The organism is Desulfovibrio sp. 7SRBS1 (genome assembly GCF_049723905.1).
GTDB lineage: Bacteria > Desulfobacterota > Desulfovibrionia > Desulfovibrionales > Desulfovibrionaceae.
Map to the genome: position 1 here is coordinate 795,421 of NZ_JBJKFD010000001.1, position 57,671 is coordinate 853,091.

At 50.0% G+C, this 57,671-nt stretch carries 55 protein-coding genes and 1 pseudogene (2 of these 56 only partly in view); 26 read left to right on the forward strand and 30 right to left on the reverse strand.

Features of this window, described 5'->3' with window-relative positions; translation table 11 throughout:
* From trxA to ACI0FJ_RS03985, 11 genes are all read right to left on the reverse strand, one after another.
* Positions 1-116, reverse strand: partial view of a thioredoxin gene (gene trxA / locus ACI0FJ_RS03935; RefSeq protein WP_424299269.1) — the 5' end (the start) only. It extends 205 nt beyond the left edge of the window; 116 of the gene's 321 nt are visible here — the first part of the coding sequence; its start codon is at positions 114-116; its stop codon lies beyond the left edge, outside the window.
* A gap of 212 nt (positions 117-328) precedes the next feature.
* On the reverse strand, positions 329-1,417 hold the full coding sequence (gene tsaD / locus ACI0FJ_RS03940; protein ID WP_424299272.1) for a tRNA (adenosine(37)-N6)-threonylcarbamoyltransferase complex transferase subunit TsaD: 1,089 nt from the start codon (positions 1,415-1,417) through the stop codon (positions 329-331).
* Positions 1,414-2,430 (reverse strand): class 1 fructose-bisphosphatase, encoded by a 1,017-nt coding sequence (gene fbp, locus ACI0FJ_RS03945; protein WP_424299275.1) that lies wholly within the window; start codon positions 2,428-2,430, stop codon positions 1,414-1,416. Before fbp ends, tsaD begins: the two co-directional genes overlap by 4 nt.
* 307 nt (positions 2,431-2,737) lie before the next feature.
* Complete coding sequence (locus tag ACI0FJ_RS03950) at positions 2,738-3,520, reverse strand: hypothetical protein (protein ID WP_424299278.1); 783 nt, start codon at positions 3,518-3,520, stop codon at positions 2,738-2,740.
* Between the two features lie 197 nt (positions 3,521-3,717).
* A complete protein-coding gene (locus tag ACI0FJ_RS03955) occupies positions 3,718-4,539 on the reverse strand; it encodes a tetratricopeptide repeat protein (RefSeq protein ID WP_424299281.1) in 822 nt (273 codons plus the stop codon).
* Positions 4,536-4,850 (reverse strand): FtsB family cell division protein, encoded by a 315-nt coding sequence (locus ACI0FJ_RS03960; RefSeq protein ID WP_424299284.1) that lies wholly within the window; start codon positions 4,848-4,850, stop codon positions 4,536-4,538. Before ACI0FJ_RS03960 ends, ACI0FJ_RS03955 begins: the two co-directional genes overlap by 4 nt.
* Before the next feature lie 13 nt (positions 4,851-4,863).
* Positions 4,864-5,139 (reverse strand): hypothetical protein, encoded by a 276-nt coding sequence (locus ACI0FJ_RS03965; RefSeq protein ID WP_424299287.1) that lies wholly within the window; start codon positions 5,137-5,139, stop codon positions 4,864-4,866.
* Between the two features lie 109 nt (positions 5,140-5,248).
* Positions 5,249-5,797, reverse strand: a complete 549-nt coding sequence (gene pgsA / locus ACI0FJ_RS03970; protein ID WP_424299290.1) for a CDP-diacylglycerol--glycerol-3-phosphate 3-phosphatidyltransferase — start codon at positions 5,795-5,797, stop codon at positions 5,249-5,251.
* A 24-nt stretch (positions 5,798-5,821) separates the two neighbouring features.
* A complete protein-coding gene (locus tag ACI0FJ_RS03975; RefSeq protein WP_424299293.1) occupies positions 5,822-6,709 on the reverse strand; it encodes an Mrp/NBP35 family ATP-binding protein in 888 nt (295 codons plus the stop codon).
* A gap of 94 nt (positions 6,710-6,803) precedes the next feature.
* Positions 6,804-7,739 carry a DUF368 domain-containing protein gene (locus ACI0FJ_RS03980; RefSeq protein WP_424299296.1) on the reverse strand — a complete coding sequence of 312 codons (936 nt, stop codon included), beginning with the start codon at positions 7,737-7,739 and terminating at the stop codon, positions 6,804-6,806.
* 24 nt (positions 7,740-7,763) lie between these two features.
* Positions 7,764-8,375: a protein-L-isoaspartate(D-aspartate) O-methyltransferase gene (locus tag ACI0FJ_RS03985; protein WP_424299298.1), complete on the reverse strand. Its 612-nt coding sequence runs from the start codon at positions 8,373-8,375 to the stop codon at positions 7,764-7,766.
* Positions 8,376-8,688: 313 nt separating this feature from the next.
* On the opposite strand from ACI0FJ_RS03985, the gene ACI0FJ_RS03990 reads away from it, so the two are divergent.
* Positions 8,689-9,126 carry a CBS domain-containing protein gene (locus ACI0FJ_RS03990; protein ID WP_424299301.1) on the forward strand — a complete coding sequence of 146 codons (438 nt, stop codon included), beginning with the start codon at positions 8,689-8,691 and terminating at the stop codon, positions 9,124-9,126.
* A gap of 187 nt (positions 9,127-9,313) precedes the next feature.
* Here the strand turns inward: ACI0FJ_RS03990 and ACI0FJ_RS03995 are convergent, their stop codons facing one another.
* The 5 genes from ACI0FJ_RS03995 to ACI0FJ_RS04015 form a co-directional block, all read right to left on the reverse strand.
* A complete protein-coding gene (locus tag ACI0FJ_RS03995; RefSeq protein ID WP_424299304.1) occupies positions 9,314-10,690 on the reverse strand; it encodes an SLC13 family permease in 1,377 nt (458 codons plus the stop codon).
* A gap of 540 nt (positions 10,691-11,230) precedes the next feature.
* Positions 11,231-11,488 carry a HypC/HybG/HupF family hydrogenase formation chaperone gene (locus ACI0FJ_RS04000; protein ID WP_424299307.1) on the reverse strand — a complete coding sequence of 86 codons (258 nt, stop codon included), beginning with the start codon at positions 11,486-11,488 and terminating at the stop codon, positions 11,231-11,233.
* Positions 11,489-11,509: 21 nt separating this feature from the next.
* Complete coding sequence (locus ACI0FJ_RS04005; RefSeq protein ID WP_424299310.1) at positions 11,510-12,004, reverse strand: HyaD/HybD family hydrogenase maturation endopeptidase; 495 nt, start codon at positions 12,002-12,004, stop codon at positions 11,510-11,512.
* Between the two features lie 150 nt (positions 12,005-12,154).
* A complete protein-coding gene (locus ACI0FJ_RS04010) occupies positions 12,155-13,861 on the reverse strand; it encodes a nickel-dependent hydrogenase large subunit (RefSeq protein WP_424299313.1) in 1,707 nt (568 codons plus the stop codon).
* An 80-nt stretch (positions 13,862-13,941) separates the two neighbouring features.
* A complete protein-coding gene (locus tag ACI0FJ_RS04015; RefSeq protein WP_424299316.1) occupies positions 13,942-14,886 on the reverse strand; it encodes a hydrogenase small subunit in 945 nt (314 codons plus the stop codon).
* A 668-nt stretch (positions 14,887-15,554) separates the two neighbouring features.
* Here ACI0FJ_RS04015 and ACI0FJ_RS04020 point away from each other — a divergent pair.
* The gene (locus ACI0FJ_RS04020) at positions 15,555-16,883 is read left to right on the forward strand and encodes a M23 family metallopeptidase (protein WP_424299319.1); all 1,329 of its coding nucleotides are present in this window, start codon (positions 15,555-15,557) and stop codon (positions 16,881-16,883) included.
* A gap of 50 nt (positions 16,884-16,933) precedes the next feature.
* Here the strand turns inward: ACI0FJ_RS04020 and ACI0FJ_RS04025 are convergent, their stop codons facing one another.
* On the reverse strand, positions 16,934-17,743 hold the full coding sequence (locus tag ACI0FJ_RS04025; RefSeq protein WP_424299322.1) for a rhodanese-like domain-containing protein: 810 nt from the start codon (positions 17,741-17,743) through the stop codon (positions 16,934-16,936).
* 101 nt (positions 17,744-17,844) lie between these two features.
* Here ACI0FJ_RS04025 and ACI0FJ_RS04030 point away from each other — a divergent pair, with 101 nt between their 5' ends.
* The 3 genes from ACI0FJ_RS04030 to ACI0FJ_RS04040 all read left to right on the forward strand — a co-directional run bounded on the left by ACI0FJ_RS04030 (position 17,845) and on the right by ACI0FJ_RS04040 (position 20,409).
* Positions 17,845-18,321 (forward strand): rhodanese-like domain-containing protein, encoded by a 477-nt coding sequence (locus ACI0FJ_RS04030; protein ID WP_424299325.1) that lies wholly within the window; start codon positions 17,845-17,847, stop codon positions 18,319-18,321.
* Complete coding sequence (locus tag ACI0FJ_RS04035) at positions 18,318-18,755, forward strand: MauE/DoxX family redox-associated membrane protein (RefSeq protein WP_424299328.1); 438 nt, start codon at positions 18,318-18,320, stop codon at positions 18,753-18,755. The genes ACI0FJ_RS04030 and ACI0FJ_RS04035 overlap by 4 nt, the downstream gene beginning before the upstream one ends.
* Positions 18,756-18,867: 112 nt before the next feature.
* Positions 18,868-20,409, forward strand: coding sequence for a DUF4139 domain-containing protein (locus tag ACI0FJ_RS04040; RefSeq protein ID WP_424299331.1), 1,542 nt, complete (start codon positions 18,868-18,870; stop codon positions 20,407-20,409).
* A gap of 115 nt (positions 20,410-20,524) precedes the next feature.
* Here the strand turns inward: ACI0FJ_RS04040 and ACI0FJ_RS04045 are convergent.
* From ACI0FJ_RS04045 to ACI0FJ_RS04075, 7 genes and pseudogenes are all read right to left on the reverse strand, one after another.
* Positions 20,525-21,983, reverse strand: a pseudogene (locus ACI0FJ_RS04045) (IS1182 family transposase).
* 84 nt (positions 21,984-22,067) lie between these two features.
* Positions 22,068-23,048 (reverse strand): 2-hydroxyacid dehydrogenase, encoded by a 981-nt coding sequence (locus tag ACI0FJ_RS04050; protein ID WP_424299334.1) that lies wholly within the window; start codon positions 23,046-23,048, stop codon positions 22,068-22,070.
* A gap of 42 nt (positions 23,049-23,090) precedes the next feature.
* Positions 23,091-23,888, reverse strand: coding sequence for a sulfite exporter TauE/SafE family protein (locus ACI0FJ_RS04055; RefSeq protein WP_424299337.1), 798 nt, complete (start codon positions 23,886-23,888; stop codon positions 23,091-23,093).
* Positions 23,889-24,099: 211 nt separating this feature from the next.
* Complete coding sequence (locus ACI0FJ_RS04060) at positions 24,100-24,783, reverse strand: FadR/GntR family transcriptional regulator (protein ID WP_424299340.1); 684 nt, start codon at positions 24,781-24,783, stop codon at positions 24,100-24,102.
* Between the two features lie 136 nt (positions 24,784-24,919).
* Complete coding sequence (locus ACI0FJ_RS04065) at positions 24,920-26,305, reverse strand: NAD-dependent succinate-semialdehyde dehydrogenase (protein ID WP_424299343.1); 1,386 nt, start codon at positions 26,303-26,305, stop codon at positions 24,920-24,922.
* Positions 26,306-26,516: 211 nt separating this feature from the next.
* A complete protein-coding gene (gene metG, locus ACI0FJ_RS04070; RefSeq protein WP_424299346.1) occupies positions 26,517-28,442 on the reverse strand; it encodes a methionine--tRNA ligase in 1,926 nt (641 codons plus the stop codon).
* Between the two features lie 43 nt (positions 28,443-28,485).
* Positions 28,486-29,793 carry a PSP1 domain-containing protein gene (locus ACI0FJ_RS04075; protein ID WP_424299349.1) on the reverse strand — a complete coding sequence of 436 codons (1,308 nt, stop codon included), beginning with the start codon at positions 29,791-29,793 and terminating at the stop codon, positions 28,486-28,488.
* A 290-nt stretch (positions 29,794-30,083) separates the two neighbouring features.
* On the opposite strand from ACI0FJ_RS04075, the gene ACI0FJ_RS04080 reads away from it, so the two are divergent.
* The 3 genes from ACI0FJ_RS04080 to ACI0FJ_RS04090 all read left to right on the forward strand — a co-directional run bounded on the left by ACI0FJ_RS04080 (position 30,084) and on the right by ACI0FJ_RS04090 (position 33,123).
* Entirely contained in the window at positions 30,084-30,467 is a 384-nt protein-coding gene (locus tag ACI0FJ_RS04080; RefSeq protein ID WP_424299352.1) for a response regulator transcription factor, read from the forward strand.
* 400 nt (positions 30,468-30,867) lie between these two features.
* Positions 30,868-32,265 (forward strand): HD-GYP domain-containing protein, encoded by a 1,398-nt coding sequence (locus ACI0FJ_RS04085; RefSeq protein WP_424306480.1) that lies wholly within the window; start codon positions 30,868-30,870, stop codon positions 32,263-32,265.
* A gap of 51 nt (positions 32,266-32,316) precedes the next feature.
* Positions 32,317-33,123: an MBL fold metallo-hydrolase gene (locus ACI0FJ_RS04090; RefSeq protein WP_424299355.1), complete on the forward strand. Its 807-nt coding sequence runs from the start codon at positions 32,317-32,319 to the stop codon at positions 33,121-33,123.
* Positions 33,124-33,167: 44 nt separating this feature from the next.
* Here the strand turns inward: ACI0FJ_RS04090 and ACI0FJ_RS04095 are convergent, their stop codons facing one another.
* From ACI0FJ_RS04095 to ACI0FJ_RS04105, 3 genes are read right to left on the reverse strand one after another with little or no spacing between them, the layout of a single operon-like run.
* Positions 33,168-33,827: a potassium channel family protein gene (locus ACI0FJ_RS04095; protein WP_424299358.1), complete on the reverse strand. Its 660-nt coding sequence runs from the start codon at positions 33,825-33,827 to the stop codon at positions 33,168-33,170.
* 38 nt (positions 33,828-33,865) lie between these two features.
* Positions 33,866-35,257 (reverse strand): TrkH family potassium uptake protein, encoded by a 1,392-nt coding sequence (locus ACI0FJ_RS04100; protein ID WP_424299361.1) that lies wholly within the window; start codon positions 35,255-35,257, stop codon positions 33,866-33,868.
* Positions 35,244-36,029, reverse strand: a complete 786-nt coding sequence (locus ACI0FJ_RS04105; RefSeq protein ID WP_424299364.1) for an alpha/beta hydrolase — start codon at positions 36,027-36,029, stop codon at positions 35,244-35,246. The genes ACI0FJ_RS04100 and ACI0FJ_RS04105 overlap by 14 nt, the downstream gene beginning before the upstream one ends.
* A gap of 140 nt (positions 36,030-36,169) precedes the next feature.
* On the opposite strand from ACI0FJ_RS04105, the gene ACI0FJ_RS04110 reads away from it, so the two are divergent.
* From ACI0FJ_RS04110 to dapA, 17 genes are all read left to right on the forward strand, one after another.
* Entirely contained in the window at positions 36,170-37,501 is a 1,332-nt protein-coding gene (locus ACI0FJ_RS04110; protein WP_424299367.1) for an amidohydrolase family protein, read from the forward strand.
* Positions 37,502-37,649: 148 nt separating this feature from the next.
* Entirely contained in the window at positions 37,650-37,934 is a 285-nt protein-coding gene (locus ACI0FJ_RS04115; RefSeq protein ID WP_424299370.1) for a PxxKW family cysteine-rich protein, read from the forward strand.
* A gap of 171 nt (positions 37,935-38,105) precedes the next feature.
* On the forward strand, positions 38,106-39,329 hold the full coding sequence (locus tag ACI0FJ_RS04120) for a M20 family metallo-hydrolase (protein WP_424299373.1): 1,224 nt from the start codon (positions 38,106-38,108) through the stop codon (positions 39,327-39,329).
* 22 nt (positions 39,330-39,351) lie between these two features.
* A complete protein-coding gene (gene mnmG, locus ACI0FJ_RS04125) occupies positions 39,352-41,232 on the forward strand; it encodes a tRNA uridine-5-carboxymethylaminomethyl(34) synthesis enzyme MnmG (protein ID WP_424299376.1) in 1,881 nt (626 codons plus the stop codon).
* 112 nt (positions 41,233-41,344) lie between these two features.
* The gene (locus ACI0FJ_RS04130; protein WP_424299379.1) at positions 41,345-42,157 is read left to right on the forward strand and encodes an ABC transporter permease; all 813 of its coding nucleotides are present in this window, start codon (positions 41,345-41,347) and stop codon (positions 42,155-42,157) included.
* A complete protein-coding gene (locus ACI0FJ_RS04135; protein WP_424299382.1) occupies positions 42,154-42,690 on the forward strand; it encodes a hypothetical protein in 537 nt (178 codons plus the stop codon). The genes ACI0FJ_RS04130 and ACI0FJ_RS04135 overlap by 4 nt, the downstream gene beginning before the upstream one ends.
* Positions 42,665-43,645, forward strand: a complete 981-nt coding sequence (locus ACI0FJ_RS04140) for an MlaD family protein (protein ID WP_424299385.1) — start codon at positions 42,665-42,667, stop codon at positions 43,643-43,645. Before ACI0FJ_RS04135 ends, ACI0FJ_RS04140 begins: the two co-directional genes overlap by 26 nt.
* 12 nt (positions 43,646-43,657) lie before the next feature.
* Positions 43,658-44,368, forward strand: a complete 711-nt coding sequence (locus ACI0FJ_RS04145) for a hypothetical protein (protein ID WP_424299388.1) — start codon at positions 43,658-43,660, stop codon at positions 44,366-44,368.
* A gap of 49 nt (positions 44,369-44,417) precedes the next feature.
* A complete protein-coding gene (locus ACI0FJ_RS04150; RefSeq protein ID WP_424299390.1) occupies positions 44,418-45,473 on the forward strand; it encodes a hypothetical protein in 1,056 nt (351 codons plus the stop codon).
* A 194-nt stretch (positions 45,474-45,667) separates the two neighbouring features.
* Positions 45,668-46,519 carry a hemolysin family protein gene (locus ACI0FJ_RS04155; RefSeq protein ID WP_424299393.1) on the forward strand — a complete coding sequence of 284 codons (852 nt, stop codon included), beginning with the start codon at positions 45,668-45,670 and terminating at the stop codon, positions 46,517-46,519.
* Positions 46,520-46,531: 12 nt separating this feature from the next.
* Positions 46,532-48,037 carry an apolipoprotein N-acyltransferase gene (gene lnt, locus ACI0FJ_RS04160; protein WP_424299396.1) on the forward strand — a complete coding sequence of 502 codons (1,506 nt, stop codon included), beginning with the start codon at positions 46,532-46,534 and terminating at the stop codon, positions 48,035-48,037.
* 13 nt (positions 48,038-48,050) lie between these two features.
* A protein-coding gene (gene prfB / locus ACI0FJ_RS04165) for a peptide chain release factor 2 (RefSeq protein WP_424299399.1) occupies positions 48,051-49,161 on the forward strand; the annotation gives its coding sequence in 2 pieces (ribosomal slippage) (positions 48,051-48,125 and positions 48,127-49,161; 1,110 coding nt in all).
* Positions 49,162-49,165: 4 nt separating this feature from the next.
* The gene (locus ACI0FJ_RS04170) at positions 49,166-49,996 is read left to right on the forward strand and encodes a GGDEF domain-containing protein (RefSeq protein ID WP_424299402.1); all 831 of its coding nucleotides are present in this window, start codon (positions 49,166-49,168) and stop codon (positions 49,994-49,996) included.
* Between the two features lie 8 nt (positions 49,997-50,004).
* Positions 50,005-50,829, forward strand: coding sequence for a MinD/ParA family protein (locus ACI0FJ_RS04175; RefSeq protein WP_424299405.1), 825 nt, complete (start codon positions 50,005-50,007; stop codon positions 50,827-50,829).
* 94 nt (positions 50,830-50,923) lie between these two features.
* Positions 50,924-51,199, forward strand: coding sequence for an HU family DNA-binding protein (locus ACI0FJ_RS04180; RefSeq protein WP_424299408.1), 276 nt, complete (start codon positions 50,924-50,926; stop codon positions 51,197-51,199).
* A gap of 4 nt (positions 51,200-51,203) precedes the next feature.
* Positions 51,204-52,073, forward strand: a complete 870-nt coding sequence (locus tag ACI0FJ_RS04185; protein ID WP_420705120.1) for a UshA-like (seleno)protein family 2 — start codon at positions 51,204-51,206, stop codon at positions 52,071-52,073.
* Positions 52,074-52,257: 184 nt separating this feature from the next.
* Complete coding sequence (dapA, locus tag ACI0FJ_RS04190) at positions 52,258-53,136, forward strand: 4-hydroxy-tetrahydrodipicolinate synthase (protein ID WP_424299411.1); 879 nt, start codon at positions 52,258-52,260, stop codon at positions 53,134-53,136.
* A 199-nt stretch (positions 53,137-53,335) separates the two neighbouring features.
* Here the strand turns inward: dapA and ACI0FJ_RS04195 are convergent, their stop codons facing one another.
* From ACI0FJ_RS04195 to ACI0FJ_RS04205, 3 genes are all read right to left on the reverse strand, one after another.
* Entirely contained in the window at positions 53,336-54,256 is a 921-nt protein-coding gene (locus tag ACI0FJ_RS04195; protein ID WP_424299414.1) for a manganese-dependent inorganic pyrophosphatase, read from the reverse strand.
* 100 nt (positions 54,257-54,356) lie between these two features.
* Positions 54,357-55,580 (reverse strand): aminopeptidase, encoded by a 1,224-nt coding sequence (locus ACI0FJ_RS04200; RefSeq protein ID WP_424299417.1) that lies wholly within the window; start codon positions 55,578-55,580, stop codon positions 54,357-54,359.
* 20 nt (positions 55,581-55,600) lie between these two features.
* The gene (locus ACI0FJ_RS04205; protein WP_424299420.1) at positions 55,601-56,845 is read right to left on the reverse strand and encodes a DNA polymerase IV; all 1,245 of its coding nucleotides are present in this window, start codon (positions 56,843-56,845) and stop codon (positions 55,601-55,603) included.
* Between ACI0FJ_RS04205 and ACI0FJ_RS04210 the strand changes: the two genes are divergently transcribed.
* Positions 56,792-57,671, forward strand: partial view of an ABC transporter substrate-binding protein gene (locus ACI0FJ_RS04210; protein ID WP_424299423.1) — the 5' portion only. 557 nt of this gene lie beyond the right edge of the window; only the first 880 of its 1,437 coding nucleotides appear in the window; it begins with the start codon at positions 56,792-56,794; its stop codon lies off the right edge, out of view. The genes ACI0FJ_RS04205 and ACI0FJ_RS04210 overlap by 54 nt on opposite strands.

The following is a 57,671-nucleotide window of genomic DNA, read 5'->3' on the forward strand; positions in this document are numbered from 1 at the left end:
ACAGGACCAAGAGCGCGGCAGGGACCGCACCAGGGAGCCCAGAAATCAACCAGAACAGGGAGATCGCACTGAAGGGCTTCCGCTTCGAAGGTGCTGTCGGTTACTTGATTAGCCATAATTTGCTCCTTTTTTTTCGGTCAAACTACCTGAGTTTGCTCTGACTTTCCCGGCGTGCCAACAGGCCCACAGGGTAGTCTGAAATACACGTTCGGCATGATTAGTCAATTTAAGAAGGTATTAACACGGTCAAACTCTGTCAATAAGGAAATAAAGCCGTCCCCCTCTCTTCCATGCACTGACTGAGCCCAATGAGGCATTATGCCATGCTTTACAGGCCGCTGCAAAGCAAGAAGTCTTCTGGGACTTTCCGGCCTCTTGGAATCGCCTCCAACTGGCTGTCGTGACGACGTCCATGGTCCAAAAGGATCTCTCCTGCATAGGCGATCATACGGGCATTATCCGCGCATAAAGGGAGAGACGGTACTGAAAAAAGCAATCCAGCTCTCTCGGCGCAGGTCCCGAGTATCCTACGAATCATGGAGTTGGCAGCGACTCCACCAGCTAAAATAACTGAACGAACCATCTTTTCCCGACATAAAGCTCGCTCCACTTTGATACGCAGGGTTTCGGCTATACTGAAGTTGTACGAAGCGAGAACCTGGCAGAGCTGCTCACGCAGACGCGGGGAAAGTTGCAGATCCTTAGAAGAACGAACGGACACAGGCAGTGTCCCAAGTTTCAACTCTGGATGCGCATTAACGTATTGTAAAAGAGCTGTTTTGAGCCCACTAAAACTAAAGTCTAAATTGTCGTTGTCAACATACGGGGTAGGAAAGAGCTTTGGGAGAGGTTCACTTTCCTGAGCCAGCTCATCAATAAAACGCCCCCCCGGGTACGGCAGGTTCAACAATTTGGCTCCTTTGTCAAAAGCCTCACCTGCTGCATCATCAAGAGTCCGCCCCAACAAAAAGAATTCCAGTGGCGATTTAATACGGTACAAATGCGTATGGCCGCCGGAGACAAGGACCCCCAGGGCCGGAAACTCAAGCTTTGCCTCCAGGCCTGCAGCCAAAAGATGCGCATGCAGGTGATTAACGCCAACCAGCGGTGCTCCGGTAGCCAGAGCCAAGCCTTTGGCAAATCCCAGCCCCACCAGGAGACTTCCTAATAGGCCCGGACCGCGAGCCACCGCGATACCTGTAATATCGCGATGCCCCACGCCCGTTTCCTGAAAAAGCATCTCCAGCAGCGGCTCGATAACACGCAGATGTTCCCGGGAAGCGATTTCAGGCACCACTCCACCAAAAACAGAATGAAGAGCAGCCTGAGAAGCAAGCTTTTCACCAATCTCACGCCCGTCACGCACCAGAGCAATGCCGGTTTCGTCACAGGAAGTCTCAATACCGCAAACGGTCATATCACGCCGTGCTTCTTGTAAATTTCACGCACCTTGCCCACATCGGCAGGAGAACCTATGAACAAAGGAACCCTTTGATGGAGTTCCGTGGGCTGGGTTTCCAGAGTACGGTTAACACCATCTGTTGCAAGCCCCCATGCCTGCTCAACAACAAAAGCCAGGGGGTTGGCTTCGGAAAGCAGGCGAAGCTTGCCTTTGGGCTTGCTTGGATCACGTCTGTCGTACGGATACATAAAAATTCCTCCGTACAGCAGGGTGCGGTGAAAGTCCGCCACAAGAGAGCCTATGTAACGGGAGCTATAGGGAGCCCCGTTTTCATTGTCCGGACTTTTAAAATAATCCACAACCTCTTTGGTGGCATCGTCCCAATAGGTTCTGTACCCTTCATTGATGGAGTAGATTGAACCACGTTCCGGAATTTTGATATCCGGGTGAGACAGCAAAAATTCGCCAACACTGGGGTCCAAGGTGAACCCATGGACGCCCTGTCCTGTTGTGAACACCATCATCGTGGATGAGCCGTAGATGAAGTATCCGGCGGCCACCTGTTCGATCCCCATCTGAAGCAAATCTTCAAGCGTTGCCGCAGAGTTCGAAGGTGTCTTACGACGATAAATGGAAAAAATCGTGCCAATATTGATATTGGCCTCGATGTTGGAAGACCCGTCCAGGGGATCAAATATCAAGACATAATCCCCCTGGGGATATCCTTCAGGAATCTCAATGATTCCTGCATTTTCTTCGCTGGACATGGCGCACAGCACTCCAGCCTGACGCATACGATGGATCAGGACAGAGTTAGAGTACTCGTCGAGCTTCTTGACCTCTTCTCCCTGGACGTTGATATCGCCAGTGAATCCGAGAACGTCTACCAACCCGGCCTTGTTCACCTCTCTAGCGATTATCTTTACAGCCAGAATCAACTGATTGAGCAGAGAAGTAAAACGTCCGGTCGCCATAGGGGTACGCTTCTGATGCAGTAACAGATGTTCAGTAACCGTAACCTGGGGCATTGGCTCACTCCTTCTTTGGCAGCTAGGCACTGCCAAACTATAAAGTACTATTTACCGCCTGAAACAGAAAATTCTGCACCCTTTCCACGGCTGCAAAGCTCATAACTCCCGTGGCAAAAACGGAAGCCTATCAAAGGAACCCGTTTTGAGCGGAATCCTTATCCTAATTTTAGTTCGCATAATGCCGTGGTTCCCAGGTGCCATAATATTTTCCGATTCAGACTGTTACGCCGATGTGGAAGACATTTTCCGCAGCTCGGCTACAGATCTCGAACTTCAACCCGAACAGCACCATACTGGATGGGCACTAAAACAACCAAGAACCGCTTTCTTCCGGCTGAACAGCCAAAAGATAAAACAGCTTGGTTCCTCCGAAGTAACGTGAAAACCAAATGTACGTTTTGCCGTTGGATGCAACCGAAGTTTCGCCCTGAACTTCCTCTGCTGTCAGCTGCTCCCAAGGAGCTTGAAGGAGTTCGTGGGCAGTCGCTTCATCCTTACCGGGCCACAAAATGGCATCCTTGGTAATAACGATCAGGGGACCATCGTAACCGATTGCACGTATCAAAGAACGAAAATCAAAGTGGACCAGAATTAGCCCCTGCCAATTGCGATTTTCAAAAAAAGCATTGGCGATATAGATCTCAGGGCCGAGATCAGTCTTATCGACATAGGAAAGCGGCTCACGTTCAAACCACTTCTTGCCGTAATCGATAAGGGGCTTGGGGTTGACCGGCTTCATACTTGCCACTGCACGCTCAAGCATGACAGTGCCGTTCGAATCCACAGTCTGCAACCCACTGAGCCAGGGGTAGTTACGTAGAGTCAGCTCTATCCAGGCATCATCCGGATAGGAATCTTGAGCACTCATGGTCCTGTAAAGGTTTTGCAGATGGGTGTCGACCTGAGCGAATTCCTGAGCAAGACGCTCTTGGTTCTCGTCGTTTAATTCCTTGGTATTCAGGTCAATCGTAGGTGCAGGAGCAACTCCGCTCACAACCCAACGCCAGGATTTTTTCACATCGGCGCACCCGCCGCATGCCACTACGGCCGCCAACAACATAACGAGTAAAGTGTTCCGAATTTTCATCGGGTATCGTTTTTCCCTTTATAGCAGGTTCAGTGGATGTGACAACAAATATAAAATTGTGTCTTCTTCTATCCAAACGCCACAAAATCCGCATTGGCCTTACTGCAGTAAACTATACAACTGCGACCGGCCCGAACATAAAAAACGTCGAAAGGAGTGTCTCTTTCGACGTAGCAACCAAGAACAGAAAAAATTAGCTATGCTCCAACCCCGGCCCTCGCCTCAAGCCTCTGGGCCAGAACTGCGAGCGAACGGGTCAATTTACGTTTTGTACGCCGCATAGCCTCGGTTTCCATAAAACCGGGTTCATCCTTGGAAGGGCTTTCCTGACGCTTTTCCGTCATCATCCCATTAATGGTTTCAATACGAAGCTCTATGGAGCGCACATCGGCCGGATCAGTGGCCATCTGCATAAGCTCCTTATAAATATCCACAGCCTGCTTGTAATCCCCCTGAGAAATGAGCAACTCCGCCATTGTACGTGTGCGCAAATTCCCTTCTTCCTCTTCTCCAGCCCCGGAAGAATCGCCCTTCTGTTTGGAATCCGAGGAAGCTGTCGCCTCCTGTGAATCGGCAGAGGTTGTTGGCTGCACGTCCTTCCCAGCAGGAAAGCGCGCTCCGGCAGCTGCTTCTATGCCGAGCTTGATGATCTCGGTCCAGCTGAGGGGGCTCCCCTCGATATATGAGGCTAGAAAACGTAAGGAGACAGAGGCATCAGGCGCGGAGCGATCACACTTATCGGCCCACAGAGTCCAAAAGGATGGATAACGAGCCATAGTCTCGACCACAGCTCCGATCTCCTCCATGGCATCCTCTCGTTTGCCCATCTGCAGCAGAATCTCGATAAGAAGAAGACGAGCCTCTGTGTAATCTGGATGCCGGCCCAGACCTTTACGTAGTGTATCTTCTGCCTGAAAAAAAAGCCCTGTCTCTGCATATAATTTTGCAAGCGGAAAGAAGACTTTGGACGTGCTGTCCGTGTTGAAGAGTTCCTGGAGGAGTTCTATTTTGTTCTTCATTCGCCTTGCTCTCCTGCCGTCGCATTGTGGAACGTCTCAGGAAAAAGGTAAAGGACCTCATCTTCCTTGACGAAATTCGTTTTGGAACGAATGACCTGCTCCATATACTTTTTATTGGATTTGAGCCAGCGTATTTCCCGGCTCAGACGACGGCTGTGATCTTCCGTTTGCTGAATACTGTGCAACAACCGTTCATGCCGTTGCGCCATTTCCAGATAGGCATTAACGCCTTGATCACTGATAAATAGAAGAAAGAGCAGGAAAATATTGCCTCCTGCCAGCAGCAACAAAAACAAGTGCCGCAATACCATACGTACCGACCGGTCAGTGTAGAATGTCTTTTTCGTTGTCCTGTTCCACGATTGCAAGAGGAACGCGCAACTCGTCCAAAAAATTTGCTGTCACGTCCTCGATTCGCTCTACATCCGCTTCATGAAGTTCCAGACGATCAACACTATTTAGAAATCGTTTCAGGGTCTCGAACTCACGAAGAAGATCATGCCCGTATTCAAGGCGCTGCAACTTAGGCTCCAGGTCCAAAATGGTCTGGAGGCAGTTTGTCAGTCTCATCAAAAGATGCAACGGCCTGCTTTCAGGCATAGCGACAACTCCCCCTTGTCGATACCACAGCAAAACACAATTCGTCTGCACATGCGCTTCGTGAAGGCCGACCAAAGCAGGTCGGCCATTCTCACACTTCACGACATGTTTATTCCGCAGAATCCGACCATGTCCGGTAGAAATTGTACATGTATTTTCCACCAGAAACAACCGTCATAAACAAAGCCAGGTAAAGCACAACGATTCCTAGGGGCTGCGGGTCCCAACCAAAGACGGGGTAATGCAAAATGAGGGGGCACAATGCAAATATCTGCAATACGGTTTTCAGCTTGCCGAACTTGTCCGCCGCAATGACGATGCCCTGGTCAGCAGCAACAGCCCGCATGCCTGTTACGGCCAATTCCCTGCCCATGATCAAAATCACGACCCAGGCAGGTGCCCAACCATTGTTGACCAACATGATCAGCACCGAACAAATCAGCAGCTTATCGGCAAGAGGATCGAGAAACTTGCCGATATTCGTCACCAACTTCTGCCGTCTGGCAACCATTCCGTCGAATAAATCGGTCAACGCAGCAGCTGCAAATACAAGCAAAGCTCCCCAAGAAGTCAGCACTCCGGGAAAATACAACAACAGCACAAGGATTGGGACAGCAATAATCCGCAACAGGGTCAGCTTATTGGCCAAATTAAACATAATGATCTCCCCGGGCGAGTGAATTCAAGGATTGATGCTAGCAGCTGCCTCAAGACTATTGAAAGCCTCGTCGGCCACTGCTTTGCCCACAGCCAGAAAAGCTTCTTTGGCCGGACAGTCCTGCTCCAAAAGAACCACAGGTTTTCCCATGTCTCCAGCCACTACCGTAGCCGGATCGAGAGGAATGGCACCGAGAAAGTGCAAGCCATATTTCTTGGCCAGTTCTTCGCCGCCGCCCCGTTTGAACAAATCAATGCGCTCCTGGCAATGCGGACAAATTAGCCCGCTCATATTTTCCACTACACCAAGAATATTAGCCTTGGCATATTGCAGAAAATTGACGGCCTTACGTACATCGGCCAGGGAAATTTCCTGGGGGGTGGTAACGACCACACACAGTGCGTCCGGAATTGTTTTCAGAACCGTCATATGCTCATCACCGGTTCCGGGAGGCGAGTCGATCAACAGAAAATCAAGTTCGCCCCACTCCACATCGGCAATAAACTGACGGATGGCCGAAGTCTTCATGGGCCCTCTCCACAGAACCGCCTGGTCGGGGTCCTTAAGCAGGGAGTCCATGGAAACAACACCGAGATTTTCGTTATACTGCTTGGGCTTGATCAGATTTCCCCGCCCGACGTCCAGCTGACCACGCAGGTTCAGCAGTCCAGGAACACTTGGCCCATGGATATCAACATCCAGAATTCCGACCTTGTATCCCTGTTCGGCGAGAGAAGCCGCGATGTTGACGGTTACGGAACTCTTGCCCACACCGCCCTTTCCGCTCATAATAAAGACTTTGTAGCGAATGCGCTCCAGAGTCGTATTAATCAACTGATCCTGCAATTGCTGCTTGGCGCTTTTTGCCTGTTCTCCCCCGCCGGAAGAACAGCTGCTGCATGAACTACTCATTTTAACAAACTCCTTACATTCCTTCCTACATACGCCAGAGGATATCTCCGCCGTATGCTTGAGAAATCCCTACTCCCTTCAAAAGAAAGCCGGGCTATGCGCGTTCCGATCCGCCGGACAAGCGTTCCAGCATCACGACCAGAATAAACCCCACAAACATAAACCCCAACGCCCAAAAAAACTGTGTATCAAGGTGCCGTGGTAAAATATTCTCTGTTGCCAACACGTATGTCTTGCCCTGAATAATCTTCATCCGCAAGACTTCCTTCCAGGGCCATATTTTTCGCATTGCCCCCAACATGATACCCGTCAAAAGACTGATCGTGGCGGCATGGTGACGTTGCAGCAGATAGTGAAGCACGCGGGAAAAAAGCATAATCCCCACGATACACCCGCAACCAAAGACTGCAATCACTAAAAGATTCTCGGCAAGCAGAGGGTTCTTCAGAGCGCCGGTAACAAACGTGTACTTCCCCATAATAAGAAGCAGAAAAGCACCGGAAAGCCCAGGGAGAATCATTGCACAGATGGCGATCATTCCGCACAAAAACAAAAAAGATAATGAATCTGGCGTATTCACAGGAATCAGGCCGACAATATAGTAGCTCCCAAGCGCACCTAGAGCCAAACAAACCGTGTTGACACCGTTCAAATGTCCAATCCGCTTTCCGACAACCCAGATGGAAGCCGCAATAAGGCCGAAAAACAAAGACCAAGTCTGTGTCGAATATTGATCAAGAAAAAAATGCATCAGGCGGGCCATCGAAAGCAGGGAAATACCAATCCCTAGAAGCAAAGGAAGCAAAAAGCTCAAATGCACATGGCGAACAGCACCAGAAAAATCAAGATGCAGTATTTTTTTAAAAAAAATGAAATCAAATGAACGAATTGCGTCAACAAGTTCGTCATAAATACCAGTGATAAAGGCAATAGTCCCACCGGAGACGCCGGGAACTATGTCCGCTGCTCCCATACAGATCCCTTTCAGGGTAAGTATGCCAGCCTTTAGCAAAGTCGATTTGTTTTCCATAAATATATTTATCTCGAAAATGTATTACCAGCCGTGCTGCCCGACGAGGTCGACAAACACGACTTCCTCCATACGGGTTCTGGTAAACCTTCCATCCTGCTTTTTTATTAAAACAAGCTGCTGCATTTTTCGTTGGCTGCCTACCGGAATAATCAGCCGAGCAGGGTCCCCCATCTGTTCCAATAAGGGGAGAGGGACTTCGGGGCCACCCGCGGTAACGATAATACGATCAAAAGGAGCTTCTTCCTGCCATCCCAACGTACCGTCGTCCAGCTTGCACTTCACTCTAAAGTAACGCAAGTCCATGAGGCGTTCCCTAGTGGCAAAGTACAACTCACGTACTCTTTCCACCGTATATACCTCTGCACCCATGGCAGCCAGAACAGCAGCCTGATACCCGGAGCCGGTTCCGATCTCCAAAACCTTCATGCCCGGGCTGATCTCAAGCAATTCGCTCATTCTGGCAACAATATAAGGCTGTGAAATGGTCTGCCCATATCCAATAGGCTGTGGCCGATCATCGTAAGCCTGAAGCGCAAGTGCTTCTTCGACAAATTTATGCCGGGGCACTGTACGCATGGCGTCGAGTACCGCAGTGGCACGTATGCCGCGAGCTTCTATCTGCTCACGGACCATTCGTTCTCTGTTTCGTTTCGGATCGATTCTCAAGCTGAACTACCAATCAAGTTACGATAGAATTTTCATACGATGAGGTTGCAGGCGTTACAGTTTCGACCAAGGATAACTAGTTTTGGGAAAGCTCTACAGCATTTGTCTCCGAAGTCAACTTAAAGAGCGCCCGCCATGCCTCATAATCCCGCCTCTCCCAACGCTGCGCAAATTCCTTAAACACCGCATTATTATTTTATAGCCTAGGCATGGTCCAACTTGACAGCACGCATGCGAGAGGAGACAAAGATAGTGTGGAATTCCAACAAGGAGGACTCGGATGTTAACCGTTCGCCAACTCATGACTTTAGAGCCCTATTCCCTACACGAAAGCGACAACGTCCTTTCCGCACGGACCCTGATGACCGGCAAGCGAATACGGCACATCCCTATTTTGACGGATTCCGGGACATTCTCCGGTCTGGTCACACACAGGGACCTGCTCTCGCATGCCATATCCCTGCTGGCTGATATCGACGAGCACACCCAGACAGAAATTGATTCAGGAATTCCGGTCCGGGAAATCATGCGTCGCGATGTTCTAACCATTGGCCCTGATATTCCTGTTCGCGATGCTGCCGAAATCCTTTTGGAAAACAAGTATGGCTGCCTGCCAGTTCTGGATAGCGGCAAGCTGGTAGGCATTTTAACGGAAGCCGACTTTCTGAAGCTGACCATCAGCCTTATCGACGAACTGGAAAAGAAAAAATCTCACTAGAAAATAGTGGCTATCCCCACTGTACCACCACGGCACCACAACAATAGCACTACGACTAAGTAGCCATTTTTCAGAATGTTAGCTTGATCCCCTCTAAAAAATATGCCCGAGAAAAAAGTCCGTTTGGAACATCTCCAGACGGACTTTTTTCTTGGCATGCAGCCTGTTGAAAAGAGAGCTTTAATCTCTACGTGGTAAGCACTATTCCCATAAAATTCCACCATGCCCAGTCCAATGGGAACAAAATAAGCAATGTTGCAGCCGCCAACAAAAGGCAGCATACGAGCATAACTCGATAAGAGAGTCTCCCCACGTGACCGGCAACGATAAACGGAGGAGCCTGATACGGCAGGATGACCGTTGAATAAGCGAGCACCTGAATCATGAGCAAGGAAAACAATGGAATATGCGCAGCATGTGCAATTTCGCCGGACAACGGGGCAAAAAGCGAAGGAATCCCCGGCAACGACGTGAAGAGCCCTGTCGCCATAAACAAACTGAGTATCATGGAGCTGTTTCCTACTCCACCCTCTGGCCCCAAAGGAAGTAGATGCAGGAAATTAGCCGTTATAAAATGACCAAGCCCTGATCCCCTGATGACACTCCCCACCCCGATGGCACAGGCGATGAAAAGCAATGTATCCATCCGCACCTGTCCAAGGAGATTTGCGTCTTTCAATCCGGGCACAGGAAAAAGGAGCATGACCGCAACAGCCATCCCCACCCAGCCGGGTGATATTCCATGAAGCGAGTCCAGCATCCACAAAGCCAACGCCACACAGAGCACACCAAACGTATAACGTTCTTCAAAGGCCCATTTCCTATGTGCTTCCGGCATTTGCTGGTTCTGTATTTCAGCAGGAAGTACAAATCGAATAATAGCCCATAAGACTGCGGCCTTACAGATTCCTAAAACCGGAAAATGGAGGAGAAGAAACTCCATGTATCCGATTTGTATATTAAAAAGAGTACTGGCGGCACCGGAAAGAATCAAATTTGAAAGATTGGCAGACAAAATGGAAAACGGCAGCAAGGTCGTTCCCATCACGCCGGACAATAAAATTGCCATGTACCCGTTGTCCCCCACATCGAAACCGCTATCTGCGGCAATATCCTTAAGTATGGGGAGCAGAATTATCACACGTCCCATAGCCGAGGGGACCAAAAAGGAAAAAAGTACGCTGGCCACGATGATGCGCATCAGGAGCGTGCTGTATGAGGCTTTTCCCCTCACACGAAATGACATGGCCATCCGATGGCTCAAGCCAGATGCCTGAATTGCCCCACCGATGACAAGACCGGAAAAGACAAGCCAAAATGCAGGAGTAGTAAAACCTTGAAAGATAGTTTCCGGATCTACTGCCCTGCTGACCGCAAGTGTCAGGAAAAAAAGCAACGCAGCAACACCGTCGCCCACAAGGCGAAATCCCCAGCAACAAACCAGAAAGGTTACTGCTCCAGCAACTATTCTTCCCTGAGGACCAGCCCCTCCTGTATACCAGAGAGCCGCCCATACTAAAATTGCGGAACAGCCCCACACAGCAGGGCGCAAATAACGAGGCATTTCAAAAATCCTTTCCTGCCGCTTTCCGCGACAATATCTTTATTCGAATAAGCACATAGGTTCGTGCAGAGGGAATACAAAATCCGACAGGCAGTAAAACTGCCTGCTCTACCAGAAATAAGCACAACAGCTAACTATCCTGCGCACACACCCATAAAACAAAAGTCCGTAAAATCAGTGTTTTACGGACGATAGTCGTAATCCATAAGAAGACGTACCCTGTCCCCTTTTTTGGGATAGCAATTTGACGAGGGCCCCTGGCAAACCGATTTTTCTTACAGCCCACGCTTATGAAAAAGAACTATGATACTTCCGGGGGAACAACCATTTTTCAGGTGGTGCCCACCTCTCGTTTGTCCTTCATTACATGTACATAAAATAAGGTAAACTAAGAATTCCGGGTAAGTACCCATTATCTCCGAAGTCTTCCAGAGGGTGCACAGACAACAAAAAGGCATCAGCCTTTAATAAGAAAAAAAGCAAAAAGCTTGAATGGAAAGGCGGCTTGCCGTTTTACTCGGTCAGGCCGCCCAAAGCATTTTAAAATTCGTCGGCCAGATGTTCCTGCCCTTGAACAGCACGGGCCATATCACGCAGAATATCCAGACTCTCCTGGGCTTCCCTAGGATCGAGTTTGCGAAGGGCGAAACCGGCATGAAGAATGATGTAGTCCCCCACTTCCGGTTTGGGGTCGATCAGCATGAGTGAAGCCTTTATAAAAGTATCCCCTTCCCCAACTCGACAGTTGGCGACGTCGTTCTCAATGCTTTCGATCTTTACTGGTACAGCAAGACACATACAGTTTCTCCTTGCGCCTGATTACGCCTTCGGCTGAGCGCTTCCGCCCGCACTACAAATTTCTTCAACAACCTTTTCCATAATCCGAGGCAGTCTTTCTTTGATAGGACCAGAAAGTTCCACCGCCATGGTCTGAAAATCATACGGCTCGATTCCGACAACAACCGCATCCGGTCTATGCCCTGCAATATCGCAGTAAATAAGTGTATCCACCAAATCAGTCTGATGCATGGAATTTTTGAAGGCCAAACTTTTCCGCAGGTCATCATCTGTAAGACGATACACACTGCCCGGTTCTCCATCCCCCAAAACAGCATCCACAACGATAAGATAGTCGGAATTCATAATGGGGTCCATCAGGCGCATGCCCAAAGTTCCACCATCGTACAACTCCACATTGTCGGAAAAAGAATACGACTCCTCCAAAGCTTCAATAACCCGTACTCCGAGCCCTTCATCAGTGAAGAGGATATTGCCCACGCCCATAACGAGTATGCGCGGCTTTTCCTGCGTCATTTTTGCCTCTCTCGATCTATCTAAAAAAAGTCAGTCCCATCCCAACATATATGTGCTCTGCGGCAAATGCCCGAGATCAAAAAAACAGGGAACCCACCTCCGAAAAGGCAGGTTCCCCAATATTAGGCATTCAACCGACGATGTCCACTCTTAGAGCACGCGGAACTTGTGAACTTCGTTGGTCTTGGAGTCGATGACGTGCACGCCGCAGGCGATACAGGGGTCATAGGAGTGGACGGTACGGAGCAGTTCCACCGGACGCTTGGGATCGGCAATGGGATGACCGATAAAGGCTTCTTCGATGGGGCTCATTACGCCATTGGCATCACGCGGACACAAGTTCCAAGTGGAAGGAACCACCAGCTGGAAGTTCTCGATCACACCGCCCTTGATATGGATCCAATGTGACAAAGCGCCACGCGGAACATCCGAGAAACCAACGCCGTAAGCTTCGTCGGGCATATCCCAAGGAGTGTAGATATCGGTCTTGCCGGAATTGATGTTTTCCTGAAGCTTGTCGATCCAGGATTCCATCTTGTTGGCAATGACCAGAGTTTCCACACCGCGGGCAGCCGTACGACCCAAGGTAGAGAACAGTGCTTCGGGGCCTACATTGAGCTTGTTCAGCACCATGTCGACAGCCTGCTTGAACTCGGGCACGCCCTTTCCGTATGCCACCAGGCAGTGAGCCAGGGGGCCGACTTCCGTTGCTTTGCCGTCGTAACGGGGCGATTTGAACCAGGAGTAGCGGTCCTTGTCGTCCAGGCTTGTGTACTTGGGTTCGGTAACGCCCTGCCAGGGATGGCGGGCTTCGTCGCCTTCGTACCAGCTGTGTGCAACGTGTTCCAGGATTTTCTTATGATCGAATTCCTGCACATTCGTGAGGTCACGATCAAAGATGACTCCCGGCGGGATAAAGCGGCTGTTCAGATCCTTTTCATCAGTGGGGAATTCACCAAAGGTCAGGAAGTTCGTGGTTCCACCAATACCGGCCCAGTCCTTGTAGAAGCTGGCCACAGCAAGCAGATCGGGGATGTAGACTTCCTCGATGAACTTCTTGGTTTCACGATACAAACCGATGAACTCGTTGATGCGTTCTGCGGTCATACCGTCGTAGCAGGTCACGCCGCCAACAACCGTAAACTGGGTGTGGGGGTTCTTGGCACCGAAAACAGCCATGCCACGGGCAGCCTTAACCTGAAGCTGAAGGGCTTCGAGGTAGTGGGCAGTCGCCACGAGGTTTGCTTCAGCGGGCAGATAATATGCATCGTGGCCGCCGAGGAAGTAGGCATTGGTAAAGATGCCAAGCTGACCAGTTTCAACGAAAGCTTTCAGTTTGTCCTGAACGGCTTTGAGCTGGGCAGCAGTAGTCTTACGGTTGGGCGAGATCTCATTGGCAAGCTGAGCAGCCTTTTTGGGATCAGCGGAAAGTCCGCTGACCACATCGACCCAGTCCAGAGCGTGCAGATGATAAAAATGCACGATGTGGTCATGCAGGAACTGCTGAGCCAAAACCAAATTACGGAAGATGGTGGCGTTTTCGGGAATGGAAACGCCTACCGCGTCATCCACGCAACGAACGGAGGCCAAAGCGTGGACGTTTGTGCACACACCGCAGGAACGCTGGGTGAAGTGCTGGGCATCGCGGGGATCGCGCCCCTTGAGAATAATTTCCAAACCACGGAACAGCTGAGCGCTGGTCCATGCATTGGTGACTTTACCATTAGTGACTTCGACTTCGACCCTGTAATGGCCCTCGATCCTGGTGACCGGGTCCACAATAACTGGGCCGCTGAAGTCTTTGTCAAACGGGGTGGCGCTTACGGCGGCCCCGGATTTGGCTTTGCAACCGGACATTTATTATCCTCCTGGGCTGTTAATTCACGTTCGATTGGCCTTGCTGAACCTGCCAATCAGAAACCACTAATACCTCAGAGCTACGACTGCTCGTAGAACGGACTCATTTCATCCCAGAAGCCGGGTTCACTGCAGCCGAGGCAGGGGTGACCGGCATCGACGGGCCAGTTGGTCTGGTTGAATTTCACCGTGGGGCAGTTATTGTAGGTATAGGGGCCTTTGCAGCCGAGTTCGTACAGGCAGTAGCCCTTGCGCGCTTCTTCGGAATCGAAGGAGGGAGCATACAGGTCCTGCTCAAAGTACTTCAGCCTGGGGCAATGATCGTGAACGGTTTCACCGTAGAAGGCCACTGGGCGGTTGTTTTCATCCAGTTCAATTTTTTTACCCTGAAGATACATAACCACAGCGCCAACAAAATTGAAGGGATTGGGCGGGCAACCGGCAATGTTGATTGTCTCGACACCCAAAGCGTCTTTCACGCCCTTTGCGCCAGTGGGATTAGGTTTGGCGGCCTGCACCCCACCAAAGCAAGCACAGTTGCCAATGCAAATAGTGGCTTTGGCCTTGGGAACCACTTCCTGACAGATGTCGAGCATGGTCCGCCCGGCGACTTTGCCGTAAACTCCGTCATCCTTGGTCGGGATGGCACCTTCAACCACACAGATGTAACCTTCAGGGCTGTTGACTGCGGCATGCAGCGCTTCTTCAGCAGCTTCACCGGCAGCGGCCATGATGGTTTCCTGGTAGTCGAGGGAAATCGTGTCCAGAATAAGGGGACCGATATACGGGTTGACAGTACGAAGCACAGATTCCGTGCAGCCGGTACATTCGGCGTTGTGGAGCCACACGACGGAAGGACGGCGCTTGGCGGTCAGCGCTTCGGCCACTTTAGGCGCGAAGGCTGGGCCCATGCCCAAGGCTGCGGAAACTGCTGCACAGAATTTCATGAAATCGCGGCGCGATACTCCACTCTGTTCCAGCCGTTCCTCAGCGCCCTCTTTACCGAGCCCTACGAAGAACTTCATTGAACACCTCCAAAGAGTCAAAGGATCTTCCATCACGTCAAACCGCAAAATATAGTCAGCAATAGAAAAGAACGGTTCAAATTTGACCGTTTTAGATCAAGAGAATCGTCCCATAAATCCCGACCACAAGGTACGACCGACGTCTTCCCCGATGCATTCGCTTCGATTGTGTACACGCTACGTCACAATCATCAATGCAAAAGCTAGAGTGTTCTTAGTTTCGTAAAGGGTTTCCATTGGACCGTCAACACAACTCCTCTTTTTCAAAGGCTTATCATAAGCATTCGCGCGTCTTTAATACATTGGTAGGGAATTGATGCCACATTTTTATTTTTTGTGTTATTGTCGATTACTCATTGCCCCATTGCATCACGTTTTGTGTCCGAGCCATACTTCGTCAAATGAATTTTAATACCTAGACCATAAACACTCTGTTTTCGTATATCCCCTGCTTCCGTATTCAAGCTCCACTTGCATGCTACTCATTCTGGGGGCTGACACCTCTTTTCCCTCGCGCCTGAAAATGCCCTTTCCCGAAACAATGACGAACAACGTTATCTGAGGTATGTACTCAACCCGTTACCTGTTCACACGCCAAACTGGCTTGAGAACAGGACGGTTAATTGGCTCTTCGGATGATTGTGTAAAAAAAAGGTCAGGTTATCAATATGGCACAAGGTTCTCATTCGGCACGAAAACTGTTTACAACTCTCCTCCTTCTGTTAATTCTCGGAGGGCTCGGTTACGGTTCCTTTCTATATTTCAGGGATACCACTCCCCCCACGCTGTCCCTAACCCCTCTTTCGGGGGCTGTTTCTGAAAATACAGTTTTCAAAATCACGGCAAGCGATCCTTCTGGCTTGCGTTCAGTGACACTTCAGGCACGGGACAATGCAACGACCATCCAACTCCTCGCAGTACAGCCGGGAGGGCAGACAAGCTACTCCGGCAATTTCACACTCCCTACAAAAAAACTTTATGATGGGGGACTTGTTCTTGCTCTAAATGCAGTTGATGCTTCCTACTACAACATTGGAAAGGGAAATTCCGCAACAGTTTCCCAGCAGTATATTCTCGATACTCGCAAGCCTCGTATCAATCTGCTGACCGTTACGCACAACATAAATAGAGGTGGGACAAATCTTGTCCTTTACTCTGTAGACGAACCTGCAGCAAAGTCCGGTGTCCAAGTTGGCGACAATTTCTTTCCCGGTTATAAAATGCCCAACGGAAAGTATGGTTGCTTCTTTGCATTTCCCTATTTTGTCGAACTCAAAGACTTCAATCCTCGGTTGATCGCTGAAGATGCGGCAGGTAATACGCGCGTCATGGGAATTCCACACCATGCGAATGACCGAAAGTATCGCCAGGACCAAATTCATCTGCCCGATTCTTTTCTTGACCGAAAAATGCCGCAGTTCGAGCAAGATTTTCCGGATGAAAAAAGCCCTCTGGGCATTTTCCTCAGAGTTAACAGGGAACTCCGGGTAAAAAATCGCGCCAGGCTGCACGATATTGGTCGAAAAACTGCCCACCAGCCGCTCTGGAAAGGGCGTTTTCTCCGCCTGACAAACGCCAAGACGATGGCCGGGTTTGGCGACCAACGCGATTACATCTACAAAGGCAAGAAAGTTGACCACCAGACACATCTGGGCATAGATCTCGCTTCTGTCCGCCACGCCAAAGTGGAAGCCGCGAACAAAGGAGAAGTCGTCTTTACCGGATTTTTCGGAATCTACGGCAACTGCATCATCATCGACCACGGCATGGGACTGCAGACTTTGTACTCGCACCTCAGCCAGATTGACGTGGAGCCAGGGCAACAAGTCCAGCGTGGCGAGGTTATTGCCCGCACCGGAGCTACAGGAATGGCTGGAGGAGACCATCTGCACTTTGGGGTCATCCTTTCGGGCATACCTGTAAATCCCAAGGAATGGTGGGATGAGACGTGGATAAATAATAATATTGCTGGCAAGCTGGAAGCTCTCGGCCAGTAGAACGACTCAAAAGATATTGTTACTCAGGGCGGTCTTCGGACCGCCCTTCTTTATTGTATTATGGATTCAAGCCATTGTGCCAAAATCTTGAGATGTTCCTGTTCCTGCCTGGCAAGTTCAGCACAAACCTGTCGTACAGTTTCAGTTTCCGTCCGAAATCGATATCGCATATACAAATCAAGGGCTTGTGCTTCCAAACTCATGGCTCCTTCCAAAACCTCTTGTGGCGACTGGAAATTATCCTGGAAAAGCTCTTCGACTTTCAGCCCCCCTTCCAGAATATCAGCGGCAATTTCTAAGGCTGCTTCTTCTCGCTTGCATTCCAAAGGAATTTTACCGATCAGTTTTTCCAAAACTCGAACATGCCCCTCCTCAAAGGCTGCCAACTGAAGAAAAATCTTGCGAATTGGTCCTGTCTCGGCATTAGCCAGTTCCTGATAAAACCGTTCGAGGTTGGTTTCGAAAATCACGGCAAGCTGCAGTGCTTGTTCCAGAGTCGCATTCTGAGGAAGAAGAGTCATTCCCTGCGTAACAGGGCCAATAGCAGGTTCGCCCTGATATGCTGCAATTCCCCCCTGTAAGCTGACGGCCTGCAAAAATCCTTGCCCTGCCATTATGGACGCAGCTGCACGACTTCGACCTCCGGTTCGACAATACACAATGACAGGTTTGGAACGATCCATATCATCCAAACTATCCGCTAAATCAGGAAGAGGAATAAGAAGGGCTCCTGGCAGGTGCAACTCCTCGTATTCTCCAGGCTGCCGTACATCCAGCAAAACAAAGTCATTGGGAGAATTCTGATCGATATACCTCAAGAATTGATCTTGAGTCATACTGCCATTTGGGGATGTGTTCATATGCACTCCACTGCCCTTCCCAATAGTTGCCGGGTACTGGGCGCTATGATATTCGATTTTTTTTGAGTGTACCTAAAGAATCAGAGGAGTACAAAGTCATCGTGATACGACGTATTCTCCGTGAATCGATCATATTGTGTGTGATAGGTTTGTTTTTGGCCGTTAGCGCGAACTGCCTGCGTTCTCAAGAGCTTCCCTGGCAGGAAGATTGGGATCAGAAACTCCGTGGTGGGGAGATGGTGGAAGAAAGCATTTCCCTTCCCGATGCCTATGACCTGTTCAATAAGCGCAGCGCTCTTTTTGTGGATGCCAGAGGCCCTGAAAGCTACAAGCGGATTCATATTCCTGGTGCCGTAAACCTTCCCTTTGATCCGTTTGTCGACGATATGCCGGAAAAGGCCGCCACCCTGCCCAAAGACAGGTTGCTGGTACTTTACTGCAGTACACAGAGTTGTCTCATCAGTCACGATTTGGCCAGCATGCTCAAAGATCTGGGCTACACCCAGGTCAGAGTCCTCGTTCCCGGATTGATGGGCTGGAAAACAGCTGGCTATCCTCTGGAGAAAAGTGACGGATGACGCAAGCTCAACATTTTTCAGGTCGATTTCATACGCTTGCGCGCATGCTATTCGGGGGCATATTTATTGCTGCTTGCATAAGCAAGATTATGCACCCGGATCTGTTTGCCCGAATCATCTATAACTACCAGATACTTCCCGACATATTGGTCAACATCACAGCGATAACCTTGCCGTGGCTTGAGTTGGTATGTGGACTGGCCCTGATATTGGGACGGATGCGTTTAGGCGCGGCACTGATACTGAATCTGCTCTTGGTTGTCTTCATTATCGTGTTGTCCTGGAACTTGGCCCGTGGCCTGAACGTAGCCTGCGGGTGCTTCACTACCACAGCTGCCGAAGGCAACATGACATGGGATTTGCTGCGTGACATCCCCATCTTAATCCTTGGCCTTATCGTACTCCGCAAAGAGTTAAAAAAAGCCTCCGCCTGAAGTCCCACGGCATCTCTCCCAGCTTCATTCCTTGCGAGAATGTTTGCCTGTACCTCAAGACATGGTATACGTGTCGCCCATAGACTGTATCCATGTACACAGGAGAAGACTCATGCGTAATCGATTTACACCGCTTTTATTTCTTTTTTTCATAGCACTTTCATTCACCTGCTTCCCGGCCTATGCGCAAACCAACCGCACACTCACAGAAGCAATCCTATATCCGGAAGCTGCTCAGTTGACCGAAGTAATTAACTCGTCGCATACGCAAAACCAATTTTCTTTCACTCTTCCCTTGCAGGCCGAGCCACAAAGTATCTTGCTCAAAATGCTTACTCCCGGCCTCGCAATCTCCGATATCAGCTCGAAACTAATTCCTGCCGAGCCGGGCCAGCAGGTCAAAGAATTACAGCACCAAATCCGCCTCAAGCAAATGGAGTTCAACAAGGCATCGGCAAAGCTCACGGCCCTCAATGCCCAGGTTGAATTTTGGAAAAGCCTGCGTATGAACCAACAGCCCACTGCCCAGACTGCAAAGCACCTGGCGTCCCAGATGGGTGCAGGCCTCAACGAAGTTGTGGAGCAGGCGCTTAGAGCAAAAGAAGAATTTGGTGACGTAGACACAGAGCTTAAAAACCTTAAAAAACAACTTGCCCAGATGACCGGCGATGCTGCCCAGATTTGGCGTATTGACGTTACAACGGAAGGATCAACGACAAAGCCTGTTCAGGTGCAGGCATCTTACAGGATGAACGGCTGTGGATGGGAGCCCATTTACAGAGTCTCCGCTACTCCTGACCAAAAGCAGGTAACGCTGACCTTCGACGCCATGGTATGGCAGAGTACAGGAAGAGTCTGGACAGCTCCCGTCTTCCTGGCCACACTCCCGCCTCGCCAGCAGCTGACACCGCCAACTCTGCGTCCTTGGGTTATTGCTCCGCTCCCACCTGTCAATACAACTCGAGATACGCCTGCCGTCATGCTGGAAGCAGCTTCCATACCTGCCACCAGGCAGCTCAAAGTACAAAATGCCCCTGTCAAACAACGTCAAACCACTTATGCAGCCTGGAGTTTAGGGAAACACACCATTACCCCAGGGGATAAACAACGTTTGCGCATATCAGACAGTGCAATGGAATCGACCTTCAGCTACCTGTTGCGCCCCTCATTAAGCGACAAATCTTTCCTGTCCGCCAAAGTGGAAACACCTGAACCTTTGGATATGCCGTGGGGAACAGCCCTTATTCTGCTCGATGGAGCGGTAGTGGCTAAAAAAACTTTCAGCTTTCAAGGAAACAAAAAAGACCTCTTTTTCGGCAATGATCCTCAAGTCACTGTAAAATCCAGAGTGATCGATCAAAAGTCTGGTACTTCAGGAGTGTTCTCTTCCAAACAAACGTATGCTTGGAAATGGGAGCTCACCATAACCAACGATAAGACCGTGCCAGTAAAGACCACCTTACAAGAGCCCATGCCCCGAGCTGGCGATGAAAAGATCATATTGAAAACCCAGTTCAGCGTTCCTCCGACGAGAGAGGAAGACAACAAGTATACCTGGGACTTGGAAATTCCTGCTGGCAGTAAGAAAGTGATAACCTGGGGAGTGACTTTGGAAGCCCCGGAAGACATGTCTCTTGATAAAGGCTGGAGATGAACGAACAGCATGCTCTGTGAAGCATATAAAAAAATCCGCCATTAAAGGTGGTTCAGCTCATTGACAAACCCCGCTTTTTGCAAAGTGGGGTTTGTTTTTCTGAACCGATTTCGCTTCAGACCGCAGCCAGCTGGGATGTTCGTTCGATCGGCCCCAATCGAACGAAACTGAGAGACCGAGGAAGAAAATACAGGCATTTGGGCTGCAAATATTTGTATGACCGCCCCAAAGAGGCCAGCAGCAAGGCCATTTTCTTCATGTTTTGGCAAGTGGCGGAAAGCAGGCTTTGGACCTGGACCTTAGCCAAGCCGCAGAACCGAGCATAGCGATGCCCGTGCAGTTGTTTGGCGTCAGCAAAGCTGCGCTCAACAGTCTCTTTCCGGCGAGCATAGATTCGTTTCCCGAATTCCGTGAGCCGGTGCGCATCCACCGCTTCCGCGTATTCCCGCCACACATGGCATGTCACTGTTTTCTTCCAATTCCGGCTTGTTGTGACTCTTTCAGTAACGGACAGCGACGGCAGACCTTCGGTACCGAGTCATAGAGACGATATATCCTTCACGGTTGGTGGTGGAGTAGCGAAGCTCCTGGCCTTCGGGACAAAGATAGTAGTCCTTGTCCGGCAGGTATCCAAAGGCGCGTTTGGGGAGCATCCCTTTGCGACGAGTGGGACGACGACAGCCAATGACACCATAAATATTCTTTTCTTCCAGCGTATTGCAAATGTGTGAGGTGAAATATCCCGCATCGAGGCCGACGTGCTTCACGGCAAAGCCGAAGCGTTTGGTTTGTCGGTCCAGCCGATCGAGATAGGGCATGCTGTCATGCACCGAGGCCGGAGTTACGTAACTGTCGGTGATGATGTTGTGTCGGCTATCCACAGTACGATGATCCAAATAAAAGAAGCCCTTGGGCTTGCCCTCGCGTACCATGTACCCGCTGTCCGGATCGGTTGTGCTTTGCTTGATCCGTTTGGCCCCCGCTTCGCGGTTGTCCTGCTTCAGCGGTTTCTTTCCATGCCTGCGCCTGTCTTCCTCCACGGTGTCTTCGAGTTCGTCAAGGTATGACTTTGTGCTTTGAGCAACGAGCTTTTCCGTAAATTTATGCTTGTTGGCGTTGGCTTTCAGGTGGGTGGAATCAGTGTAAAGCGTGTGTCCGCCGACAAGCCTCTTTTTCATAGCCTGGAACACGATACCGTCGAAAATGTCCTGAGCCACGCTGGTGTTGTTAAATCTGCGCCGCCGGTTTTGGCTGATGGTGCTGGCATCGGGCACCTTGTCCTGTAATCCCAGACCAAGGAACCAACGATAGGCCACATTAACCTGGATTTCCCTGACAAGCTGGCGCTCGCTACGGATGCCAAACAGATAGCCAATGAAGAGCATTTTGAAGAGCACCACCGGTTCAATCGCCGGACGGCCATTGCCCTCGCAGTACAAATCCTTGGTGCGCTCATGGATAAAGGAGAAATCAATAACCTTGGCAATCTTGTGAAGCAGATGATTCTTAGGGACAAGTTCGTTGATCGAAACAAACTCCATTTTCACCTGCTGGTTTTGGGGTGGCTTCAGCATGAAGATAGTATAAGAAAACCCTCGCCGATTGGCGAGGGTTTGTCAGCATTCTGAGGAGCCTATAAAGGCGGCTTTTTTATATGCTTAGAGAACTTCAGGATTAAGACAGGTGGGCGGTTTGCGCCCCTCAATCATGGCAATAACATTCTCAGCGGCCAGTACTGACATATCATTGCGGGCCTTGCTGGTTGCCGAACCGATATGGGTGGTGACCACGACGTTATCCAATTGAGCCAACCCTTTCGCCATGGCAGGTTCTCGTTCGAACACATCCAGCCCTGCCCCACGGATATCTCCGGCCTGTAGTGCCCTGACAAGAGCTTCCTCGTCTATCACGGGGCCCCGTCCGGTGTTCACGAGAATTGCGCTGGACTTCATGAGCTTGAATGCCTCTTCGTCAAAAAGATGCTTGGTAGCGTCATTGAGAGGAGCATGGATACTGATGAAGTCCGAGACTTCCAAAAGTTCAGCAAAGGAAACCTGTCTCGCGTCCAACTTTCGTTCCAGGCGTTCATTGGGACGCCCCGATCCTGTCGTATAAACAACCTTCATACCAAAGCCAGCAGACATACACGCCATGGCTTCACCTATGCGACCGGCACCGACAATGCCAAGCACTTTGCCGCTAACTTGCTCACCAAGATATTGCAGCGGTTGCCAGCCGGGCCACGTTCCGGACCGCATTTCCCGATCGGAGGGCACAACGTGCCTGGCTACTGCAAACAACAATGCCCAAGCAAGTTCTGCAGTCGCAATGGTCAAAACATCCGGCGTGTTAGACACTGGAATAGAACGACGCGTAGCTTCAACCACATCTATATTGTCAAATCCAACAGCATAGTTGGCATAACCACGAAGTTTAGGGGCACCAGCAAAAAACTCGCTATCAATCCGATCGCTTAACAGACCTATAACACCGTCTGCATCCGCAATTCCACCCAAAAGCTGTTCCCGAGCCAAAGGTCCACTCTGGTTGCCAACAACCACATCAAGCCCTCTGCTTCGCAACAGTTCCAGCCCCTTATCGGGGATACCACTTGTACAAAAAACTTTTCCATTCGGCATACAAACTCCAATGCTTTGGAGGGGAATCAAATCACATACAAACTACATCAGACTGAAGAGCATTCGCACAGAGACAATTGCTAAAAGAACTGCAAAAATACGCTTAAGTTTCGGAACGGGCAAGCTGTGCGCAAGCTTTGCTCCCAGCGGAGCAGTAAAAATGGTCATACAGGAAATACCAATCAAAGCAGGAAGATAGACAAACCCCCAAGAATGAAGCGGCAATCCTACTACTCCTTGTCCATTGATAATATACCCCAATGAACCAGCCAATGCGAGGGGCAATCCAATAGCCGCGGCAGTCCCGATGGCCGTATGCATGGCCACGTTGCACCAAACCAAAAAAGGAACAGACATTATACCACCACCGACGCCAACTAGGCTTGAAATAGCGCCAACGATGGTTCCTGCACCCAAAAGTCCTGCTCCCCCAGGCAACTGCCTCGTCGGTTTGGGCTTGCTGTTACGAAACATGGAATATGATACATAAAGTAAAAATAAGGCAAAAAACAACTTCAGCGCGTTACCGGGAATATACGAAGCAACGCACGAGCCCAAGAAGGTTCCGACCAACACTCCGGGGGCAATCCCCTTAAAAATCCTCCAATCCACGCCTCCTCTCTTATTGTGGGCTCGGGTGCTCGACAAAGAGGTGAAAACGATGGTCGATAATGATGTTCCCAGAGCCAAATGCATCACGACATCTGGAGAGACCCCTTGCCACTGCAAACTAAAAACAAGAATGGGGACAATAACGATTCCCCCACCTATGCCCAGGAGGCCAGCCAAAACTCCGGCGACGGCCCCCAAAGCCACGTAGGTTGCATAAATACCGATCATGAAATCCTCCACGGATAAAATTGTTTCCCAGTAATCGCTTGTCGGGGCGATGAACAAAAAGATTGGTAGTACCAATATAAACAAAAAAACGCCGGGGCAAGTTTTATATATATCTCTACTGCAACACATATAAAAAAAGGAAAATTCAGAATAAAACTGCGAACCGGTGAAGGGTAGCCATCCACTCAGCCCCAAAAATAAACAAGATTAACTAGATAAACACATTCTCTTCAACACTTTGAAGATGGTCTTCCATAGCCTTGAAAGCCGCTGACTCATCAGCCTTTTCCAGGGCCTCCAAAATACGTTGATGCCCAGCTACAGACTCACGGCTCCGCTTCAAAGAAAGCAATCCCTGCGAACGGACATCAGAAAACCGCTTGTTCAAAATATCGATCACCTCACGAAAAACCGTATTGCCGCTGGCCGATGCTATTGCCATATGAAACTCGGCATCATGCAGACCTTCAGCGTTTCCCTCTGCTATCTGGCTCTGCTGCTCTGTTATCAATATTTTGAGTTTAACCAGCTGGTCAGGAGTGATTCTCCGAGCAGCCAATGCTGCGACAGATGGCTCCACGACTTTTCGAAATTCAAAAATATCCTCCAACCGTTCACGCTGGTCATTCACGACGTTTGCCAAAGAAGCGACAAGGGAGTCGTACTCAATGGAACAAATAAATGTTCCAGCCCCTTGCCTGCTCGTCAGTACCCCATTCTCACTCAAAGCCCGGATGGCCTCTCGAACGGAGTTGCGTGAAACCTGAAGTTCTTCAGCAAGTCTTCTCTCTGGCGGGACCTTGTCCCCCGGCCCAAGACGACCGCTCGTGATCAAGGAATGAATATAATGAACAACATCTTCGTAGATGCGCCTTTTCTCAGCACCAGAGGCCATGAATGACTCCCTTCTCAGTTGACAAAATTCTCTTGCGAACGGCCGAAATTTTGTACGAATAGGAGGTTATATAATCGACACGACAAGCTTGGACAACAAAACTATTCGGATCTTGGTGCCACAAGTCCGACTTGGATCAGCAGGAAGAGGAGTTGAATTGAATAACTTTGATATGGCACAACTCACGGATACCTATATGGGCCATTTCACGTCCAAACCCTGACCTTTTGCACCCACCAAAAGGAAGCCGGGGGTCGGAATGTGTCCGACTGTTGATGCAGACAGTCCCTGCCCGAAGCTGCCCTGCCAACCGTTCCGCTCGTTTCGAATCACTCGTCCAAAGGCTGGCTCCAAGCCCGTATGGTGTGTCATTTGCCAGACGCACGGCTTCTTCCTCATTGTCAACGATGCAAACAACACCAACTGGCCCAAAAACTTCCTGGCTCATTACAGGCATGTCGCGAGTCACGTCGGTCAACAGGGTTGGGGCATAAAAATACCCGGGCATGCCGAGACGCTTACCGCCAGCCAAAAGCGTTGCCCCCATTGCCAAAGACGTGGACACCTGTCCGTCAACCCGCTCCAAAAGATCAAGTCGTGCAAGCGGAGCAAGAGTTGTTTCTGGTGAAAGAGGATCACCGGCCTTCAACTTGGCAATTCTGTCGAGAAGCCCTTCGGTAAACTCCTTAGCCACAGCCCGATGAATGATAAAGCGCTTGGCCGCGACACATGTCTGTCCTGCATTCTGATAGCGGGACTGCACCGCCTGACCAATACTTTTGGCAACATCGGCGTCATCCAAAACAATAAATGGATCAGAACCGCCCAATTCCATCACACACTTTTTAACGTGTGCCCCAGCCATAGCCGCAACCTTTGCCCCGGAAACATCACTGCCTGTAAAGGCAACAGCCTGAACCAAATCATGGGCAATAACCGGCTCAATATGTTCTTTAGGAAGAAGAAGCGACGTGAAGACACCGCGCGGAAGCCCGGCCCGTTCAAACACGGACGCGATAGCCTGAGAACATCCACAGACATTGGGAGCAAGTTTGAGCCAAACCGCATTTCCTGCCATCAGAGCCGGAACCGTCATCCGAAAGACCTGCCAAAAGGGAAAATTCCATGGCATAATGGATAGAACCGCTCCAAGCGGCTCAAAAACAGTGCGACACTGAATTCCGTCCAGTACACAGGACTGCGGCTTCAGCATTTCCGCTGCTTGTTTGGCGTAAAGCTCACATACCGAAGCACATCGCTCGATTTCTACGCGGGACTCACTCAAAAGCTTGCCCATTTCGCTGGTTACAAGCCTCGCCAAATGCTCGTTTTCATCACGCAAAATCTGTGCAGCACCAACGAGAAAAGCACCCCGCTCTTCCAGGGATGTGCTCCGCCACTTTTCCCACTCCTGGGTCGCTTTGCTCAATAACTTTTGACAAGCTTTCGGGTCAAGGGCGGGATAGGTTTTGATGTGTTCTTCAGTGGCCGGATTTATGCTGATCAACAGTTCAACGTTCATGCTTAAAAAAGATCCTGAAAAGACAGAGTTAGGTAGAGAACAATATAAAAGAGACAAGGACTTTGGGATTTCCACACAGGGAAACTTCCCTAGTCGAACATGAGGACACTACAAAAGGGAGAGTGACGAAGCGGACGTTCCTCCGGGAACAAAAAGCCTACTTCGTCCCGCATCCCAATAAGAAGGATACGGGACGACACAGTCTCTTAAGTCAGCTTACCTTCGAACCGTTTACGACAGGAGCGGTCGAAGTCAACAACTGCATGCCGCCCTCTGTCTTAACGGCCAAAATCATCCCTTGGGACATATGGCCCCTAAGCTTACGGGGCTTGAGGTTGGCAACCAGAACGACCTGTTTTCCCTTAAGGTCGTCCGGCGAAAAGAATTCAGCAAGTCCAGCCACCACTTGGCGAGTTTTTTCCTCACCAAGGTCGATCTGCACCAACAAAAGCCTGTCGGCATCGGGATGGGGATCGCAGGAAACAACTGTCCCTACGCGAAGATCCAGTTTCTGAAAATCCGTAAACTCAATGAGTCCGTCATCCTTGCTCGCAGCCTGCTTCTTCTTGATTGGCTGGGCAGCTTCCTCAGCCTGCTTTGCATCCTCTTCTTTGGGAAGATCAATACGTGGGAAAAGATTGGAAGCCTTCGCTAGCCCGGCTCCCGGCACCAAACGTCCCCAAGTCGAAGTTTCCTCGGCAATCGTGCCGATATCCTTCACCCCGAGTTGTTCGAGCATGGTGGAAGCTGCATCTGGCATAACCGGCTGCAGGCAAACAGCAACCTTATGCAGGCATTCCAGCAAGGAGTACATGACCTCGGCCAAGCGCTCCATGTCTTTTTCCTTGAACAAAACCCAAGGCGCACTGGAATCAATATACTTATTCAGTCCGCGAACGAGTTCCCATAGGGCTTCCAAAGCCTGAGCAAAGCAGACTCTGCCGAAAAGTTCAGTAAAGTTCGTAAAGGCATTCTCAGCCAAAGCCTTGAGCTCGGCATCTACCGTCAGCTTCTTTGGTGCTGGCACTACTCCGTCGAAATACTTATGAACCATGGACAGTGAACGGCTGAAAAGGTTGCCGAGATCATTTGCAAGGTCGGCGTTACGGCGTGCAACCAAGCCCTCTTCTGAAAAGCTTGCGTCATTGCCAAAACGCATTTCGCGAAGCAGAAAATAACGGAAAGTATCCAAACCGTATTTGTCCACCATGTCCAACGGCGCAACGACATTCCCCAGGCTTTTTGACATCTTCGTGTCCTTGATAAGCCAGTAACCGTGCACGTTCAAATGGTTGTACAACGGAATTTCCGCACTCATGAGCATTGTCGGCCAAAAAATAGCGTGCGGCTTGAGTATATCCTTGGCCACAAGATGTTGCGCGGCAGGCCAGTACTTTTTGTACTTTTTACCTTCCGGATACTCCAAGGCAGACACGTAATTAATCAGAGCGTCGAACCAGACGTAACAGACATAGTCCGAATCGAAGGGTAATTCGATGCCCCAGGTCAGACGTGATTTGGGCCGGGAAATACATAAATCTTCCAATTCACCGGATTCGAGCAGGCTGACCACTTCCTTCCGATACCTTTCGGGACGAATGAAGTCGGGGTTCTCCTCAATATGTTTAAGCAGCGCTTCGCGGTACTTGGACATACGGAAAAAGTAGTTTTTTTCTGCAATGTACGTGGGAGCAACCTTATGATCGGGACACAGTCCATCCACAAGGTCCTTTTCCGTCAAAAAACACTCGCACCCTTTGCAGTAATATCCGCCGTACTCACCAAAATAAATATCGCCTTTATCATAGACCTTCTGCAAAACCTCTTGGACAACTTTCTTATGGCGTTCCTGGGTCGTACGGATAAAATCATCGTTGGTTATCTGAAGACCGGGCCACATACCGCTAAAAAGCCCGCTGATGGTGTCTGCGTACTCCTGCGGTGACTGCCCAGCCTTTTCCGCTGCTTCGGCGATTTTATCCCCGTGCTCATCCGTCCCCGTAAGAAAGTATGTCTCCTGCCCCAGGGAACGATGAAAACGGGCCATACTGTCGGCCACGATGGTCGTGTAGGCATGTCCCAGATGAGGCTTGGCGTTTACGTAATAAATCGGTGTAGTAATATAGAAAGGTTGCACTCTTTTCTCCGTCAAATCATATACTGAAAGCGCGGCAATAGAATTATTCGCTTTGACCTGTTTTTCCCGAGGAGGAACCACCAGACTGAGTTTTCTTTCTGGCTTCAGAATTCCCCTGACCAGTTTTCCTCTGCCCAGCTCGCGGCTTCTGAACTTTGGACTGCCCGTCCTTTCCAGAATCAGATTTCCCCTTTTCAGAGTTCGAACGCCCTGCCTTTTCCGCTCCGGGCCTGCCCGATACAGCATTATCCGAGGATTTGGAACCCCGGCCCCTTCGACGGGAAGCCCCGCGGCGGGAACGCCCACCACGCGATTTACCACGTGATTTTTTTGGTTTGCGCTCTTCCGAAGAATTCTCAGACAATGCTGTACTTTTTGCTGGCGCTGCAGAAGTTTCGTTGGCGGAATCCGTGCAGGGGCTATTTTGTTCTCCACGGTTCTGCGTTAAATTATCAGCATCGGCACCTTGTCCCTTTCCCTTGTCGGTTCCTTTGGAAAGGCATTCGGATGCATCTCCTTTGCCGGAATTCTGAGGTGGAAGCGTTTTGCCGGCCTGGAGATCTTTCCAATCATCCACGCAGACCTCGCGTTCCTCATGGTTTTCCGTAATAAGAGTAAGGGAGTTGCGGAAAAAATTGGAACGAATGACTTTGACGACGCCCATGCTGGTGTTGTGACGCTTGCCTATTTTGGGACATTTACGTTGAAAATCTTCGTAATTTTTTTGCTCAAAGTTCAAACAACAAAGCAGGCGCCCACAAATTCCTGAAATCTTGGTGGGATTGAGAAATAAATTTTGCTCTTTGGCCATCTTGATGGTCACGGGATCAAAAGTTCTCATAAACCGCCGACAGCAGCATACCTGTCCACAGTTTCCCACGGCACCTATCATTTGCGTTTCATGGCGCACGCCTATCTGCCGCAGCTCAATACGGGTCCTGTACTCTCGCACAAGATCCTTGACCAACTCACGAAAATCCACTCGTCCCGGAGCTGTGAAGTAAAAAATCATCTTACTGCGGTCGTAGAATATCTCCACGTCCACAAGCTTCATCTCAAGCTTCCGGCTCTCTATGCACTTTCGGCAGAAGCCGTATGCCTGGCGGCTGAGATCGTTATTTTCTTGAATAATTTCAAAATCTTTGGAATTGGCCAAACGAAAAATTGTTTTCACGCTTTCTTCGCTGACATCTTCAGGAACATCCTTCCTGACAACAGCGACTTTAGCCAACCCCCGTCCCTGGTCGGTTTCCACGATAACATGGTCGCCTACCTCAACAACGTAGGGGCCGGAATCAAAATAGTATATTTGTCCGAAATCCCTGAATTTCGCTCCTAAGATACGACTCATTCACTATTCCCTATATCCTGTGCGTCCAAAGAGGACGATTCATGCGCTTTAAAATATGTAACTTTAAACAACTTCCTCTTGAACATCAATTGGGATTATCTCGGAAGCGGGTCCATATTGCTCCAGCTTATTAATTACCATAGTCGATAATTATACATATTTATCGTATACCTAGATAAAGAATACTTTCTCCTTTACCCGACACGCGTGAAAATGATACATTACTCGACAAAATACAGACGTTACGGGGTTACTTCATAATCCGAATTGTTTTTTAGGGGGGAGCGCAGATGGCGGGAAAAATTCTCATCGTCGACGATGAGATCCATATCAGAATGCTTCTAGAACAAACTCTTGAGGAACTGGAAGACGACTATGGAGTAGAATTGCTCACAGCCTCGGACGGCGAAGAAGGAATGGAAATTATCCAGGAAGAACAGCCCGAAGTCGTTTTTCTTGATATAATGATGCCCAAAATGAATGGCTACGAGGTCTGTCGGAGCATACAGGAATCTCCCGAGCCCAATGGCAGCAAAATAGTCCTTATCACAGCCAAAGGACAAGAAATAGACAAAAAACAGGGGCTGGAGCTGGGTGCGTGCATGTACCTGACCAAACCCTTCGATCCCGACAAGGTTCTCCTGGTAGCCAAAGAATTAATGAACCTGGAATGACCGACTGGTGAACATGGAGCCGCTACATAGACTGCTAAAACCCAAGCGCCTGAGATTATTGCTTTCCGAGGCGATTGAGTTGATGAAAGGCAAAGGAAGCCTTGCCGTATATACCGGCAGTGGTTTGCTTGCCAGCGCTGGTGAACCGGTCTCTCCCCCTACTCTGAAAGAATGTCCGAAAGACACTCTGTCCCGTCCTCTCATGCTTCAAAATACCCAGCTGGGTACACTTGTCCTTATTCCCCATATTTCAACGCCACCAGAAGAGCTTTCCCCAGTACTCTCTTTTTTGGAAAGGACCTTTCTGGAACTTCTGCAAAGCGAGTATGCCAGACGCTGCGTTGCTGCGGAAACATTGGACAAATATAGAGAACTTGAGCTCCTGTACAACGCAACCACAATGCTCAACAGCTCTCTCCGTTTGCGTGAAGTATGCACTTCTCTCCTCTCGGAAATTTCCCGTGCCATTCCTACTGCTGAAATGGGCATGGTATTCAGTCGGACCACGGAATTCAAGGACCACTACGAACTCCGTTCTTTCGGGCCAACAGACAGCTGCAGTTTCAGCAGGCTGCGTTCCAGCCGTTTGCTGAGCGATATTATCGAAAAAAATCGAGGAGAAATTCTCAACGATCTCAGCAGCGATCCCCGATGGGACAATGTCCTCCCGGAAATAAAATCTCTGCTCATAGTTCCACTTTCTGCCCCAAACCTACGGGTGGGCACACTCGCTCTTGGTTCAAGCCGAACGTCCGCATTCCAGGCCCCACATCTCAAGCGAGCCAACATACTTGCTTCCATTGCCGCAACAGCCATGGGAAACGCGCATCACTTTGAAGAAGTCCGTCGTCTCATGGACGCGTTGCTGCAGGCCTTGGCTGAAGCCATTGACACTCGCGACCCCATGACGGCAGGCCATTCGCAACGAGTTGCCTGTCTTTCCGTGGCTCTGGCAGGAAAAATAAACGATGATAAGGGGTTCTTTGCCGAAACAAACTTCAGCGAAAAGGAATTACACGAACTTTTCTATGCTGGCTTGTTGCATGACATAGGCAAAATAGGCGTGAGAGAACAGGTCCTGACAAAAGTTACCAGACTGCCGGAAAACCATCTTGATGTCATCGGTATGCGCCTTGCGGTAGTGGGAAAAGAACTCGGCCTTGACTGGAAAGAAGATCATAAACGTCTTGAGGCCATCAACAGATCTACCAAGCTTTCGGATCAGGACGTTGCTTTCTTGCACAAGCTTAATGACATCTACTATCCCATGAATGGTTCGGGAAGTACCCTGCTGACGACGCACGAAATGCATTGTCTGCTGATACAAGAAGGCAATCTCACCCCGGAAGAACGCAAAGAAATTGAGCGGCATCCTCACGAAAGCTACCGTATTCTCCAGCATATTCCGTTCACAGAAGATTTTTCCAACCTGCTGACCTACATCCATCAGCATCACGAACGCCTAGACGGCAGTGGATATCCGGCAGGGATCAAAGACGATCAAATCATGCTTCAATCACGTATTTTATCAATCACCGATGTTTTTGATGCTATTACGCAGGAACGCCACTACAAACCAGCTTTCTCACGTAAACGGGCTTTGGAAATTCTAAGTTGTGAAGCACGCCGCAATAAGCTCGACGGCAGGCTGGTAGACCTTTTCATAAAAAATATCGACGCTATTGAAGCTGAAGCCGCAGATATGAGCGGCCTCGAAGAAAAGCATTCGGACAAATCCCACAATGTGATGTTTGAAAGTATCCTGGACAATCTTTCCACTTCCCGCGGGGTTCAGTAATTCCGAGAATACCCACCCAGCCTACCAAACAAAAAATCGGAGTTTCCCGCCATGGCACTTACTGTGCATATTCTGGCCGACAACAATTCACTGCCCGGCTTTGTTTCTCAATGGGGATTTTCCTGTCTTCTTGAAACCGATGCTGAGACCTGGCTGCTGGATACCGGAAGAGATTCGCTTTTTTTAAAAAATGCTGAAAAAATGAAGTTGGTCCCACAGGATGCGAAAGGACTTTTCCTAAGTCATGCGCATTACGACCATACTGGCGGCCTGCAATCCCTCCTTGAGGCTGGATTTTCAGGAGAAATCATCGGGCACCCCAAAGTATTTCGCAGCACCACCACACCCAAAATGCCCCATGCGGGCCCAAGCCTTTCTTTAACTGATCTTCCTGATGGCAAGTTCCATCCTGTGGAATCGCATCAATCATTTCCGGGAGAAATCAGTTTTGTTACGAAAATCCCGCGAATTCCTGGCAACCACCAGTCCATCCAAGGATTCAGCCTGGATTTGGCAGGGGCAATTCCAGATACAATGCCGGACGACGCTTTCATTTTGTATGAATCAACAAACGGCCCGGTTTTGATCTTCGGTTGTTGTCACAGCGGAATTGCGAACAGTTTTGCCTGCCTGCGGCAGCGCTATGGAATAGACCACGTATATGGAGTTCTCGGCGGCATGCACCTGCATGATGCATCGCAAGAAGTTATTGAGCAATCAGCCAGGATTTTTGACAAATTCCATGTGCAGGAAATTCATGCTGGGCATTGTACCGGGGAAGAATCTAGGCGGCGGTTGGCCAACCTGTGCAGGGGGCGAGTCTCCCCCCTGGCAGCAGGTTTATCCATCGTATTTTGAGAGGCTTGGAACACACGCTAACTACTGAAATCATCTGAAAAAATTCAACCTTTCAGGGAATCCATGTCCTGGCTGCGCCCAATCAACACCAAAACATCTCCCGTTGCCAAAGGTGCCCGGGCATCGGGAATAAACAGATATTCACTTTCCCCTTTGCGCCGAATGGCAATAACCTGCACTTTTTGTGAATTGGTCAAATCCAACTCCACCAGATTCTTTCCAGCCCAGCCCTTCACCACGAACTCACGAACGGCAATATCCCGTCCTACGGGAAGATACGCTACAAGTCCTGGAACAGCCATTTTGTGTGCCAGCTGTCTGGCTGCAAAATCTTCAGGGAAAACGACTTCATCCGCCCCAACCTTAAGAAGAAGCTTTTCGTGATCGCGACTAATTGCTTTGACCCAAACACTTTGGGTCCCCAGCTCTTTAAGGTACATGACTATCATTGTGCTGGCTTCTATGGACCTTCCGACACTCACCACTACATGGCGCATGTCTCCGAACCCAAGCTGTTCCAGTACCTTACGATCCATGGCATCGCCCTGATAGACTTGGGCCAGAACGCCTTTGGCCCTGTCCACATTATCTGCTCCGCGATCCAACCCCATGACATCGGCATGAAACTCGGCCAGGGCTGCTCCAAATGCAAACCCGAATTTTCCCAGGCCGATAACTCCGATGCCGTACTTCTCCTGCCCCATGAATCCTCCACGCATTGTGACGATTTAAAACGTATTTATCAGCCGACAAGTATATTTTCCTCAGGCCAACGATATCTGGGTTTTTCATACATAGTCTGAAGAACCCCGAGAAAAAACACAGGGCCCAAGCGTCCTACGAACATAAGCGTGGATATGACTATTTTCCCTGCAGAACTCAATTGTGGCGTCAAACCGGTGGAAAGTCCTACCGTGCCGAAAGCCGAGACAGATTCGAACAAAATCTCCAAAAACTGTCCTCGGGCATACGGATGCGGAACATCACCGCCCTCCGTAAAAGTCAGTATCAAAGTGGCCAACGTCACAATAAAAAATGCAAACAAAGACAACGTAAAAGCCTTACGCAAAGAAACCTGGTCCAAAGCTCGCCCGTTGACCACACTCTGCTCCCGCCCCCGCACCTGCGCCATGGTAAAGGCCGTCAGAGCACGAAAAGTGGTTGTTTTCACGCCACCTGCACAACTTCCCGGCGAACCGCCAATAAGCATGAGGGCCATCATAGCCACCAACGAAAGATTCGTCATCCCGCCGATATCCAACGTGTTGAATCCGGCAGTACGACATGTAACGGACTGGAAAAAGGAACTCAATATAGCTGTATTCAACTTCATAGGCTGATGAAAACCTATAAACTCGGCAAAAAACAAAACAGCAGCTCCGCCAACAACCAGCCAGAAACTGGTAACCAGAACGACCCGCGAATACCAACTCAACCCTTTGCATCGTTTCGTTCTGTTTTTTCTGCCGAGCTTTTCAACAGCCACTTGCTCAAACTCCACAAGAACTGAAAACCCTATGCCACCGGCGGTGATAAGGAAAATGAACACAAGGTTGACCCATAGATTGTTACGCCAGGCACTCAAGCTATCGGAATAAAGAGAAAAACCGGCGTTACAAAAAGCGGAGACAGAATGAAACAGGGAACTGTACCATGAAAATCCCTTGGGGTCGGCCAAGTGCAAAAGCAACAGCCCTCCCCCTTCTATCGTAAGGGTCCATAAAATCAGCCGAAGCAGAAAACGTCCAAGCTTGAAGGAAGGATCATGTAATAGGCTCTGCCCTACGGCGATACGATCGGCAACGCTGACCCGTTTTCGCCAGAGATAAAAAACCAGACTGGCATAGGTCATTACCCCCAAACCACCCAACTGAATCAAGGCAAGAATGACACTCTGCCCAAAAAGAGTGAAGTGAGTGCCTGTATCCACCACGGCAAGACCTGTTACACATGTGGCAGATGTTGCCGTAAACAGGGCGTCCACCCAGGAGATACCGCCTTGTTCCAAACTAAGAGGCTGATGCAGAAGTACGGTTCCCACCAGAATGGTCAAAAGAAAATAATATAAAGGATAGGCGAGTGGTGTCCCCAGGCTCTGGGCAACCGCTTTTCCCGGATTGCTACGAAAGCGCATCGGTACTTCCCTTTGTCCCGGTGCTGACCGGAACCAGCCCGGCAATAAATTGCAGCACATAATGCTGAACAATATCCCGTGTTTCCTGATGCGTGGTCAACACATGACGGCTGGTCGTATTTTCCTTGATATGCAAAATGTGCAGCGTCTTATCCAAAGAAGAAACCTGTTGATGGATCTCCAGGGCATTGTCACGATGAACAGTACGATCCCTTGCATCCTGCAAAACGAGTATGGGACAGGAAATTTTAGCCAACCTTGCCCGAATTTTCGGCAAAGATGCCATAAAATCCCCAAGAGCATTCAAAGGCATTGCCGTATCGTATCCCTTCCAAGGCTGAATTTCCCGAGACCTTCCCCCTGACGCCTTGACGGGCCAGATAGGACGGAAAAGACGCAACAGAGGCACGAACGGAAGGCGCCAATCCGCCATGGCCGGAGGGAAAAGGCGATAAAGAAAAACAGGGGCTGCCAATAGAGCTATTCCGTCGGGATCATACTCTTCAGCCAAGCGAAGTGTCAGGCTCCCCCCCATGGACAGTCCACAGATAAACACCTTGTCAGCAGAGTTTCGCAGTCCCAGATAGGCATTACGAACAGCGGTATACCAGTCTTCAAAACGTGTGGAGTCCATTTTCTCAATAGTTGTTCCGTGTCCGGGCAGCACTGGGATATGGACATTAATCCCTACGTTTTCAAGCGCTTGGCCTAACGGTTCCATTTCAAATGGAGTTCCGGTAAAGCCATGCAGCAGCAAGCAGGCAATATTCATGCGGTTGCTTTTACTCCCTTGCCGCTTCACAGGCAAATTACTATTTTTTGCCCCGCTCCTTTCCATTCTCCCTCGCATACTTTACTAACTGAGAAATCAGACCATTCAACCTTATCCGACAGATTACGAGGTACATGTTCATGCTCCATTGCGATCGGATCTTCCGAGCAGGATATTGCGTAACCCAGAACAAAGACAGAGAGATCATCGAAGATGCCGGTATCGCCCTCTCCGGACATGATATTATGGATGTCGGCCCATGGAAAATCATCTCTGCCAAATGGACAGGCAAAGAGTTCAGGGATTTCAGCCACTGCATCGTGATGCCCGGGCTGGTCAACGCACATTGCCATGCAGCCATGAGCGTTTTCCGGGGACTGGCAGACGATTTGGAACTCATGGACTGGCTGGCAAACCACATCTGGCCCGTAGAAAAAAAACTATCGCCCCATGTTGTTTACACCGGCTCCAAGCTCTCCTGTGCTGAAATGGCCCGATCCGGCACCACTACATTCAGCGATATGTACCTTTATCAACGTCAGGTCTGCGAAGCTGTCGATGAGGTCGGTCTGCGGGGGCTACTCTCGGAAGGAGTCATTCAATCGCCGACCTTGACATACGACTCAATGGATGAAGGTTGGACTCTTATCCGCAAGCTCCACCAGGACTACGTCGCGCACCCGCGTATCCAGACCCCAATCATGGCGCACGCGGTATATACGACAACACCCGAGGTATTGCAGGAAAGCTACCGGCTGGCCATGGAATTTGGCAGCAAGTGGATGATCCATGCTGCCGAGTCGGAAAGCGAAACAGCTCTGTGTCTCGATAAATACGGCAAGCGTCCCATTGAGCATCTGGACTCCCTTGGACTGCTTGGTCCCCAAACCGTTCTTTTCCACTGTGTAACTGTTTCAGATCGGGAGATTGAACGAATTGCCGAATCCGGCACCAGCGTCGTGCATTGTCCTGAAAGCAATATGAAACTCGGAAACGGATGTGCCCCGGTTCAAAAACTTCTCAATGCCGGAGTCTGCGTGGCCCTAGGAACAGATGGTCCAGCCAGCAATAACGATCTGAATATGTTCCGAGAGATGGCCAGCGCCGCCCTGATGCAAAAAGGCTTTACCGGCGACCCAAAGGCTCTGCCAGCCCAAGACGTTTTGGATATGGCCACCCTGAACGGTGCAAAAGCAATGGGACTGGAAAAGGTTGGACGCCTCGAGCCAGGATTCAAAGCCGATATCATAGCCCTTGATGTAGAGGCACCGCACTTGATGCCGATGTATTCCCCCGTTTCTCACATCGTCTATGCTGCAAACGGAATGGAAGTTTGTCTGTGCATGGTGGATGGAAATATTGTTTATGACCACGGAGCCTATCCGGCTTTTGACAAACATGAATTGTACGCGGAAATTTGCCGAGTCCGCCAATGGATACTCAGTAATTTAAAGAAATCGATGAAGAACTGAAACAGTATGATTCCCGAAAGAAGGACAGGACCGAAAAATTATCCCTCTATCGGGCTTGACAGGACCGCTTTATTCAATAATAAGACCTCGTTTTCACCTACCGATTGTCATTGAAGCTGCGCACGGCGCGGCAGGGAGGAATTCAAATATGGCCAAAAAGAAAGTTGCCGCCCTTGAAGGCGCCAAGATGACGGAACAAGGTCTGCTGTACAACGGTTTCATTATCGAGCCCGTTGTTGAAAAGTGTGACGGCTGTGAACGTGCAGTAGCATTTGAAGATGCTAAGTACTGCCCCAGCTACGCACAGCCTGACCGCAAATGGAAGAACGGTGTTTGCAACTTTGCTACGCACGTCCGCGCGGAAGTATCCAAAGACGGCGAAGTCAAGATCAACCCCCTCAAAGCTTCCAAGCGCGCCGCCCGCGGCCGGTAGGCCTTTCAGCAGCACGGATTTCCGTGTTGGGGGATCCTCTGCACGAGAGTATCCTACCCGCTCCGTTATGACTTTTCCGTCATTTCGTCGGGTCCCATGTGTTTTTCCATGACACCGGAGTATGCAAATACTCCGGTGTTTTCGACTTTGTAATTTTACAGGAAAAAAATCATGCGCGACGCCATCCACAGGCATATCCAAAGCCAAAAGGACACTGTTATTACTCTGCAACGCGAACTTATCAGCCGCAATGCAGTCGGTCCTGACAGCGGAGGCCCCGGCGAATCGGAAAAGGCAGAGTATCTCACAGCCTACCTGGAAAAAATGGGTATAACGAACATCCGCCGTATGAACGCCGTGGATACTCGTGTTCCTTCAGGAGTTCGCCCCAACTTGGCGGCAGTCATTCCGGGGAAAAACCCAGATGTTACGCTCTGGATTATCGGGCATATGGATGTTGTGCCTGCCGGTGATCCGGCGCTATGGTCGGCAGATCCTTTCACCCTGCGCGTGGACGGCGATACCCTCACGGGACGCGGTGTGGAAGATAACCATCAGGGGATGGTTTCCGCATTGCTTTTGGCAGGTGCTCTTTCCGAACTCAAAATTGAACCACCGATCAATCTCGGTATGCTTTTCGTTGCAGATGAAGAAACTGGCAATACGTTAGGCATCAGGCATGTGCTTGATAATCATGGCGACCTTTTTGGTTCGGAAGATTTTTTTCTGGTACCGGACTCAGGTAATGCTGAAGGCGACGAAGTAGAAATCGCCGAAAAAGGCCTGCTCTGGCTCAAGATTACAGTAAAAGGCCGCCAGTGTCATGCTTCTCGGCCAGCCCAAGGAACAAACTCCCTTCTGGCCGCCTCGGATCTCATTCTCGGGCTGCGTTCATTGTATGATCGCTTCGACGCCCATGACGCTCTCTTCACGCCGCCCTACTCCACGTTTGAATCCACGAAAAAAGAAGCAAATGTGGAAAACATCAACACCATCCCGGGACGCGATGTCTTTTACCTGGATTGCCGAGTACTTCCCCAGTATGAACTGGATGAAGTTATCAATGCGGTTATGGATTCGGCTCTTACTGTGCGTGACCGTTACGGTGTGACCGTAGAAGTGGAGACGGTGCAAAGGGAACAGGGCGGAGTTCCAACTCCAGCCGATAGCCCCGTCGTGAAAAATCTGCAAACAGCCATACGCGAAACCCTGCACGTCGAACCCCGTCTTGTTGGCATAGGGGGCGGGACAGTGGCGAACCTGCTGCGTCAAAAAGGATACCATGCCGTAGTCTGGTCCCGCATCATGCATAATGCCCACCAGCCTGACGAACAAGGCTCCATTAGCTTTACCCTCGGAGACGCACAAATATTCGCCTCCGTACTTTTCTCCTGAACGAATTTCTCTGGAGGGGCAGATGAAGCCCGCACAACCAAAAATTTTCGATGCCATTATCGTTGGAGCAGGCCATGCCGGTTGCGAAGCTGCCATGGCCTCTGCTCGAATGGGACTTACCACCCTGCTGCTGACAATTAATGCAGACCACATAGGGCACCTGTCCTGCAATCCAGCCATCGGAGGCCTTGCCAAAGGGCACATGGTCCGTGAAATCGATGCCATGGGCGGCTACATTGGTGTCTGGGCTGATGAGGCAGGCATCCAATTCCGCACCTTGAATACTCGCAAGGGACCGGCTGTACAGGCAACTCGCGCCCAAATGGACCGCACAAGGTACATGGCGGCAGTCAAACGCGACATTTTCGCTCAGAAAAATCTCTGGGTACGCCAGGATATGGCCCAGTCCATTCTTGTGGAAAACAAGCGGGCTGCAGGCGTAACCACCCAAATAGGGGAGACTTTCCGATCCCGCAGTGTACTCCTGACCACAGGAACATTCATGCGGGGGCTGCTCCACATAGGACTTAATAATTTCCCGGGCGGACGGCTCGGGGACCCTGCGGCCGTAGGGCTGTCTGCAAGTCTGGAAGAGATAGGGCTGGAACTTGGACGTCTCAAAACAGGAACCACCCCGCGTCTGCTTTCCGAAAGCATTGACTACGCATCGATGGAAAAACAGCCCGGAGACAATCCTCCTCCGCTTTTCAGCTTTCGGAGCCCCGGCAACAACCTGCCCCAGCTTCCCTGCTATATAACCTGGACCAATGAGAAGACTCACGAAGTCATCAGGGAAGGTTTTGACAGGTCCCCCATGTTTACCGGGGTGATAAAAGGAACTGGAGCCCGCTACTGTCCTTCCATTGAGGACAAAGTGGCCCGTTTCCCTGATAAGGACCGCCATCAGCTTTTCATTGAACCCGAAGGGCTGGACAGCCATGAGGTATATCCCAACGGCATTCCCACCAGCCTTCCTCTGGACATCCAGAAAAGACTTCTTGCCACAGTGCCCGGACTGGAAAATGCACAAATAGTTCGGCCTGGATACGCCATTGAGTATGACTTTGTTCCACCCACCCAGCTCCGCCCGACTCTCGAGACAAAACAGCTCCCCGGTTTATACTGTGCCGGGCAGATCAATGGAACGTCAGGGTATGAAGAAGCCGCAGCCCAAGGATTGTGGGCCGCCTGTAACATGGGTTGCGCCCTTCGCGGATTGCCTCCTTTTCTCCTGTCACGCGACCAGGCCTACATGGCAGTACTTGTGGATGATCTGGTCACGAAAGGTACCCGCGAACCATATCGCATGTTTACCTCCCGAGCTGAACACCGTTTGCTGCTTCGGGAAGGAAATGCCGACCTTAGGCTAACATCGAAAGCACGCGATCTTGATTTGGTGGGGGACATCCAGTGGCGCCTTTTTTCTGAAAAAAAAGAGCGTCTCGACAGCCTGCTGGAAATGCTCGAGCAGACAATAATACGCCCCAACAGCGGAACAAACGAAAAACTTTCTGCCTTGGGTGCGACACCACCATCCAAGGCTGTTCCGTTATCCGTCATCCTCCGCCAACCAGAGCTGAACATCGAAGACCTTGCCGCACTCCAGCCTTGCATAATGGATTTCGACGAGCAGGTTCGTCGAGAAGCTGAAACCGAAGCGAAATACTCTGGCTATCTGAAACGCCAGCAGGAACTGGTGTTGCGCTCCAAAAACCTGGAATCGACACATCTTCCCGAAAATATTTCCTATCCTGAAGTCGCGGGGCTCTCCAAGGAAGTAGTGGAAAAACTCAATAATGTTCGGCCACTGACGTTGGGACAGGCAGGGAGAATTTCTGGAGTTACTCCAGCAGCTCTGACTTGCCTTGAAATCCATCTCAAAAAACTCGGCGTAGCTGGCTAGAAAACCATTGTTATGCGTCGAGACAAATTCGTCCTCCCCCCTTTCTGTCTGAAGAAAAAGTCGCTATTATTGGGTGATGGATTACTCGACGCCCTCAAGTGTTAGCGGCGCTATGCCCAAAGAACATGTTCCATCCGTGCTCGGTCCGGTACAAAAGCTGGGAGCCTTTGCGCTACAGCGCCATAAAGCTTTTGTAGGGATGGCGACAATCCTCATTTCCAGTCTGAGACAGCTTTTCAACTTTTCTTTTTTCAATCCGGCAGTACGAAGCGTTTTCCTTCGTCAAGTTCAGTTGACCGCACTCCACGCCCTTCCCGCGGTCATTGTGGTAGGGCTCATTGTCGGCATTGTTACGGTCCATGCCATTTTGAGCATCATGCTGGATGTTATCGGTGCTTATGATACCTTGGGGCAATGGCTTTGCCGGATCATGTTCGAAGAAGTAGCCCCGCTTCTTTCGGTGCTCATTATCCTTTTGCGCAGCGGCACAGCCACCATTACCGACCTCGGTCTGATGAAAATATACAATGAACTTGAAACATTGAGTATTTTCGGAATTCGTTCAGACCGCTACATTTACCTTCCCCGTATCATTGCATTCGGAATGGCCGGCCCTTGCCTGACGTTCATATTCAGCCTCGTCGCCCTGCTCGGCAGTTTTCTTATCGTCGGCTATTTTCACAACATCACATTCAGTCGCTATGTGGATCTGCTCAATATGGGGATCATACCACGCCACATCGTCGTTGCCTTTTTCAAGCCCTTGCTTATGTCCGTGGCTATAGTTGTGGTTGCCATGCAGCGGGGGATCTCCGTAGAGAGAAGCATATCCTCCATTCCCAAGGCCCTTTCAGGGGGCATGATGCTATCGGTTGGGTTGATCATTCTCATAGAAATCTGTTTCGGCGTATTCTTATCCATATGAGTATGAATCTGTCATACTGGCTCAACCTACGGGAGAACCTGCTTTTGCAGGCCAACAACCGCACGGAGATGACCCAATTTCTTGAGCTGGTGGCCCAATTCCATTACCAGATTGGTATGGTCAGCGATTCTTTTCCGCTTCTTGCCAGCTTGAGTGTGCTGGAAAACATTACGCTGATGAACATGTACCACCAAAAAAAATCAGCTACCGGGGCATACAAAACCCTGGAAAAGGATATCACTGCATTGGGCATGCAGAACAAACTCCACCTGCACCGAGAAAATATGGCACGCGAGGACATTCTGAAAACTTATGTTTTGCGGTGCGTGGCTAAAAACAATATTATTATTCTGTTGAACACCCCGCGCCTGACGGACGTGAGTCTGGTCCAAAAATGTTTGGACGACATTGAAAAAAAGATCAGATTGTGGGTTCTTTGTCTTGAGGACGACTCCATAGCCTATAAAAACCTCAACCTACGGACCATCCCACTGGTAGCGAGCACGCATGCTTTCGGATACGACCAAACTTGAAATCAAGGTGGGAAGCTTTCTCATTGGTGTACTGCTGCTGGCGGTGGCCCTTCTGGTGTATATAGGCATCAAAAAGGACCTGTTTGCGGAACGCGCCGTTTACTACGTTGTCAGCAAAACTGGAGAGGGTATTGAGCCAGGCATTGGCGTTAAGCTCAAGGGGTTTAAAATTGGACAAGTTCGTAATGTCGTTCTGGAAGATATCGATACGGTTCGTTCCGAAATAGAAATCCTCAAGCGGTACATGAAATGGTTCAAGCGAAACTGCAAAATTTCCTTGGAAAGACCTATCATTGGCGGGGCTTTTTTCAAACTGACTCCAGGCTCCCAAGATTCCCCAGTGCTCTCCCAAGGCACGACCATTGCTCTTGAGGACATTCCGAACCTCCAGGAAGAACTGCAAAAACAAGCAAAGGCCATGTTGGCCGAAGTACAGCAGGTCGTCATCAACGCCCGTATCATTTCTGATCGAATTGCTGACCAAAACGGGACAGTTCAGAACATCTTGCGCAACATGGATGAAATAAGTACACGTCTCGCCTCCTCGCAAGGCATGCTGACCTACCTGACCAAAGCCGAACCGGTGCAGCGCATTGATGCAATCCTGGCCAATACGGAAAAGACCACCGCCGGACTTAATGATATGGTCCATAACGCCGATGCCCGCATCGTAGGCCTTGAGCCCATTCAAGAGGAAATCCACAACCTCATGCTCGACGTCCGGACTTTGGTACAGGAATACCAGGGACTTCGTGAATCTTTTGAACCGATCATATCCAACGTGGACGCAATTACTGGTGAAGTACGCGATGCTACGCAAAATTTATCCGGTCTGCGCGCCCAAGGTGAATATTCTCTACGTCTGGGAACGGAACTCATGCAAAGGCTCAAGGAAACTTGGCCCCTTGCCCGAGGCACGGATTCGGAAACTCCCCCCATGCACCCGTTGCCATAAGGACATACAACTATGCGTTACTGCTATTGGCATATCCGTTTACTCTGCTTGACCATATTGCTTTCTGCCGGGCTTACGGCTTGTGTGGGCAAAGGGAAGGATACCGTCTACCCCCCACCAGAAAACTTGGCACTTGCCCCTGTCCAACGGCAGGAATTCGTTGATTTTTTTCTTCAAGGAAGATGGTGCCAAGCAAAGGCTCTTTTTGAGCAGAGCGTCGAAAACTATCTCCGGCAGGATGATTTCTGCAGGTCCGCCTACAATTTTTATCTTTTGTATAAAATAAAAGGGTATATCGGAATTAATGCCCCCGAGGATCTGGCCGAGGCCAAACGGCTTGCCAAGCTTACAGAGAGCTGTACTTCCGTCCCTGTCGCCACATCTTCCGCACCTACCCCCAAAGATGTTGAATACACAGCCCTTCTCGACTCCAAGCAATTCACACAACTTCTCGGGTTGCTGAAGAAAGACAAGGATCCATTGTACGCGTCAGTTTATGCCAGAAAAATTGCCATTCAAGCCCAAAGAGACACGACATATGATGTTGCTTCCACGGCCCTCTCTTTCGCAAAACAGCTGGATGCACAACAAGGATGGATCGTATTTCTTGTTGAAGATTGGAAGCTACTTTCCAAGTTGGCCTCGAATGATGTAGCTCGCAAGAGAATAGACCAAAGAATCAAAATCCTGCAGAATCTCATACACCCTTGCGTCGGCCAATAAGTTGCCGTACGTCAGCTCCCAACTACATAATATTCCAGGATGATAAAAAGTGGATAGACAATTTCTAGAAACCTTCAAGAATACTTTTTTCAACTATTCGTTTTCTTCGGATGCCGCTCTCTTTCTGCTGGGCCTGCTTTTATTCTTACTGACGGCAGTCCTTGCTGGGGTGTTGTTCAACAAGTTCTTCCGCCACAAGGAAAGCAGACTTCCGACCAATTTGATCGTCGACCGCCAGCGTATTGATAAAATACTGAATAATGCTCTGCAAGAACGAGCAAAGCTGGAACTTCGCTTCGCCCATGAGGATCCCGCCGGCGGACGCTTCATTAGTGGTGCCTTCGTTGAAATCGGCAAAGAGGCTGTGGTCCTGGAACTTTCAGATTTAGTCGACGTCTCAAGTTCATGGATTGGAAGGAAGATCGAAGCATTTTTCAAAGTATCTTCTCCTCGGGCCGGGCGCAAAAAAAGCAAACATAAAGGCGCCACTTTTTTTACCTTCACAGTGGAAATTTTAGGGATAAAAAAGACATCCGAGGAATACGTCGCAGTAACTGTGGCTTTTCCTCACTCCATTGAAGCAAAACAGAAAAGAACCCATCTGCGTCTGGACCCTCCCAGTTCCCTCATCTATGGAGTGAACTTATGGAAGGAAAGTCGAACAGCCATGGGCAAGGTTAACTCCAATATTTCCACATGGGAGGCTCCACTTCTTGTCATGGACCAGGATGTACGGGACACAATGACCCTGCAAAATATTTCCGCAGGTGGCATACGACTGGAAATCCAGCCAGGATGGCAAAAAGAAGACACGGATATTTTTGAGCTGGGCAAGCGTTTTATCGTTCGTCTGGACTTGTTCAACCCCACCGAGAACAATGTGGACCGTCACTATCTTTATACGGTTGTTCGCAATAAATACGAAGATTTCACCACGCACAAGTTGGAGGTGGGTCTGAAATTTCTGGCGACCGGCTATCCAAGTGCTGAGGATCCTGACATTTTGCACTGGGAGGTTGCAAAAGGTGAAAATGGTGTCGAAACCATTGACAACTGGGTGTTCAAAAGGCACTTGGAACTCTATAGGAATACAGGGATGGCATGACACGCAATATGTCGTAAAAAACATCCTTGCATGAAGAAATTCTGTTGATGAAATCCTTTTTTTTGAAAATACTGCCGTAAGGTCTTTGCGACTCCGAATATGGAGAAAGCGTAGACACATGCGAACGAACGTCTTGTTACTATCCGTTGTCGACGAAGGTTCGCTACATTACCAATTAAACAAGGAGGTTGGTGTTGGACGAGGGTGGTTCTTCCGACGGCGGTTTTTGGCACACGCTTTCAAGCATTTTCCGCCTGAAACATGGGCCGAGCCTGGAAGATTCAATTCAGGACGCTCTTGAGGATGGAGAGGTAAAAAGCGACGATGTTCGTATGCTCCTCAATATTCTCAATCTTGACGACAAGCTGGTCCATGAAATCATGATCCCGCGCACAGACATTGTGTGCGCCGATCTTGCTGATGGCACCGACGAAGTAATTCGGCTCATTATCGAACGCGGACATTCCCGCATCCCTATTTACGAAAACGACAAAGACAATATCATTGGGATCGTCCATGCCAAGGACCTTCTCCGGTCCATGCACCCTTCCTGCCACGAACCGCCGGAACTCAAGACCGTGATGCGCCAGCCCATGTTTATACCCGAAAACAAAAATGTTCGGGACATGCTGCAGGAATTCAGGCGCAGCAAAATTCATCTTGCGGTTGCTGTTGACGAATATGGCGGAACTTCGGGACTGGTCACGCTTGAAGATGTCCTTGAAGAAATCGTTGGGGAAATAGAAGACGAGCACGACGCCAAACGCCCGGAAGAAATCAAGCATGTCGGCGACGGCACTACGCTCATTTCCGGACGCGTGGAAATTGATGACTTAAACAAAGAATTCGACCTCGACATCTCCTCCGAACAGGTGGAAACTATCGGTGGGTATTTAAGCGAACTCAGCGGCCATGTTCCCAGGGAAAAAGAAAAATTTTCTTTTTCAGGAATGCGTTTCACTGTCATTGAAGCAGATCAGAAACAAGTCCGCTGGATACGAATAGAACCAGATCCTCAGCCTAAAACAGTTGAAGCTGAAAGTTAGAGTTGTCGTGTAGTGTATATCGCCGTTATCGCCATCATTCTTGGAGCATGGATTGGCTTTGCCAATCCATTTCTGCATTTTCCCCCTTTTGCCCTTCTGGTTCCGGCCGGTCTGGCCTGGATGGGACGTACAGCCGCATCCCCGAAAAAAGCTTTTTTTCACGGATTTTGGGCCGCTTCGATGGGATATGCAGGCTGCATGTACTGGTTGGTGATTCCAGTTCATTACTACGGTGGAATGAATTGGCTACTCTCTATTCCCTGCCCAATTCTGATCGGCATGTATCTGGCTGCATATGCAGGACTTTTCAGCCTTGCGACTTTTTACTGCCGTTCTTTTTCTCCCCTGCTTTTGGGACTGTTCTGCGGGGTGGGCTGGGCCTCCATTGAAGCCCTTCGTACATTTCTTTTCACTGGCTTTCCTTGGCTTAGTCTGGCATCGGCCTTCAGTCCGTGGCCCCTTTTTATACAAGGAGCCTCTGTCGTGGGAGGAATCGGCCTGGGAGTTATTTTCACTTCCATCGCAGTCTGGTTCACGGCATCAGGCTGGCGGCTGTCAGTGGACAAAGCCGTTGCTGTTTGCGCAATCAGCGTTGTACTTGTTTTTGGTTACCAGACCATAGACAACCTCCCAAAAGGAAAAAGCGCAACGGCCTGCGTTGTTCAGGGCAACATCGACCAAAGCCTCAAATGGGACCCTCAATATCAGAATGGTACAGTCGAACGCTACATAACCCTGAGCGAGGGGGCCGTAGCCAAACAAAAAACTGATTTCATTGTCTGGCCGGAAACCGCCCTCCCGTTCTATCTTCAGGACATCAACTCACTAGGTTCAGCCGTGCGAACCTTTGTGCGAGAAAAGCAAGTTCCCCTGGTTACAGGGACTCCTGCGTACATTTACCATCCTCAGGCTCACGATTACACCCTGTACAACAGAGCCTACCTCATTTCTCCCCATACAGCCCAGATGGAGGCCTACGACAAGGTACACTTGCTGCCTTTCGGCGAGTATATGCCACTGGCCGAATACATTCCCTTCAAAAAGCTGGTGGAATCTGTAGGAGACTTTGCCCCTGGGCATAAGCAAGGCCCGCTGCTTACAGGTAATCTTGCATTGGGCATACTCATCTGTTACGAAGCCATATTCCCGAAGTTGGCACAAATACGTGTCGACAAAGGTTCGAACGTCTTGGTGAACATAAGTAACGACGCATGGTTTGGACGATCTAGCGCCCCCTTGCAACATCTGTTTCTTTCTTCTCTCAGGGCGGTTGAACAGGAACGTTGGCTTGTTCGCAGCACAAACACAGGAATTTCCGCATTTATCAGTCCTAAAGGGCAAATATTCAACGCTACGGACACCTTTACAGCCACAGCAGCTACCCGAAAGATAACTCTTTTGGACACCGTAACTTTTTTTCATCGCAACTATCAAACTGTTCGCCTGACCATCTTTACGTCGGCAGCCCTGCTTTTTCTGTTTGGGATTGCCACACGGCGCCGCGAACACCTTCGTTAAGACAAGGAAAAGAATGCAACAATATTCAGAACTCAAGTCTCAAGGGTCTGTCCTCTGCGAAAAATTCACTTCGCTCTGGAGGCGTCTTTGACCAGGAAGGACTGGAAAAACGCATTGCGGAAATAGAAACGGAAATCGCCAAGCCCGGAGCCTGGGACAATCCTGAAGCGATGACTCCGTTTATGCAGGAAAAGAGCCGTCTGGAAGACAAGCTGGACCGACTCAACGATTTAGCTCAGAGCAAAGAAGATTTGGACGAGTGGCTTGAGCTTGCCCAGGTGGAACAAAGCGAGGAAATCCTCGATGCACTTGCCGAACAGCTTGAAGCCCTCACCCATCTGCTCGAAGATATGGAGATGAGGGAACTCCTTTCCGAACCTGAAGACAAAAGCCACGCCATTCTGGAAATCCACCCGGGAGCTGGAGGCACCGAATCTCAGGACTGGGCGGAAATGCTTTTGCGCATGTATAAGCGCTGGGCCGAACGAAACAAATTCAAGGTTTCCATCCTGGACTACCAGGACGGTGATGAAGCCGGAGTAAAAAGCGTCTCCCTTCAAATCGAAGGAAGCTACGCTTTCGGCCTGCTCAAATGCGAACGGGGCATTCACCGGCTCATTCGTATTTCCCCGTTTGACGCGTCCGGCAGACGTCACACTTCCTTTGCTTCAGTCGATGTGTATCCTGATGTTACGGGACAGGATATCGACGTGGACATGAAGGACGAAGATCTCCGCATTGATGTATACCGAGCCAGCGGTCCAGGGGGGCAGCACGTTAACAAGACAAGTTCGGCCGTACGAATTACCCATATTCCCACAGGACTTGTGGCACAATGCCAAAACGAAAAATCACAGCATCGCAACAAAGAACATGCGATGAAGATTCTTAAAGCTCGACTGTACGAGCTGGAACTCAACAAGATTAAGGCGGAAAGGCAGGCGGAATACGAAAACAAAAATGCCATAGCCTGGGGAAGCCAGATCAGGACGTACACACTCCAGCCCTACCGGCTGGTCAAAGACCATCGGACCAATACCGAGGTTGGAGATGTGGATTCCGTTTTGGACGGCAACCTCGAAGCCCTGATCCGAAACTACCTTTTGCAGTTTCACACGGGATAAAGCTGTGAGTGAAAATTCTCTCGATAATCTGGCCCAGGAACTCGAAAACCTGCGCACCATATTACGTAATGCTGGAGGCTGTGACTCTCCTTGTGGCATGACAGCAATTCTACGTTTCTGTCGTGGACTGGATAAAACAGCATGGGAACAGATTGCCCAATCCGAGGAACTGCGCGACTGGCTGGCGGTTCCTTTGCAAGGCGATGTCTACCCCACAGTCCAACTGCTACAAAACAGATTGGACGCCCTCGCCCGTCAAAGTGAGAATGATCCTTTGACAGGACTGTCCAACCGAAGGGCTTTCGATCGCACCCTGGATATGGAAATGGAACGTGCGCGGCGAAACAAAACGCCGTTGTGTCTCATTCTCTTTGATCTCGACAACTTCAAAAAGGTCAACGATACCTACGGACACCCCTGTGGTGACAAGGTCCTGACCTCCTTTGCCGAGCTTCTGATGGCACACAAACGCAGATATGACATGGCTGCCCGAATAGGCGGAGAAGAATTCGCACTTATTCTTTCCGGCGTAAGCCAGGTAAAAGCCCAAGGCATTGTAGAGCGTCTTCTGGGGACGCTGCGAGAGACAACCATCTGTTGCAAAGAGCATACTCTTTCAATCACAAGTTCAGCTGGACTCTCCTCCTATAAAGGAAAGGTGACTCTCTCTGCCAAAGAACTCTTCGAACTGACCGACAAGGCCCTGTACGAAGCAAAAAACACAGGCAAGGACAAGGTGGTCAACGCTCCTCTTCCGGACATGGTTGTTCCCGAACCTGACAAGACCCTGGTCCACTCCAACGAAAAACAGTTCCTCTTTTCCGGACTTAAGTGAGGACGCCAATGAACAACAAAACTCTCAGCATCAGCATCCTCAGTGGCAAAGGCGGCGTCGGTAAAACCAACCTAGCCCTGAATCTCAGCTACTGCCTGCATAACTCAGGCCGTCATGTACTGCTCATGGACTGTGACCTGGGCCTGGCCAATGTGGATGTTATGCTTGGCATTTCTCCCGAGCGTAATCTCCAGGACCTTCTACAGCCCCAGTACATGAGCAAAGATGTGGTTGTCCCGCTGGAAGAGCCCGGTTTCGATTTTCTGCCTGCGGCATCCGGAGTACCTGAACTCGTCGAAATGGACGAGGACATGCAGTCAGTTCTGTTCGATAAATTGACCGGAGTCATTTCCCAGTACGACTATCTCATTCTCGACCTGGGAGCAGGTATCAACGGCACGGTGCTTTCATTTGCAGCAATGACCCAGGTTCGGATAGTTGTCGTCACCTCTGAGCCGACGTCTCTCACAGACAGCTATGCCCTTATGAAAGTGCTGAGCACTCAGCACGGCATCAAAGATTTTTTGGTGGTTGTGAACCAGGCTGAATCTTCGGCTGAAGTCAAACAAACATTTGACAGGCTGCACGCAGCATGTTCCAAGTTTTTGGGCATTAATATTCGCCTGCTTGGCTCCGTCCGGCACGATGGAACCGTAACCGAGGCAATCCGGCAACAGAAGCCTCTGGTGCGCTTTGCACCGCAGTGTCCTGCTGCCAAAGATATTCATTCTGTAGCCTCAAAAGTTGCCCGTTTTCGGGCGGATAACCTTGAGGCTCTGGCTGGAAGGCCTGCGCTCCGGCCATTCCCAGACCAAAACCCGGATTTCCCTTGACGACATCCAGAGGCATCGGGCATAAAATCACAGTTCTCGCTTCTACTGCAAACTGTACTTTTCTTGGCTAACAGAACAAATAAACGGACAGATCATGAACAAAAGCGAACTCATCAAAACTCTGGCAGAAGACAAAGAGCTTCACGTGGATGAAGCTGGTAAAATCGTCAACGCCTTCATCGACTCCATCAAAGACTCCCTCGTACGCGGAGAACGCGTGGAAATTCGAGGTTTCGGAAGTTTCAAGATAAAAGATTACAAAGGCTACAAAGGGCGCAACCCCAAAACCGGCGACATGGTTGAAGTTCAGCCTAAAAAACTTCCTTTTTTCCGTCCCGGAAAAGATTTGAAAGACTACCTCAACAGCTAACGTGATACATCGCTTTGTTCTCGCCGGAATCTTGGTTCTGGCGCTTGTTTCATCTGTCAACGCCGTAGCTCCCGCTTCGGCGTTGACTGTTTTGTACAGCGCCAGCACATACGGAGAAGCCAAGCCGTGTCCATCGTGAGGTAGCAAAACCTACGGCGGCTTGGCCCGGCGGGCTGGCTTTATTTCTAATTTACGTACACGTTCCCAAGATGTCTCACCTGTCTTGGTGTTGGCTGGGCCTAATGAGTTTGTCGACCCACTCACGGGGAAAGCGCGTAGTAAAAATTTCCGCGCCATCCCGGAAGCATTCAGGCTGATGGATTATGATGCAGGAATGCTTTCGAGTGCTGATAAAAATTATCTAAGCACACATAAACTTCGGGCACCAGCTTCTTTTACGTTCCCGGACCACCTTACTGTTCGTAAGCTGAACCTAAACGGTGCACGTATCGCTTTGTTCATGCTGCCGGAATGCGGAGCTGAAGATATAACAAAGCTGGCAGATGAAATTTCGACCAAACATATGGAACTGCGTAAGGCCTCAGATATCATTATTGCAATCAGCCCTTTGGGCCTCGACCTGGAAAAAGAATTGCTGCAAAAGACAGACGGGCTGGATATTCTACTCGGCGGCGGGCCGGGATATGGTTTTTCTTCCCGTATAAACTCGAGTGGAAAAACAATTTGGTCGCGCCCCTTTACTCGTGGCAAAACTCTGAATATTATCACTCTTCAGAATCTGCCCTCCGGTAATACATTTACCTGGGACAAAGGCATGAACTTTCAGGCCGAAGTAACTCCGCTGGGCGATTCCATCAGGCAGGATCCGGCAGTAGAGCAAGTGCTCATACCCAACGGTCCTGCAAACAAATAACGACCAATACACTTTGTAAGTACGGGTGTGCTTTTTTACGCGTATCCACGTCTGGATTGTTTTACCTGCAACCGGACATGAAAACATAGTTTCGTTTTCGGCCTGTCAGTTCAACTCGTCGTGAGAAGACTGACACCTCAGCTGGTACCACACAACCGGCTACCTTAATCCCAAGGAGATTGAAATGCAGTTCACCGGAGCTTTTACGGCCCTGATTACGCCGTTTAGAGACGGCCAGGTCGACGAGGAGTCGTATCGCGCCCTCATCGAATGGCAGATTGAAAATGGAATCCACGGCTTGGTACCTTGCGGCACCACCGGCGAATCCGCAACACTCTCCCATGACGAGCATAAACGGGTAATCTCCATCTGTGTGGATCAGGTCAAGGGCCGTGTGCCTGTCCTGGCAGGAGCTGGCTCGAACAATACACGTGAAGCCATCGAGCTGACCAAACATGCAAAAGACGCCAAGGCCGATGGTGCGTTGCTCATTACGCCCTACTACAATAAGCCGACCCAGGCGGGACTTGTGGCCCACTTCAAGGCAATTGCCGAGAGCGTGAGCATTCCTACAATTGTTTACAACGTGCCGGGGCGTACAGGGACAAATTTGCTTCCTGAAACCCTCTTTACCATGGTCAAAGAGATTCCAGAGATTGTAGGTATCAAAGAAGCCACTGCCGATCTCAATCAGATTTCACGCATTCTGGAACTGTGCGGACGAGACTTCACAGTTCTCTCCGGCGATGACTTCACTGTCTTGGCCACGCTCGGCATTGGAGGAAGAGGCACCATATCAGTTGTTTCCAACGTGGTACCCGACAGAATGGCTGGCATGTACGATGCCTTTGTTCAGGGAGATTTGAACAAGGCTATGGATTTGCATTACGCCATGGCCCCCCTGTACAGAGCCATGTTTATGCAGACCAACCCCATCCCAGCCAAAACATCCCTAAGCCTGATGGGACGTGTTCCCGAAGAGGTGAGGCTGCCGCTCCTCTGTATGGATGATGCGGCCAAGGCTCAGCTTCGTGAAATTCTGGTTGCTTCCAACGTACTTTAAGAGTCCCACGCACAAGAATATAAAAGCCCGTTCACTCCTGTGAGCGGGCTTTTTTTGACCATGCATCAACTTGGGATTGCAACATCCCCCGCATATCGTTTTTTTTATTTCAAAAAATACGAGTTCAACGGGCTAAAGCCGTAAAAAAGGCCGCACAGGAAATCCCGTGCGGCCTTTTAATTGGTACGGTGCCTTTGACTTAGGCAAAAGCCTTTTCAAAAGGAGGAACGACCTGCTTTTTACGGGACAGCACGCCATCCAGCCATACGCTCTTACCGTCGACGCCCTTGCCGAAAGCCTTTTCAACAACGGCAGGATCATCGGACAGCACCAGCATATCGGAGCCTTCCTTCATAATGTCGGTCAGCAAAAGGAAAATGCTGTGGTGGCCGCCTTCGCTCTTAAGCTTTTCCATTTCAGCATACAGAGCTTCCTTGTAAGGCTCGAGAATGGACAGATCGACAACTTCGAGCTGGCCGATGCCGACTTTCTTGCCGGACATATCGAAATCCTTATAGTCACGCATAAGCAGTTCGGCAGCAGGTGTGCCGTCCACAGCGGACTTGACCTTGAACATTTCCACGCCCAGGTCCATGTACTCGGAAACACCAGCAATCTTGGCCAGAGTTTCCACAGCTTCCTTGTCCTGAGGAGTGCAGGTGGGCGACTTGAACATAACGGTGTCGCTAAGAATTGCACACATCAGCATACCAGCGATATTGGCCGGGATTTCCACGTTATAGAAATCGTACATGGCCTTGATAACAGTGCAGGAACAGCCCACAGGCCATACCCACATTTCAAGCGGGTTGCTTGTGGTCACATCGCCCAGCTTGTGGTGATCGACGACAGCAACGACCTCGCCCTTATCCAGATTGTCCAGGCTCTGAGCCAGATCGGAATGGTCAACCAGGATGATTTGCTTGTCGGTAGCGTCGGTCTGCACTTCAGGAGCAGTACCGCCAAACTTTCCAAGCACGAATTTAGTTTCAGGGTTAACGGGACCCTGTGCAATGGGAGAGGCTTCGATGCCGCGCTTGCTCCACAGATCGGCAATGGCGATAGCAGAAACAATGGTATCAGTATCCGGGTTTTTGTGTCCTACAACATAAGCAGCCATGACTTCCTCCTGAAAGTATGATTAGTCGTCCAAACTGTCCGGTGTATGTGCCGCCTATCACAAAAAGGCGCTGCCTGCCAAGATGTAATCGCCCCTTTTTTCACAAGGGCGACACCCCGATATCCGGACAGGCAAATTCTCCTTGGCTAAATACCACCACTTCACGTCCTGAATTTGTTCTTCCAGTGACATGCTTTGGTTCGGTATTCACCAAGTCCCAATGCAGAGCCGATGTGTTGAACCCAAGAGAATTTCTGACATCCGCAGAGAACTCGTCTGATTTTCCGGCAAAAGTATCGGCGTACGACGCTCCCAATGCAATGTGACAATTCCCTTGCTCGCCACCAAAATTCTCATCGTATAACGTATGAGCCATGAATCTGTTGATGTTGGAAAAACGCCGATCAGTCAGGGAAAACTCCCCCACTCGCGACGCCCCCTGGTCCATTTCTATTTGTCTCCGAACAAAGGCCTCTCCCTTGCTCGCCTTCAGGTCTCTGACAACACCATCCTTAAACACAAGCTCCAGCCCTTCGATGAGGTTGCCGCTTCGGAACGAAGGCAGATCAGCATAATATGTACCGTGGGTTCCACGCCAATCAGGGGATACATAAATCTCGAAGCTTGGGATATTATGACCGGTCAGCCCGACCCAACGCCGTTGCCTGCCGACATCGATATGCAGATCCATGTGCTCCGAGGTAACGTGCAGTGTGGCGAGATCCAACTCGTTGAGCCAGTTCTTGATTTTCCGCGCAGCTTTCCAACGTTTTTTCCAGGCATGTACCGGTTCAGGGTGGCTCAGAAGGCAAGCGGAACGAACCTGTTCGGCATACGAATCCAAGCTTGTTCCAGCATTTTCAGCAAGAATGGGAGTCGGCCACAGTCCCAAAGTCCAACTCAGTTCTCCATTGAGCTCACGCTCGTCCAAAATGTCACGCAACGACTTTCTGGCTAACTGAACTGCTGCAATGTCCTCCGGGGCGGTTGATGAAAGATGGGAAAGCGACTCTGGGGCCAACAGACTAATCAACCCAGACAAAGAGCGGTACAACTCTTCTTCCCCTGGAGAGACGAACGTAAGTTGACGAAATGCTGAATGAGCATAGTGGTTGTATTCCATTGCTGCTGTCGAGTTAAGTCGAAGTACCGGGTTCAGATGCCGCTTAAGCAGTAATGCCTGTATTTCTTCCGCCAGCTTCAGGGCAGGTAAATCAAAACGCACCAAGACTATACCGCCGGACGGTATAGACTGCGGTCGGGAAATATCCAATCCCCACAGCAGCACCTCAGCATATCTTTCTATTTCTTCCCTATCGAACACGTTTGTTATCCCTCTCTGTATTACTCTTTAGCAGGTTTATCTGTGGGGGCCATGTCCTCGCTTGCTTTTCTGGAAGTGGAAAAGCCCATCACTCTTCCTCTCTCCAGAACTTTCCTTCCAAAACGCTCACGAATGGCATCAATAGTTTTATCAAGTTGGGATGTTTCCGCTTTCTTTTCTTCCCCCCAAAGGGACAGCTGCCTCCCACCTCGGGAAAAATGCGAAACACTGACGCCGATCAATCGAACCGCTCTGGCAAGCCGCAAAGAAGCCAAAAGGCCGGCTGCAGCATCAAAGATGGCTTGTGTGGAGTCCACAGGCGCATCCAGAGTCACGCTACGGGTAAGGCTGGTAAAATCGCTGTACTTCACCTTAAGAGTTACTGTTTTACCGAAATAACCGTTCGCACGAAGGTCCCTCCCCACCCGTTCAGACTGGACCCACAGCCATTGCTCCAACTCTTCCTTTTCCTTGATATCGTTAGAGAACGTATTTTCCGATCCGGAAGATTTGGGCTCCCGCGAAGGCGTCACCGGTCTGGAATCTTCCCCCAGACTGCGGGAAAAAAGAAAACGTCCGCCTTTATCACCAAAACGATCAATCCAAAATTCCAAAGGATAGCGTGCTACTTCCCCCATGGTCCGCACATTCATATCGGCCAGGATTTGGACCATACTGCGTCCGATACCACCAACCTTCCCCACCGGGAGAGCGGCCAGGAAATCATCAACCTTCTCTGGCAACAAGAAATAAATCCCATCCGGTTTGTTGATGTCCGAGCATACCTTGGCCAGATATTTATTCGGGGCAATGCCTACGGAGCTTGTCAGTCCTGTGGCGTTAAATATCGCCTGCTTCATCGCCAGTGCCATTTCCATAGGCTGCCCGAAAATTCGTTCCAGCCCCGTAGCATCAAGATATGCTTCATCCACACTGACCTGCTCAACCAATGGCGAAAAATTGTGCAGAATCCCCATGACGACATCTGAGACAACTTTATAACGATCCTTGGACCCGGAAATAAAAATACCGTGTGGGCAACGCCTCCTTGCTTCTGCCACTGGCATGGCAGAGTGCACTCCGTATTTCCTGGCTTCATACGAGGCTGCGGAAACGACCCCACGCATACTCTTACCTATAATGACGGGCTTGCCCTTGAGCTCGGGGTTGTCCACCTGCTCCACGGAAGCAAAAAAAGCATCCATATCCAGATGCATGATCACCCTTTGAGTAGAATTCGTACCAGCTGTCTTCATGGATTTCATACTAATCGCGTCCCGAAGGGCGTGCAACACGGCTTGACCCGGTTGGAGGGCTGGGGCAAAAGGGAAACCATGGGGAAAAAACATATTTTCACTTTATTCTGCTCGCTTTTCCAACTGGCGGCATTCTGTAGCTGTGTTGCACTTCTCACCGCTTGTGATATGAATTCCGGTACCAAAGACATATCCAAACATACTCCCGGTGTAACCCATGATGAGATTCTGATAGGCTCGTCCCTGGTCCTTTCCGGCCATGCCGAATATCTTGGAATACAAACATTACGAGGGGCTCTTTCGTACATAAACTACATTAACGAACAAGGTGGCGTCTTCGGAAGAAAAATAAAAGTAAGCGTCCTTGACGATGCCTATGACCCTTCGCGTTGTCTGGTCAACACTCAAAAGCTCATTGTTGATAAACAGGTTTTCGCCCTGTTCTGCTATGTGGGCACGCCAACTACGGTTAAGATTCTCCCACTGGTCCAACAGGCGGAAATTCCCCTTGTGGGTATGTTCACCGGAGCCAATGCGCTGCGCACACCTTTCAATAAATATGTCATCAATGTCCGCCCCTCCTATTACCAGGAAACAGCCGCTGCAGTCGAACATCTGGTAGGCGAATTGGGTTTGAAACGGATAGCGGTTTTCTATCAGTACGATACATATGGTTTTGACGGTCTGACAGGAACCGAACTGGCACTGAAAAAATACAATTTAGCTCCTGTTGCCCGTGGCAGCTACATTAGGGGAACGACAAATATACAGGACGGTCTGAATAAGATCATTCGTTCCAACGCACAGGCAGTTGTAATGATCGGCACATACAAAC

Excerpts from the sequence above, each read along its gene's own strand:
- ACI0FJ_RS04195 (WP_424299414.1), bottom strand. The coding sequence starts at position 54,256 with ATGGCTGCTTATGTTGTAGGACACAAAAACCCGGATACTGATACCATT.
- ACI0FJ_RS04110 (WP_424299367.1), top strand. The coding sequence starts at position 36,170 with ATGCTCCATTGCGATCGGATCTTCCGAGCAGGATATTGCGTAACCCAG.
- fbp (WP_424299275.1), bottom strand. The coding sequence starts at position 2,430 with ATGCCCCAGGTTACGGTTACTGAACATCTGTTACTGCATCAGAAGCGT.
- ACI0FJ_RS03975 (WP_424299293.1), bottom strand. The coding sequence starts at position 6,709 with ATGAGTAGTTCATGCAGCAGCTGTTCTTCCGGCGGGGGAGAACAGGCA.
- ACI0FJ_RS04040 (WP_424299331.1), top strand. The coding sequence starts at position 18,868 with ATGCGTAATCGATTTACACCGCTTTTATTTCTTTTTTTCATAGCACTT.
- ACI0FJ_RS04020 (WP_424299319.1), top strand. The coding sequence starts at position 15,555 with ATGGCACAAGGTTCTCATTCGGCACGAAAACTGTTTACAACTCTCCTC.
- ACI0FJ_RS03980 (WP_424299296.1), bottom strand. The coding sequence starts at position 7,739 with ATGGAAAACAAATCGACTTTGCTAAAGGCTGGCATACTTACCCTGAAA.
- ACI0FJ_RS04115 (WP_424299370.1), top strand. The coding sequence starts at position 37,650 with ATGGCCAAAAAGAAAGTTGCCGCCCTTGAAGGCGCCAAGATGACGGAA.
- ACI0FJ_RS04025 (WP_424299322.1), bottom strand. The coding sequence starts at position 17,743 with ATGAACACATCCCCAAATGGCAGTATGACTCAAGATCAATTCTTGAGG.
- ACI0FJ_RS04085 (WP_424306480.1), top strand. The coding sequence starts at position 30,868 with ATGCTCAACAGCTCTCTCCGTTTGCGTGAAGTATGCACTTCTCTCCTC.
- ACI0FJ_RS04065 (WP_424299343.1), bottom strand. The coding sequence starts at position 26,305 with ATGAACGTTGAACTGTTGATCAGCATAAATCCGGCCACTGAAGAACAC.
- ACI0FJ_RS04010 (WP_424299313.1), bottom strand. The coding sequence starts at position 13,861 with ATGTCCGGTTGCAAAGCCAAATCCGGGGCCGCCGTAAGCGCCACCCCG.
- ACI0FJ_RS04145 (WP_424299388.1), top strand. The coding sequence starts at position 43,658 with ATGCGTTACTGCTATTGGCATATCCGTTTACTCTGCTTGACCATATTG.
- ACI0FJ_RS04055 (WP_424299337.1), bottom strand. The coding sequence starts at position 23,888 with ATGATCGGTATTTATGCAACCTACGTGGCTTTGGGGGCCGTCGCCGGA.
- ACI0FJ_RS04205 (WP_424299420.1), bottom strand. The coding sequence starts at position 56,845 with ATGAAATCCATGAAGACAGCTGGTACGAATTCTACTCAAAGGGTGATC.
- dapA (WP_424299411.1), top strand. The coding sequence starts at position 52,258 with ATGCAGTTCACCGGAGCTTTTACGGCCCTGATTACGCCGTTTAGAGAC.
- ACI0FJ_RS04000 (WP_424299307.1), bottom strand. The coding sequence starts at position 11,488 with ATGTGTCTTGCTGTACCAGTAAAGATCGAAAGCATTGAGAACGACGTC.
- ACI0FJ_RS04120 (WP_424299373.1), top strand. The coding sequence starts at position 38,106 with ATGCGCGACGCCATCCACAGGCATATCCAAAGCCAAAAGGACACTGTT.
- ACI0FJ_RS03965 (WP_424299287.1), bottom strand. The coding sequence starts at position 5,139 with ATGCCTGAAAGCAGGCCGTTGCATCTTTTGATGAGACTGACAAACTGC.
- tsaD (WP_424299272.1), bottom strand. The coding sequence starts at position 1,417 with ATGACCGTTTGCGGTATTGAGACTTCCTGTGACGAAACCGGCATTGCT.
- ACI0FJ_RS04175 (WP_424299405.1), top strand. The coding sequence starts at position 50,005 with ATGAACAACAAAACTCTCAGCATCAGCATCCTCAGTGGCAAAGGCGGC.
- ACI0FJ_RS04135 (WP_424299382.1), top strand. The coding sequence starts at position 42,154 with ATGAGTATGAATCTGTCATACTGGCTCAACCTACGGGAGAACCTGCTT.
- ACI0FJ_RS03955 (WP_424299281.1), bottom strand. The coding sequence starts at position 4,539 with ATGAAGAACAAAATAGAACTCCTCCAGGAACTCTTCAACACGGACAGC.
- ACI0FJ_RS04090 (WP_424299355.1), top strand. The coding sequence starts at position 32,317 with ATGGCACTTACTGTGCATATTCTGGCCGACAACAATTCACTGCCCGGC.
- ACI0FJ_RS04130 (WP_424299379.1), top strand. The coding sequence starts at position 41,345 with ATGCCCAAAGAACATGTTCCATCCGTGCTCGGTCCGGTACAAAAGCTG.
- ACI0FJ_RS03990 (WP_424299301.1), top strand. The coding sequence starts at position 8,689 with ATGTTAACCGTTCGCCAACTCATGACTTTAGAGCCCTATTCCCTACAC.
- ACI0FJ_RS03960 (WP_424299284.1), bottom strand. The coding sequence starts at position 4,850 with ATGGTATTGCGGCACTTGTTTTTGTTGCTGCTGGCAGGAGGCAATATT.
- ACI0FJ_RS04100 (WP_424299361.1), bottom strand. The coding sequence starts at position 35,257 with ATGCGCTTTCGTAGCAATCCGGGAAAAGCGGTTGCCCAGAGCCTGGGG.
- ACI0FJ_RS04075 (WP_424299349.1), bottom strand. The coding sequence starts at position 29,793 with ATGAGTCGTATCTTAGGAGCGAAATTCAGGGATTTCGGACAAATATAC.
- ACI0FJ_RS03995 (WP_424299304.1), bottom strand. The coding sequence starts at position 10,690 with ATGCCTCGTTATTTGCGCCCTGCTGTGTGGGGCTGTTCCGCAATTTTA.
- ACI0FJ_RS04005 (WP_424299310.1), bottom strand. The coding sequence starts at position 12,004 with ATGACGCAGGAAAAGCCGCGCATACTCGTTATGGGCGTGGGCAATATC.
- ACI0FJ_RS04095 (WP_424299358.1), bottom strand. The coding sequence starts at position 33,827 with ATGGGGCAGGAGAAGTACGGCATCGGAGTTATCGGCCTGGGAAAATTC.
- ACI0FJ_RS04060 (WP_424299340.1), bottom strand. The coding sequence starts at position 24,783 with ATGGCCTCTGGTGCTGAGAAAAGGCGCATCTACGAAGATGTTGTTCAT.
- ACI0FJ_RS03950 (WP_424299278.1), bottom strand. The coding sequence starts at position 3,520 with ATGAAAATTCGGAACACTTTACTCGTTATGTTGTTGGCGGCCGTAGTG.
- ACI0FJ_RS04015 (WP_424299316.1), bottom strand. The coding sequence starts at position 14,886 with ATGAAGTTCTTCGTAGGGCTCGGTAAAGAGGGCGCTGAGGAACGGCTG.
- ACI0FJ_RS04035 (WP_424299328.1), top strand. The coding sequence starts at position 18,318 with ATGACGCAAGCTCAACATTTTTCAGGTCGATTTCATACGCTTGCGCGC.
- pgsA (WP_424299290.1), bottom strand. The coding sequence starts at position 5,797 with ATGTTTAATTTGGCCAATAAGCTGACCCTGTTGCGGATTATTGCTGTC.
- mnmG (WP_424299376.1), top strand. The coding sequence starts at position 39,352 with ATGAAGCCCGCACAACCAAAAATTTTCGATGCCATTATCGTTGGAGCA.
- ACI0FJ_RS04180 (WP_424299408.1), top strand. The coding sequence starts at position 50,924 with ATGAACAAAAGCGAACTCATCAAAACTCTGGCAGAAGACAAAGAGCTT.
- ACI0FJ_RS04105 (WP_424299364.1), bottom strand. The coding sequence starts at position 36,029 with ATGAATATTGCCTGCTTGCTGCTGCATGGCTTTACCGGAACTCCATTT.
- ACI0FJ_RS03985 (WP_424299298.1), bottom strand. The coding sequence starts at position 8,375 with ATGGTCCGTGAGCAGATAGAAGCTCGCGGCATACGTGCCACTGCGGTA.
- ACI0FJ_RS04140 (WP_424299385.1), top strand. The coding sequence starts at position 42,665 with ATGCTTTCGGATACGACCAAACTTGAAATCAAGGTGGGAAGCTTTCTC.
- ACI0FJ_RS04080 (WP_424299352.1), top strand. The coding sequence starts at position 30,084 with ATGGCGGGAAAAATTCTCATCGTCGACGATGAGATCCATATCAGAATG.
- ACI0FJ_RS04050 (WP_424299334.1), bottom strand. The coding sequence starts at position 23,048 with ATGCCGAATGGAAAAGTTTTTTGTACAAGTGGTATCCCCGATAAGGGG.